This is a genomic window from Microcoleus sp. B9-D4, assembly GCF_036705105.1.
GTDB lineage: Bacteria > Cyanobacteriota > Cyanobacteriia > Cyanobacteriales > Microcoleaceae > Microcoleus.
In genome coordinates, this window is the sequence record NZ_JAUBTS010000060.1 from 1 (window position 1) to 48,603 (window position 48,603).

At 45.2% G+C, this 48,603-nt stretch carries 44 protein-coding genes and 1 pseudogene; 23 read left to right on the forward strand and 22 right to left on the reverse strand.

The window, feature by feature from the left end:
- Window positions 1-415: 415 nt before the first annotated feature.
- Both QUB24_RS26395 and QUB24_RS26400 read right to left on the reverse strand, forming a co-directional pair.
- Window positions 416-679 (reverse strand): hypothetical protein, encoded by a 264-nt coding sequence (locus QUB24_RS26395; RefSeq protein WP_333156578.1) that lies wholly within the window; start codon window positions 677-679, stop codon window positions 416-418.
- A gap of 90 nt (window positions 680-769) precedes the next feature.
- On the reverse strand, window positions 770-1,057 hold the full coding sequence (locus QUB24_RS26400) for a mechanosensitive ion channel domain-containing protein (protein WP_333156579.1): 288 nt from the start codon (window positions 1,055-1,057) through the stop codon (window positions 770-772).
- A gap of 364 nt (window positions 1,058-1,421) precedes the next feature.
- On the opposite strand from QUB24_RS26400, the gene ahcY reads away from it, so the two are divergent.
- The 3 genes from ahcY (at window position 1,422) to QUB24_RS26415 (ending at window position 5,355) form a co-directional block, all read left to right on the forward strand.
- Window positions 1,422-2,699 carry an adenosylhomocysteinase gene (gene ahcY / locus QUB24_RS26405; RefSeq protein ID WP_333047387.1) on the forward strand — a complete coding sequence of 426 codons (1,278 nt, stop codon included), beginning with the start codon at window positions 1,422-1,424 and terminating at the stop codon, window positions 2,697-2,699.
- A 168-nt stretch (window positions 2,700-2,867) separates the two neighbouring features.
- Window positions 2,868-3,485: a DedA family protein gene (locus QUB24_RS26410; RefSeq protein ID WP_333156580.1), complete on the forward strand. Its 618-nt coding sequence runs from the start codon at window positions 2,868-2,870 to the stop codon at window positions 3,483-3,485.
- 445 nt (window positions 3,486-3,930) lie between these two features.
- The gene (locus QUB24_RS26415) at window positions 3,931-5,355 is read left to right on the forward strand and encodes an NADP-dependent isocitrate dehydrogenase (RefSeq protein WP_333156581.1); all 1,425 of its coding nucleotides are present in this window, start codon (window positions 3,931-3,933) and stop codon (window positions 5,353-5,355) included.
- A gap of 187 nt (window positions 5,356-5,542) precedes the next feature.
- Here QUB24_RS26415 and QUB24_RS26420 read toward each other — a convergent pair whose 3' ends face one another.
- Window positions 5,543-6,151, reverse strand: coding sequence for a glutathione S-transferase N-terminal domain-containing protein (locus QUB24_RS26420; RefSeq protein WP_333156582.1), 609 nt, complete (start codon window positions 6,149-6,151; stop codon window positions 5,543-5,545).
- Between the two features lie 137 nt (window positions 6,152-6,288).
- On the opposite strand from QUB24_RS26420, the gene QUB24_RS26425 reads away from it, so the two are divergent.
- Window positions 6,289-6,681, forward strand: a complete 393-nt coding sequence (locus QUB24_RS26425; protein WP_333156583.1) for a DUF2358 domain-containing protein — start codon at window positions 6,289-6,291, stop codon at window positions 6,679-6,681.
- Window positions 6,682-6,771: 90 nt separating this feature from the next.
- Here the strand turns inward: QUB24_RS26425 and QUB24_RS26430 are convergent, their stop codons facing one another.
- The 3 genes from QUB24_RS26430 to QUB24_RS26440 form a co-directional block, all read right to left on the reverse strand.
- Complete coding sequence (locus QUB24_RS26430; RefSeq protein ID WP_333156584.1) at window positions 6,772-7,005, reverse strand: hypothetical protein; 234 nt, start codon at window positions 7,003-7,005, stop codon at window positions 6,772-6,774.
- A 75-nt stretch (window positions 7,006-7,080) separates the two neighbouring features.
- A complete protein-coding gene (locus tag QUB24_RS26435; protein WP_333156585.1) occupies window positions 7,081-7,314 on the reverse strand; it encodes a hypothetical protein in 234 nt (77 codons plus the stop codon).
- Between the two features lie 100 nt (window positions 7,315-7,414).
- Window positions 7,415-7,576: a hypothetical protein gene (locus QUB24_RS26440; protein WP_333156586.1), complete on the reverse strand. Its 162-nt coding sequence runs from the start codon at window positions 7,574-7,576 to the stop codon at window positions 7,415-7,417.
- A 170-nt stretch (window positions 7,577-7,746) separates the two neighbouring features.
- On the opposite strand from QUB24_RS26440, the gene QUB24_RS26445 reads away from it, so the two are divergent.
- The 5 genes from QUB24_RS26445 (at window position 7,747) to QUB24_RS26465 (ending at window position 14,004) form a co-directional block, all read left to right on the forward strand.
- Window positions 7,747-8,775 carry a DUF1822 family protein gene (locus tag QUB24_RS26445; RefSeq protein ID WP_333156587.1) on the forward strand — a complete coding sequence of 343 codons (1,029 nt, stop codon included), beginning with the start codon at window positions 7,747-7,749 and terminating at the stop codon, window positions 8,773-8,775.
- A gap of 66 nt (window positions 8,776-8,841) precedes the next feature.
- Window positions 8,842-12,117, forward strand: coding sequence for an nSTAND1 domain-containing NTPase (locus QUB24_RS26450; protein ID WP_333156588.1), 3,276 nt, complete (start codon window positions 8,842-8,844; stop codon window positions 12,115-12,117).
- A 16-nt stretch (window positions 12,118-12,133) separates the two neighbouring features.
- Complete coding sequence (locus QUB24_RS26455; RefSeq protein WP_333156589.1) at window positions 12,134-13,378, forward strand: hypothetical protein; 1,245 nt, start codon at window positions 12,134-12,136, stop codon at window positions 13,376-13,378.
- Window positions 13,379-13,552: 174 nt separating this feature from the next.
- The gene (locus tag QUB24_RS26460) at window positions 13,553-13,768 is read left to right on the forward strand and encodes a hypothetical protein (protein WP_333156590.1); all 216 of its coding nucleotides are present in this window, start codon (window positions 13,553-13,555) and stop codon (window positions 13,766-13,768) included.
- Window positions 13,765-14,004 (forward strand): type II toxin-antitoxin system PemK/MazF family toxin, encoded by a 240-nt coding sequence (locus tag QUB24_RS26465; protein WP_333156591.1) that lies wholly within the window; start codon window positions 13,765-13,767, stop codon window positions 14,002-14,004. The genes QUB24_RS26460 and QUB24_RS26465 overlap by 4 nt, the downstream gene beginning before the upstream one ends.
- Before the next feature lie 207 nt (window positions 14,005-14,211).
- Here the strand turns inward: QUB24_RS26465 and QUB24_RS26470 are convergent, their stop codons facing one another.
- Complete coding sequence (locus tag QUB24_RS26470; protein ID WP_333156592.1) at window positions 14,212-14,541, reverse strand: DUF433 domain-containing protein; 330 nt, start codon at window positions 14,539-14,541, stop codon at window positions 14,212-14,214.
- A 298-nt stretch (window positions 14,542-14,839) separates the two neighbouring features.
- Between QUB24_RS26470 and QUB24_RS26475 the strand changes: the two genes are divergently transcribed.
- Complete coding sequence (locus tag QUB24_RS26475) at window positions 14,840-16,012, forward strand: TRC40/GET3/ArsA family transport-energizing ATPase (RefSeq protein WP_172188640.1); 1,173 nt, start codon at window positions 14,840-14,842, stop codon at window positions 16,010-16,012.
- 211 nt (window positions 16,013-16,223) lie between these two features.
- Here QUB24_RS26475 and QUB24_RS26480 read toward each other — a convergent pair whose 3' ends face one another.
- The 9 genes from QUB24_RS26480 to QUB24_RS26520 all read right to left on the reverse strand — a co-directional run bounded on the left by QUB24_RS26480 (window position 16,224) and on the right by QUB24_RS26520 (window position 25,503).
- Window positions 16,224-17,057 (reverse strand): hypothetical protein, encoded by an 834-nt coding sequence (locus tag QUB24_RS26480; protein WP_333156593.1) that lies wholly within the window; start codon window positions 17,055-17,057, stop codon window positions 16,224-16,226.
- 253 nt (window positions 17,058-17,310) lie between these two features.
- The gene (locus QUB24_RS26485) at window positions 17,311-17,604 is read right to left on the reverse strand and encodes a hypothetical protein (protein WP_333156594.1); all 294 of its coding nucleotides are present in this window, start codon (window positions 17,602-17,604) and stop codon (window positions 17,311-17,313) included.
- On the reverse strand, window positions 17,594-17,719 hold the full coding sequence (locus QUB24_RS26490; RefSeq protein ID WP_333156595.1) for a BrnT family toxin: 126 nt from the start codon (window positions 17,717-17,719) through the stop codon (window positions 17,594-17,596). The genes QUB24_RS26485 and QUB24_RS26490 overlap by 11 nt, the downstream gene beginning before the upstream one ends.
- Complete coding sequence (locus tag QUB24_RS26495) at window positions 17,716-18,072, reverse strand: DUF5615 family PIN-like protein (protein WP_333156596.1); 357 nt, start codon at window positions 18,070-18,072, stop codon at window positions 17,716-17,718. The genes QUB24_RS26490 and QUB24_RS26495 overlap by 4 nt, the downstream gene beginning before the upstream one ends.
- A complete protein-coding gene (locus QUB24_RS26500) occupies window positions 18,056-18,421 on the reverse strand; it encodes a DUF433 domain-containing protein (RefSeq protein WP_333156597.1) in 366 nt (121 codons plus the stop codon). The genes QUB24_RS26495 and QUB24_RS26500 overlap by 17 nt, the downstream gene beginning before the upstream one ends.
- Window positions 18,422-18,615: 194 nt before the next feature.
- Window positions 18,616-18,888 (reverse strand): hypothetical protein, encoded by a 273-nt coding sequence (locus QUB24_RS26505; RefSeq protein ID WP_333156598.1) that lies wholly within the window; start codon window positions 18,886-18,888, stop codon window positions 18,616-18,618.
- A gap of 99 nt (window positions 18,889-18,987) precedes the next feature.
- A complete protein-coding gene (locus QUB24_RS26510) occupies window positions 18,988-21,321 on the reverse strand; it encodes a DNA phosphorothioation-associated putative methyltransferase (protein WP_333156599.1) in 2,334 nt (777 codons plus the stop codon).
- Between the two features lie 212 nt (window positions 21,322-21,533).
- The gene (locus QUB24_RS26515; protein ID WP_333156600.1) at window positions 21,534-24,947 is read right to left on the reverse strand and encodes a response regulator; all 3,414 of its coding nucleotides are present in this window, start codon (window positions 24,945-24,947) and stop codon (window positions 21,534-21,536) included.
- Between the two features lie 124 nt (window positions 24,948-25,071).
- Window positions 25,072-25,503 carry a response regulator gene (locus QUB24_RS26520; protein ID WP_333156601.1) on the reverse strand — a complete coding sequence of 144 codons (432 nt, stop codon included), beginning with the start codon at window positions 25,501-25,503 and terminating at the stop codon, window positions 25,072-25,074.
- Between the two features lie 397 nt (window positions 25,504-25,900).
- Between QUB24_RS26520 and purC the strand changes: the two genes are divergently transcribed.
- The 10 genes from purC to QUB24_RS26570 all read left to right on the forward strand — a co-directional run bounded on the left by purC (window position 25,901) and on the right by QUB24_RS26570 (window position 36,634).
- Window positions 25,901-26,629, forward strand: a complete 729-nt coding sequence (purC, locus tag QUB24_RS26525) for a phosphoribosylaminoimidazolesuccinocarboxamide synthase (RefSeq protein ID WP_333156602.1) — start codon at window positions 25,901-25,903, stop codon at window positions 26,627-26,629.
- 185 nt (window positions 26,630-26,814) lie between these two features.
- Complete coding sequence (locus QUB24_RS26530) at window positions 26,815-29,214, forward strand: BamA/TamA family outer membrane protein (protein ID WP_333156603.1); 2,400 nt, start codon at window positions 26,815-26,817, stop codon at window positions 29,212-29,214.
- Between the two features lie 280 nt (window positions 29,215-29,494).
- Window positions 29,495-30,349 carry a UDP-3-O-acyl-N-acetylglucosamine deacetylase gene (gene lpxC / locus QUB24_RS26535; protein ID WP_333156604.1) on the forward strand — a complete coding sequence of 285 codons (855 nt, stop codon included), beginning with the start codon at window positions 29,495-29,497 and terminating at the stop codon, window positions 30,347-30,349.
- A gap of 85 nt (window positions 30,350-30,434) precedes the next feature.
- A complete protein-coding gene (gene fabZ, locus QUB24_RS26540; RefSeq protein ID WP_333156605.1) occupies window positions 30,435-30,956 on the forward strand; it encodes a 3-hydroxyacyl-ACP dehydratase FabZ in 522 nt (173 codons plus the stop codon).
- A gap of 153 nt (window positions 30,957-31,109) precedes the next feature.
- A complete protein-coding gene (gene lpxA / locus QUB24_RS26545) occupies window positions 31,110-31,904 on the forward strand; it encodes an acyl-ACP--UDP-N-acetylglucosamine O-acyltransferase (protein ID WP_333156606.1) in 795 nt (264 codons plus the stop codon).
- Between the two features lie 41 nt (window positions 31,905-31,945).
- A complete protein-coding gene (locus QUB24_RS26550; protein WP_333156607.1) occupies window positions 31,946-32,548 on the forward strand; it encodes a Uma2 family endonuclease in 603 nt (200 codons plus the stop codon).
- 9 nt (window positions 32,549-32,557) lie between these two features.
- Entirely contained in the window at window positions 32,558-33,730 is a 1,173-nt protein-coding gene (gene lpxB / locus QUB24_RS26555) for a lipid-A-disaccharide synthase (protein ID WP_333156608.1), read from the forward strand.
- Between the two features lie 136 nt (window positions 33,731-33,866).
- On the forward strand, window positions 33,867-35,147 hold the full coding sequence (locus tag QUB24_RS26560) for a DNA cytosine methyltransferase (RefSeq protein ID WP_333156609.1): 1,281 nt from the start codon (window positions 33,867-33,869) through the stop codon (window positions 35,145-35,147).
- 534 nt (window positions 35,148-35,681) lie between these two features.
- The gene (locus QUB24_RS26565) at window positions 35,682-36,026 is read left to right on the forward strand and encodes a BON domain-containing protein (protein WP_333156610.1); all 345 of its coding nucleotides are present in this window, start codon (window positions 35,682-35,684) and stop codon (window positions 36,024-36,026) included.
- 242 nt (window positions 36,027-36,268) lie between these two features.
- On the forward strand, window positions 36,269-36,634 hold the full coding sequence (locus QUB24_RS26570) for a DUF4278 domain-containing protein (protein ID WP_333156611.1): 366 nt from the start codon (window positions 36,269-36,271) through the stop codon (window positions 36,632-36,634).
- Between the two features lie 121 nt (window positions 36,635-36,755).
- On the opposite strand, the gene QUB24_RS26575 is transcribed toward QUB24_RS26570, so the two are convergent.
- The gene (locus QUB24_RS26575; protein WP_333156612.1) at window positions 36,756-37,937 is read right to left on the reverse strand and encodes an RtcB family protein; all 1,182 of its coding nucleotides are present in this window, start codon (window positions 37,935-37,937) and stop codon (window positions 36,756-36,758) included.
- 410 nt (window positions 37,938-38,347) lie between these two features.
- On the opposite strand from QUB24_RS26575, the pseudogene QUB24_RS26580 reads away from it, so the two are divergent.
- Window positions 38,348-39,494 (forward strand): annotated as a pseudogene (locus tag QUB24_RS26580) (IS4 family transposase).
- Window positions 39,495-39,991: 497 nt separating this feature from the next.
- Here QUB24_RS26580 and QUB24_RS26585 read toward each other — a convergent pair.
- From QUB24_RS26585 to QUB24_RS26595, 3 genes are all read right to left on the reverse strand, one after another.
- A complete protein-coding gene (locus QUB24_RS26585; protein WP_333156613.1) occupies window positions 39,992-41,119 on the reverse strand; it encodes a hypothetical protein in 1,128 nt (375 codons plus the stop codon).
- A gap of 462 nt (window positions 41,120-41,581) precedes the next feature.
- Complete coding sequence (locus QUB24_RS26590; RefSeq protein WP_333156614.1) at window positions 41,582-44,806, reverse strand: efflux RND transporter permease subunit; 3,225 nt, start codon at window positions 44,804-44,806, stop codon at window positions 41,582-41,584.
- A 458-nt stretch (window positions 44,807-45,264) separates the two neighbouring features.
- Window positions 45,265-45,867, reverse strand: coding sequence for a thioredoxin family protein (locus QUB24_RS26595; protein ID WP_333156615.1), 603 nt, complete (start codon window positions 45,865-45,867; stop codon window positions 45,265-45,267).
- Window positions 45,868-46,045: 178 nt separating this feature from the next.
- On the opposite strand from QUB24_RS26595, the gene QUB24_RS26600 reads away from it, so the two are divergent.
- Together QUB24_RS26600 and QUB24_RS26605 are read left to right on the forward strand one after the other, a co-directional pair.
- Entirely contained in the window at window positions 46,046-46,450 is a 405-nt protein-coding gene (locus QUB24_RS26600) for an NIL domain-containing protein (RefSeq protein ID WP_190741019.1), read from the forward strand.
- Between the two features lie 65 nt (window positions 46,451-46,515).
- On the forward strand, window positions 46,516-46,959 hold the full coding sequence (locus QUB24_RS26605) for a hypothetical protein (RefSeq protein WP_333156616.1): 444 nt from the start codon (window positions 46,516-46,518) through the stop codon (window positions 46,957-46,959).
- A 100-nt stretch (window positions 46,960-47,059) separates the two neighbouring features.
- Here QUB24_RS26605 and QUB24_RS26610 read toward each other — a convergent pair whose 3' ends face one another.
- Both QUB24_RS26610 and QUB24_RS26615 read right to left on the reverse strand, forming a co-directional pair.
- Window positions 47,060-47,191, reverse strand: coding sequence for a hypothetical protein (locus tag QUB24_RS26610; protein WP_333156617.1), 132 nt, complete (start codon window positions 47,189-47,191; stop codon window positions 47,060-47,062).
- 718 nt (window positions 47,192-47,909) lie between these two features.
- Window positions 47,910-48,461 (reverse strand): shikimate kinase, encoded by a 552-nt coding sequence (locus tag QUB24_RS26615; protein ID WP_333156618.1) that lies wholly within the window; start codon window positions 48,459-48,461, stop codon window positions 47,910-47,912.
- Between the last annotated feature and the right edge of the window lie 142 nt (window positions 48,462-48,603).

A 48,603-nucleotide genomic window follows, 5' to 3' on the forward strand; every position in this document is an offset into this window, starting at 1 on the left:
GGATTTTCCTTAAAGCTTTGTGGGATACCACCATGCTCTGGGACCTGTCTGATGAGTGTGCTATATTCGGATTCTCTCAGGTTGTCGGAGATTGTCTGGATTAAAAGTATCAGAAGTCATATCAATTCTGGTTGCACTCCTCCGGAATTGTTGACTGTTGACTGTTGACTGTTGACTGTAGAAGGAGGGGTCGCCAAACTGAATGATGGTTGAGTGTTGGATGTTGACTCGATTTTACGCCCGACTTTCGAAGCGCGGATTTGAGATCAGAGGAAAGTTCGGCCCCGCCCAGTGTACGGGATTTAACGGAGTTAACGGATGGGTGTTGAGGGAAGAAGTCAAGCGTGAAGCAAGAGGATTTTTCCAACTCTCCCACTCTCCCACTCTCTCCCTCTCTCCACTCAAAATTCAAAACTCACTCACGGTAAATTGTTCGATCGTACAAAGTCACCAGTACCGGTTGAGGAATTTTAATGTCCGCCCGGATGCACGCTACTTTAATCGCCACCACAGCCCTGGTGTTTGTCCGTCGCACCTGTGCTTGTTCGCGCAGCGTCCAATAGCGGACAATAAGATGCAAAGAACCATCGTTTAAGCCTGAAGTATCAACATCATAGGCTAAATTTAAAGGCAAGTTAGTTCGCCTGCGGGGCAGGCCTATTAGTAAGCTGTTGTGCATTTAAATTGTATATTGAGGGCGTGATCTCCTGCCCAACCCCTACTCCCCACACCAGTAAAGATTTATTTGACTATGCAATTTAAATGCGGATTAGCTTACCCGCACTGAATTGGTAAATACGATCGCCTTCGGCATGATAACTCGCTCTCCCCGATCGCTAATAACTTGAGTTGAACGCCGCAAAATCTTTTCAACAGTACCTTCAAAGCCTTCTACAATTATTATCCGATCGCCCAATTGAAAAGGTTCGTGCAACAGCAAAAATATTTCCGCTAAAAAGTATTTGAAGATGTCTTGGAACGGGAAACTAATCCCTACTGAACCCAGTCCTAACCAATAGATGATATCTGCAGGGTGCCAAGCTGGGAACGCAATCACGCAGGCGCTCAAACTGCCAGCAGCCCAAGTGAGAGTGTCAATCGATTTTAGATTTTAGATTTTAGATTTTCGATTGAAGCCTTGACCCCACGGATAAATTCGCGGGCTTGTATCCTCGATGCTTTCGGTCAAATAATTAAAAAATGCCACGCTAACACAAAAGATTGAGATCCATCGGCCGACAGGAATGTTTGACTCTCACTGTGCGGGTGACTCCATCGACTCGCTCGCTAATCATTAAAACACAATCAAAATTTAAGATTAGCAGCGCCAACCCCGATCGAGTAAAATCACAGCACTTGCCCCCCGATGACTTAATCTGCTAAAACTAACAAAGTTTGATGATTTCTGAGAAATAACATACATGGTTGCTACATCCGTCAAGATTAAACACGAAGTCAAAGACTTGTCCCTCGCCCCCTTGGGAAAGCAACGCATCGAGTGGGCCGGCCGGGAAATGCCCGTTTTGCGGCAAATTCAAGAACGCTTCGCTAAAGAAAAGCCTTTTGCTGGCATTCGCTTGGCTGCTTGCTGCCACGTAACCACAGAAACCGCTCATTTGGCAATCGCCATCAAACTCGGCGGTGGCGACGCCGTACTGATCGCCAGCAACCCCTTGAGCACTCAAGATGACGTAGCGGCTTGCTTAGTTGAAGACTACGGCATTTCCGTCTTCGCCCTCAAAGGAGAAGACGCGGCTACCTACGAACGTCACGTCTACACAGCCCTAGACCACCGCCCCAATATTATCATCGACGACGGCAGCGACGTGGTAGCCGCCCTGATCCAGCACCGCCCGAACCAAATTTCCGACTTAATCGGAACTACCGAAGAAACTACCACAGGCATCGTGCGCCTGCGGGCCATGTTGAAAGACGGCGTGCTGACTTTCCCCGCAATGAACGTCAACGACGCCGACACCAAGCACTTCTTTGACAACCGCTACGGCACCGGTCAATCTACCTTAGACGGCATTATCCGCGCTACCAATATTTTGTTAGCCGGTAAAAATATTGTGGTTGCAGGTTACGGTTGGTGCGGCAAAGGCACGGCACTGCGCGCCCGTGGTATGGGTGCTAACGTAATTGTCACCGAAATCGATCCGATTCGGGCGATCGAAGCAGTGATGGACGGTTTCCGCGTCATGCCGATGGACGAAGCAGCAACAGTCGGAGATATATTCATTACCGTTACCGGCAACAAACACGTCATTCGTGCCGAACATTTCGAGACAATGAAAGACGGCGCAATTGTTTGCAATTCCGGTCACTTCGACATTGAAATTGACCTCAAATCCCTCGGCGCAAAAAGCACCGACGTGAAAACAGTCCGGTCTTTCACTCAAGAATATCATCTCAATAATGGCAAGTCGATTATTGTGTTGGGCGAAGGTCGTTTGATCAACTTGGCAGCAGCCGAAGGACACCCCAGCGCCGTGATGGATATGAGCTTTGCTAACCAAGCTTTAGCCTGCGAATATCTAGTTACGAACAAAGGCAAACTAGAGCCTGGTATTCACTCAATCCCCGTAGAAGTTGACAAAGAAATTGCCCGTCTCAAATTGGAAGCAATGGGTATTCACATTGATACCTTGACTGCCGAACAAATTGAGTACACAAACTCTTGGACTTCGGGCACTTAATCATCGTTTATCGTTCCCAGGCTCTGCCTGGGAATGAATACAAGGAGGCTCTGCCTCCCTCATGGGGAGTTGAGGCAGAGCCTCGCTTATATGCGTCCCCAGGCTGTGCCTGGGAACGAGCAAAAACGAGCAAAATACAAAGTACCTATTACCAATTATTAAATCAAAATGGTTGAATGGATAACTAACACAATGCAGTCGATGGGCTATCTCGGAATAGGACTGTTGATGTTTTTAGAAAATCTTTTCCCCCCCATACCCTCAGAATTGATTATGCCACTGGCAGGATTCACGGCATCCAAGGGTGATGATATGCAGTTAGCGCCGGCGATCGCAGCAGGAGTAATCGGTACAATTCTGGGGGCGTTTCCCTGGTACTATGCGGGTAAATTATTGAGCGAAGAACGCTTGAGGAATTTAGCCGACAAATACGGCAAGTGGATCACAGTATCGGGCGCCGATATTGACAAAGCAAATAGATGGTTTAACAGACACGGCAACAAAGCCGTGTTTTTGTGTCGCCTCGTACCGGGAGTTCGCACCCTAATTTCCCTGCCCGCTGGCATCAATAATATGCCTTTAATTCCTTTTTTACTATACTCAACAGGTGGCACTCTTTTATGGGTAAGTTTCCTGACTTTTGCCGGATATAAACTAGGGGAAAATTATACACTTGTAGAGGAATATCTTGGCCCGGTTTCCAAAATAGTTGTGGTGATTATAGTCATCTGGTGTATTTTGTGGGTTGTCAAAAAGAATATGCAGAAGGAAAAATATCGCAAATAAATGCAAATTTTGTGAAAATAATCGGCGTTTATTTGCGTTCATCGGCGGCTACAATCACCATTTTGACCCCACCCAAAAACGCATACAACTTTCCGACAAAAGTCGCGAGGCGTTCAAAATTTTAGACTAAGGTTCAACCTCCCAGATTCATCTGGGGAGTAAATCTAAAAATCAAAAATCAAAAATCAAAAATCCACTGACTTGTTTCCAGCATCTTCTCAACCTTAGCGCTGAAAGATAGAGAGGGAGATTTGAGAGAAACTTCTGCTATCTTTGCTACTTTTTTAAATTTACGTTTAAATTGGCGATAGCCCAAAAGTCACAGTGACGGGCAGCCTATCGCCCAAACATTAAACTTAAATTTATACAAATATTTAGGATTGGTGGAGGTTTAGGCAGACAATCGTGGCAAAATAGGGAACATTCCTATCCGCCCTGTTAAGATATGTACGAAAAGATTGTAGCCCCGACAACTGGTTCTAAAATTACTTTCAAAGACGGTTTGCCGATCGTCCCCAATGACCCGATTATTCCCTTCATTCGCGGCGACGGTACGGGCGTTGACTTGTGGCCTGCATCCCAGAAAGTCATGGATGCTGCGGTAGAAAAGGCTTACGGTGGCGATCGAAAAATCAACTGGTTTAAAATCTATGTAGGCGACGAAGCCTGCGATGTCTACGGTACTTACCAATATCTGCCCCAGGATTCCTTAGACGCCATCAAAGAATACGGAGTCGCCATCAAAGGGCCGCTGACAACCCCAATCGGGGGCGGCATTCGATCGCTAAACGTAGCTTTGCGGCAAATCTTTGACCTTTACGCCTGCGTGCGGCCCTGCAAATATTATGCTGGAACACCATCGCTACACAAAACCCCTGAACTCCTAGATGTAATTATTTACCGGGAAAATACAGAAGATATTTACCTCGGAATTGAATGGGCAAAAGGCAGCGAAATCGGCAAAAAATTGATTGAATTCCTCAATAATGAGTTAATTCCAGCAACACCCGAACATGGCAAAAAACAAATTCGCCTCGATTCTGGAATCGGAATAAAACCCATTAGCAAAACAGGTTCTCAGCGTTTAGTACGGCGCGCCATTACCCACGCTTTACGGTTGCCGAAAGATAAGCAGCAAGTGACTTTGGTGCACAAAGGCAACATCATGAAATATACCGAAGGAGCTTTCCGAGATTGGGGTTATGAATTAGCAACCACCGAATTTCGCGAACAGTGCGTAACGGAAAGAGAGTCTTGGATTCTGGGAAACAAAGAAAAAAAATCCGACATTAGCTTAGAAGATAATGCTCGCCAAATAGACCCAGGATACGATGCTTTGACCCCAGAAAAACAAGCCAAAATTCGTCAAGAAGTAGCCGACGTTCTGTTTGCAATTTGGGACAGTCACGGCAGCGGCAAGTGGAAAGAAAAAATCATGGTCAACGACCGAATTGCTGACAGTATTTTCCAACAAATTCAAACCCGACCGGCAGAGTATTCGATTTTGGCGACAATGAATCTGAACGGGGATTATTTGTCCGATGCGGCCGCCGCCATTGTCGGTGGATTGGGCATGGGCCCCGGTGCGAATATTGGTGATGAATGTGCAGTTTTTGAGGCGACTCACGGCACTGCACCTAAACACGCTGGTTTGGATAAAGTCAATCCCGGTTCCCTGATTTTGTCCGGGGTGATGATGTTAGAATACATGGGATGGCAGGAAGCAGCAGACTTGATTAAGAAGGGTTTGGGAGCGGCAATTTCTAACGGTGAAGTTACTTATGATTTGGCGAGGTTGATGGAGCCGCCGGTGCCTGAGTTGAAGTGTTCGGAGTTTGCTGAGGCGATTATTAAGCATTTCGCCGATTGAGTTTGAGGGCTTTTTTTGAACGGGCTAGAAGCCCGTTCCACAAAAGTCAATTTGCTTGTGGGGAGTAGGGGTTGGGCTTCTAGCCCGCCCGCTGTTTATTAAGAACGGGCTAGAAGCCCGTTCCACAACCAGTCAACTTGCTTGTGGGGTGTCCCGCCCTCCCGACAATACAATTTAGATGGGGGGTTTATAATGATGGAACCGCCATTCCGCGCTCAACGGCGGGACGCTTCTGCAAGGTTTCTACCCAACGTTTGAGGTGGGGGTGGTTGTCGAGGGTTAATCCTTGAAATTCGTAAATAGCAACCCAGGGATAGGTAGCAATGTCGGCGATGGAATAGTCGCCGCAGATGTATTCGTATTTTGCTAGTTGAGTGTCTAATACTCCGTAGAGCCGCAAGGTTTCTTTTTCGTAACGCCCAATCGCATAGGGAATTTGTTCGGGTGCAAAGCGTTTGAAGTGGTTTAGCTGACCAAACATCGGGCCGACGCTGGCCATTTGAAACATCAGCCATTCCATAACTTGAAAGTATTTTTGTTTGTCGGTTGGCAGAAATCTGCCGCTTTTTTCGGCAAGATAGATCAGAATAGCGCCGGACTCGAAGACGGTGATGCCGTTATCTCGATCGACTATCGCCGGAATTTTGCTGTTGGGGTTGATAGCGATGAATTCTGGGCTAAATTGGTCGTTTTTTGTGATGTTGATGACGTGCACGTTGTAGGGTAAACCTATTTCTTCGAGCATGATCGAAACTTTGCGACCGTTGGGGGTGGTAAAAGTGTAGAGGTCAATCATAGTTGTGATGTTAAGTTGAAAGTTGGCAAGGCAGGAAATAACCTGATATACTATCACAATTTGGACTAAAATTGCGGATTTTAAATCTATCGTGTTAAAATTATATTCTAATAATACAAGAATAACGATCGCTCGAAATGGATATTCTGGAAATTCTCAAAGACGATTATCAAAGATTTCCCGATAATCAGACTTACAGCATCTATGCAAAAGATGTTTATTTTGAAGATCCGGTGAATCGATTTACAGGAGTCGATCGCTACCGCAAAATGATCGGGTTTATGGGGACTTTTTTTCAGGATGTAAATCTCGATTTGCACGGGATTTCGCAGTCGGGAGATACTATAGACACTCGCTGGACTCTGAGCTGGATCGCACCGCTACCTTGGAAACCGAAAATGGCGATCGCCGGTAGAAGCGAACTCAAAATCAACAGCGACAGTTTAATCGTTTCTCACATCGATTATTGGGACTGTTCGCGGTTGGATGTTCTCAAACAGCTTGTATTTCCAGTCAAGACTAATGTATAAAAATGATGCTTGTCAAGAAACCGAGTTTCTACCCCGATATTGATAGAAACCCGGTTGCTCAGACCTGAGCAAAAATCAAAGAAATCAGCATTAATCGCGGGCTAACCACCAAATCAATGCTCCAACAGCGATTACTGGCGCTGCAATTGCAACGGCGGGTGCGATCGCGACTGACATTGCGGTTCCTGTTGCTGTAGCCACAGTAGTGATACCAACACCACCCGTAGTAGTAGCAATTCCAGTAGCAGTTACACCAGTAGCGGTGGCTAATTTTGCGGCAATTAAGGCACCGCCGGCAGTAGTGGCTAAACCATTATTGTTCATAAAGGAATCCTTTGAAGTTGAAGGTAATAAGGCGATCGAAAAGGAAAATTATCCCTTGATAATTCTGCCTTTCTGCTAATTGACTTTACTAACTTTTGCGATATCAGACTTTTTCCCATTTCTCGGATTATCTATTGTGCGCCAGGAATCGTCATTGAAATCGATTAGGACTTCTTGACCTACATCTACCCCAAGACTGTCGGGATACCAGACAATATAGCGATCGCCACTCTTGGCTTGAGCAAGTATTTTATAATTGGGATACTCAAGTCCGAAAGACTGTACAACGCGAAAAGATTCGGTTCTCATTCTATTCTCCTGTTGTCAGATTGATATTGTTGAGTATTTTTGAGATATTTCAGGGTTGATAAGGGCTATCAACAGGTATTGATAGCCATTCAACTACTGGCTAAGAGAACAAGTTAAAAACGAAAATTGCTCCTTCAATCAGCCAGTCGCTCAAAAAGTTATTTTCGTCCCCGTCCCCGATCGTAAAATCTGCGTGATGGATCTGATGCGCGTGAGGCTCGTGAAAATGGAAATTGTGTTCGCGATCGAATTGTTCGTGCATTTATTTGCCTCCATTTAGGCTGCTTGATTTGTTGCTTTAGCGAAGTTTTCCTCGACTGATTTGATTAGACCATGAAGCAATTAATATGGGCGTTAGTAATTTTCCATAATCCCCGTTAATGATAGGTATGTTATGATTGACTACAATGTCAAGTAAAAAGACGATTAACTATGTCTCAAATTTTGCCTAGCTGTTGTAACAAAGCTGCCAAAACCTGGGAGATTCAAAAATTGTTTAATGACTTAGACCAGAAATATAAGGTCTTGTTGGGTGAAAGTAAAGACCTGGGGAGTTTTGAAAAAACATATTTATGTTTATTGCTTTCTGGAGTTGAACCCAATCAAATGTGCGACAAACTAGATAAAATTTATGTTCCTGTTGAGACAATAAGAGTTAAGCTTTCTACACGAAATGGTTTATATGATTGCATCCGAAGATTAACCGGAGGTCAAATAAACAATTGGAGAGATCCAATCATTCTTTTTCTCAATAAAGGCTATCGCAAAAGCGAAGATGTAAAAGAGAAAGAAGAAACTCTTCTAGTGATGACTTGTGATGTCGAGGTTTCAGAAGAAATCTTAAGAACCTTGGAAGAAACCATGAAGCAAATCTTAGGAGCTAATCAGATGAAAATACAAAAAATAGAGAGAGGGAGTCTAATTATATATTGGCAAGGTTCTCGGTCATCCTACGAACAAATTGAAGTTTTGTTTAGAGAAGGGGTACTTTCTGATAGATTGGGAGTACCTGTTTTGGAAGTACAGGTTGTTCCAAACGAAGAACAGGTGAACTTAAGTCAGTGGTTTGAGAATATTTTTACAGCAGGTTGGCAGAGTGTAGAAGAGTTGCTGACACCGCAACAATTAAGTCCGACTGTGTGGAGCGATCGCGTCAAACAAGGTAAACTATTTAACCTAAGAGCAGACTTAATTAGTCATGCTGTCAACCTAGTCATTAACCTGACAAGAGCAAGCGAAGATAAAGTATCTGTTTGGCTGCAAGTCTATCCAAGTGGAGAAAATTATTTACCACTCAATCTCAAATTACTGGTGTTAGCCGAGGGCGAAGTTTTCAAGGAAGTGACTGCCCGAAGTGCCGATGTTTTGATTCAATGTCAGTTTGATGCCGATCCGGGCGACGAATTTAGTGTCAAACTAGCCTTGGGAGAAGTGAGCGTCACGGAAAAATTTGTGCTTTAATCTAATTAATGTGTTTTCGGGTAGGTGTCTCGCCTGCCTCGCACTATCAATTAACTGAGGGGAAACATGGGTAAGTTAATCCGCTTAGACATCCAAGGTGACTTCGATTCAGCTTTTTCTGTCACCGCACAGATTCTCAAAGACTCCGCACCCTTTCCCCTCATCGCCGGAGAGGCGGGGAAATTACCTAGAAATCCAAATATTAAAGAAGCGTATCGTAATTGGCAGGCACACTACAGAAGCATAGTAGCACCTATTCCTAAATTTCCCTTGACTGACCGTCCTAGTTTTGAAAATGTTTCTGGCAATATTCAAGAAAATGATTTTGAGCCTTTCCGAAGAGAGACTCAAGATTTGATAGCGAACTTCAATAATTGGTTAAAACATCAAGATTTTCAATCAGTTGAGTCGCTGTTACGGACTCACTTAGAACCGGGAGAGGAAAATCGCATACTGCTGCTAACCAATAACCCTTGGTTGCGAAAACTGCCTTGGCATGAATGGGATTTACTCAGGGATTTTTCTCAAACAGAAGTGGGATTTAGTTCGCCAAATTTTCAGCAGTTAAAACAACTTTTAGCCTCTCAAGACAAAGTAAAAATTCTAGCTATTTTGGGTTATCAAGCAGATATAGTATCTCAAGGACAGCCCATTCAAAATTTAGGGAATCATGTAGAAGTTACTTGGCTCAAACAACCCAAACGAGAAGAGTTAGATGAACCGCTGTGGAAACAACAATGGGATATACTTTTTTTTGTTGGACATGGGGAAAGTCAAGATGACTGGAAAACAGGAACTATCTGGATTAATAAAAATGATAAGATAACCATAGGCGAATTAAGGAATCACTTTAAAAAAGCGATTGATAATGGATTGAAGCTTGCCATTTTAAACTGCTGCGATGGACTCGGTTTAGCGCACTCCTTAGCCGAAGGGGAAGATTTATATTTGCCGCAAATAATTGCGATGCGGGAAGAGTTGCCTGTTGCAGTTGCACCTCGGTTTCTACAATATTTTATGGAGGAATTTACTCAAGGAAATTCCTTGTATGCTTCGGTGAGGAAAGCGCGACGGCGGCTACAAATTTTAGAAAAAGAGTTTCCCTGTGTAAGTAATTTACCTGTAATTTGTCAAAATCCCGCCGTTAAACCTTTGCGTTGGAACGATTTAGTAATTCCCCCCAATCCTTATCAGGGTTTATCGGCTTTTCAGGAGAAAGATGCAGCCTTATTTTTTGGCCGAGAAACTTTTACCAATCAGCTTGTCAAAGTTGTAGAAACTAAAAAACTGGTAGCTGTAATTGGTGCTTCAGGAAGTGGGAAATCTTCAGTAGTATTGGCAGGTTTAATTCCTAGTTTGCGTCAGCAAGAAAACTGGTTAATTGCTAACTTGCGCCCGGAATCTACTCCTTTTGAGAATTTTGCGAAAGCGCTACTGTTACCTGTGGCGCAATTAGAAACGGGTGAAAATGAGGGAGTTACTGAGGTTAATGCCGAGGAAATTAACCAACTAGCTATAGATTTGCAAGAGGGGAATCGCACTTTATCTGATGTGGTAAAAAGCGTCGGTAGCAGTCGGCGTTTTCTGTTAGTAATTGACCAGTTTGAGGAAATTTATACTTACCCAAATCAGAAAAATCGGCAATTTTTAGATTGTTTATTGGATGCGGTACAAAATTTTTCAGCCTTCAGATTGGTGATTACTCTGCGGGCTGATTTTTTGGGGCAGGCAATAAAATATGATCCTTTTCGGGAACAGTTAGACAGATGGAAACCGGAATTTATCGGTGGGATGGTGAGAACCGAATTGCAAGCGGCAATTGAGGAACCTGCTAAGAAACGAAATGTCTATCTGGAAGCGGGATTGACAGAACATATTCTCAATGATGTGGGTGATGAACAGGGTAATTTGCCATTGTTGGAATTTGCGCTTACGGAACTTTGGAAACAGCAGGAAAATGGTTTGCTGACTCGTCTGAAATATGATGAAATTGGTGGAGTAGAAAAGGCTCTTTGCCGACACGCCGAAGGGGTATATGATGCGCTGAAAGAGGGGGATAAGGAACGGATAAAGCAGATTTTTATGAAGTTGGTGTCGCCGGGAGAAGGCACGGAATACACGCGCCAACTGGCGACTCGCGCTGAGGTAGGGGAAGAAAATTGGGATTTGGTAACGCATTTGGCGACGGCACGTTTGGTGGTGAGTAATCGCAATGAAACGACTCAGATAGAAACGGTGGAAATTGTGCATGAGGCTTTGATTAAAGCATGGCCGGATTTGAGGAAATGGATTGAGGACAATGATACTTTTTTGAGATGGAAAAAGCGGTTAAAGGTGGCGTTTATGGAATGGGAAAGGAATGAGAATAAGGAGGGTTATTTGTTGCAAAGCGCACCCTTGGGAGAGGCGGAGGGGTATTTGTTGCAACGGTTGGAGGAGATAAGTAAGGCGGAACGGGTGTTTATTAATCTGAGTTTAGAACAGGAGCAAGCACGCCAAGAGCGGGAGTTGCAGCAGGAGAGGCAAGCGAGAATTGCTGCTCAGAAGATGACTGGGGCGGCGATCGCTTCTTTGCTAGTAATTATCGTTTCTGGGGGTTTTGCTTGGTGGCAAAGACAACAATCTCTCCGTATTATTCAAGATGTTTCTGCGGGGATTGATGTGGGTACGCCGCAACTTCTTTCTATTTTGCCGGATTTCTTAAAAATTGCTGACGGGCATAGGAATGCGGGAGATATCGATCGGGCGCTTTCCTATTATCGTAAAATTTTAACTGAGGCTGATAAATTGCTTAAGTCTTCACCAAATGATCAGGAAAATTTGCAGTCGCAGGATCGACAAAAGTTGCAAAATATTTTCTTGAAAGCTGAAAATTCGCTGGTGGAAACGATTCAAAAATATCGGTTGCCACAGTTGGAGGAACAGCTAAAGAATGGGCAAATTGGAAAATTGCTGGATAACACTTCTTTACTAAGTTATGAAAAGCAATATACAGAAGGGGCGCTTCGCACTACTTATGCAATTATGATGCGAGAATTGGGAGCGAAAGCAGATTTGAATGACGATGGGGAATTGAAAACACATGAAGAGGCGGAGCATCTACCCTGCGAAACTTTAAAGGCGATCGATGTCTTGTGGCGGAAGTACACCCAGAACTACTGTGGCTGGTATGATAAAAAATCTGCTTATCAAGCTCCTCAGTGTAAAAAGCTAGATGGGCTAACTCTCACCAGTAAAATATTAATTATCCCACCTTATGATGTCGCAATTAATCGTCTTAATACCTGTAAAGTTGTTAATGCGCCCGCTAATCCCAACTCTTCAAATAGTCTAATCACCTAACTTAAGGAATACTATTATGAACAGATGGAAATTTCGCCGAAATACTAGTCGCTTGATTTTATTTTTAGCCAGCTTACTCACATTAATTGTGATTTTGATAACAGGAATGAGCAGTTATGCAATTACACCGGATGGCGCTTACCTTGGCAAAATTGAAGGAACAGGATTAGCGATCGGTGCGAGCAACAGTCGCGATCGCAAACCCGCGACTCTACAACAGAAATTGCGACAGAATACAATTTTATATGTTCCAGGTGGAAATAAACCTTGGGCTCACCTCGGTTTCTTCCAGGATGCACCTTTAGATAGTTCAGGATTATTAGTAAAAGCAGGGCCTTCTCAAATTATTTCTGAGTGGAGTTTTCCTTGTAGCGCCAGAGGTCGATTTACAATTGCTTGGAAAAAGGGGAGTGACAGGGGATGTGAAGCGGGAGTTAAATTACAAAGTAGTAGTAAGAAAAGTGGCTTGCCAAATAATAACCTTCAAGCTTCTCGGAGACTGTTAGCTCAAGCTGAAGATGAGGTGACGGTTGTACCAACTCCGGGACAAAGTACCATTCAAACTGCTGATAATGCTACTGGTATCAGTATTGATGTGTTAGTAGGAGATGTGCGGGTTAAATCAGCGAAAAATCCCGGCGGTAGATTGGTTAAAGCTGGAGAAAGATATAATTATCCTCAAGATACAATTACACAGATAGATACAAATCCAATTCTGAATTCTCCTGAGATGCAGGAATTTTTGAATCCTAATAATTGGTCGTCGCCAGAGATTCCTCAAAGAGTTGCTGATGGAATTGCTGGACAATTAGGAGAAATGCGAACAGCTTTAGGGCAGGGTTCGCCACCAGTAGCATCAAACTCAGGAAATAATAATAATTCAGGTCAGTCATCTTTGAATCAGTCGCCACAACGAACAGCACCTCAATCTACACAACCTCAACCGCAAGCACAAAATTCTAGTTATACTGAAGGATTTTGCTTTATTCACAATAGAGGATGGTGGCAGTTAAGTACACCTAGTGAGCCTGATGAGTGTAGAGACTCGTGTGCCGGAAAAACAGATTGCCAAACGAGTGGAGGTAGATATTTACCTGATGACCAGAATCAAGTATTGGTTAGTTGTGAGGGATATAGCCAAACTTTTGTAGGGATTGGAAGGGAACCCTTAAGTAAAGCCCTCGAGGCAGTCTCTTATCCTGATAATTATAAACCTTCTTGTACATTCAGAGTAATAGGATCGTCTCCTGAGCCACCATAACCCATTACTCCCTAAACTATAAGAGAACAATTCTCAATAACTTGTAATTTGTCAAGTTATGTAACAAGCATCATGCCTGTTTTACAGATGGGGTGCGATATGTTATGGATGATGAGGTATAATAGGAGGAGAAGTCAGCCCGAAAATCAACTTTAACAAAAATAATAACTCAAAATGGTAAGTACCTATCGTTTAAAAGCTAGTGAACTCGATCAGAGCTTTTTAGAAAGATTAAAAGCCACTTATGGAGATCAAGAAATAGAAATCAGTGTTTCTAACTTAACAACACAACTAGAAGCGATGGCAAACGATCCATCTATTCAAGCTGAGATTCAGCAAATAGAACAGGAATTTAAAATAACTGAAATGGATGGTTTAACTGATTTATGACCATTCAAAGAGGCGAGATTTATTTTGTTAATCTTAATCCTGTTCAGGGAAGAGAACAAGCAGGACAAAGACCTGTGTTAATTTTATCCATTGATTCCCTTAATAAGTTACCCTTAGTTGTGACTGTAATTGTAGGAACAAAGGGTGAAAATATTACCCGTGATTTTCCCACCAATGTTCGTGTTTATTCTTCAGAAAGTGGACTGTCAATGGAGACTGTTTTTTTATGTTTTTAAATCCGTTCTTTGGATAAGAATCGTTTTTTTGATTCTCCAGCGGGACGAATTTCTGAAACTAAAATGGCAGAAATTGAGGCATCAATTCGTTATTGTTTAGGGTTATAGAATATTCTCAATGAGAATATTATTTGTAGTTCATTGTTGTAGAGAAGAAGATTCGATGTAGATCGGATATTCTTCTCTAGAACAAATATTTTAAAGGCATTATGCTTTCTTAACAACCTCTCTTTCTGCTCTTAGTTTTCTCAGGCGGATAGCAGAGGGAGACGGGTTAAGTTCTTGTGCTTTAAGTTGCTGATGACTCCACTCCAACCAATCAGCAATGTAGTTACTAACAGCCTCCTTATTATGCAGATAATAAAGGATAGTAGCATAAACTTGTTCCAAGTTAAGAGATGGATAAGTTTGAGCAATTTGTTCGGGAGTGCGAGCGCGATGAATGAAATTATAGAGGATGGTTTCAATGCCGATTCGCGTTCCTTTGACCCGAATATCATCGGGCCGCTGAAAGTCAAAATAGTCTTCGAGTTGCATGGGCGAATACTTTTATTTTAAAGTTGGTGGAAATTGAGTTGCTAATTGATATTATATCATGTCGCTTTTTATTGAATAAGTATTAAGTACGATCGCCATTTTTGAACACCTAAAAATTAAGTGCGATCGCCCTCTCAACTCAACCATCTATTGACATTGTACAAATTTAGTGCATCACAGGAAATGCACTGTGTCAAGTGCGGCGCGATCGCCCAAATTAATTTCCCCACAAAATTAATTTTCTTTACATAACGTTACAATATAGGAGTAAACTACTTTCAGGCGAGCTAAACAATCAATGCGCTTAATATTAATGACTGGAAAAGGTGGCGTCGGCAAAACCTCCGTAGCCGCTGCGACTGGGCTGCGGTGTGCCGAATTGGGATACAAAACCCTAGTGCTGAGCACAGATCCCGCCCACTCCTTAGCCGACAGCTTCGACATGGAACTCGGGCACGATTCGCGGCTGGTGAAACCGAATTTGTGGGGAGCAGAATTAGACGCTCTCAGGGAATTAGAAGGCAATTGGGGAGCAGTTAAGCGCTACATTACTCAAGTCTTGCGTGCCCAGGGACTCGAAGGGGTGCAAGCTGAAGAATTAGCCATCTTGCCAGGAATGGATGAAATCTTCGGTTTAGTCCGAATGAAGCGGCATTACGACGAAGGCGAATTTGATGTTTTAATTATCGATTCTGCTCCGACGGGGACAGCATTGAGACTGCTAAGTTTGCCGGAAGTTGGCGGCTGGTACATGAGAAAATTTTACAAGCCGCTGCAAGGCATATCAGCCGCCCTTAGACCTTTAGTTGAACCAATTTTTAGACCAATTGCGGGTTTTTCTTTACCAGACAAAGAGGTGATGGATGCACCTTACGAATTTTACGAACAAATCGAAGCTTTGGAAAAGGTTTTAACTGACAATACTGTCACTTCGGTAAGGTTAGTTACCAATCCCGAAAAAATGGTAATTAAAGAGTCTCTGCGCGCTCATGCCTATTTGAGTTTGTACAATGTAGCCACAGATTTAGTAGTAGCTAACCGGATTATTCCCGCAGAAGTAACCGACCCATTTTTCAAACGGTGGAAAGAAAGCCAGGAACAGTACCGTCAGGAAATTCACTCAGATTTCATGCCGCTGCCAGTTAAGGAAGTGCCACTTTATTCCGAAGAAATGTGCGGTTTGGCAGCTTTGGAACGGTTGAAAGAAACGCTTTACAAAGACGAAGACCCCAGTCAAGTTTATTACAAAGAAAATACGATTAAGATCGTGCAGGAAAACAATCAATATAGTCTTGAACTGTATTTGCCCGGAATTGCTAAGGATCAGATCCAGTTGAGCAAAACGGGAGATGAGTTGAATGTTCGGATTGGGAATCACCGCCGTAATTTGGTGTTGCCGCAAGCTTTAGCGGCGCTGCAACCTTCAGGGGCGAAGATGGAGGATGATTATTTGAAGATTAAGTTTGCTTAATTAGGGCTAAAGTCCTCACTACGAACCTTGTTGGATTTTGTAGTGAGGACTTCAGTTCTTTATTTTGTTTTTAGTAGTTGTCGTTTTATGACAGCAAGAGATATCAATTTTAACTCCGAAAGAATCGGAGATACCAAACTAGAGGTTACGGATATAGACATATAGCGGTTTAAGTTCGGTTATCGGTATCCAGTTAAAAATGGATGATGATTCAGTATGGCGCAGCGATCGGCTGAAATTGCATATCATTAAAATCAAATAATAGGACAACGTTGGTTAATCCTTCCGCTGTTATCTCTGCCGCATAGAGGTTGCCTTCAGCCGCCCAGACTAGCCGTTTGCCATCCAGGTCTGCCCACTCCCATTGGGGATAACTAATCGTGGCATTAGTAGCCCGATTAATTAGTGAATGTTCATCCCAATAACAGCCTTTCCCCTCTGGGTGATCGATCTCGGCATGGGCGATTTTGCGGAGTATCCAGCCGTTGCCGATCGATTTTTCAAAGATATGTTGGGCTTTCCTTTTGCCGAACTGTACGTGATCGACCAGTTGCCAACCATCGCGTAAAAGTCGAGGGTAATAGACGCCGAGACACTCGTTGTTGCCATAATTGCAGGTTGGGGCGTAGGTGGTGTCGCGACGGACTGTCGAAGTATCCCGCAATATCTGGTGGCCGTAGTAGCCGTCGTTGAGCCAGTAGGTGGCTCGGCTCGTCCACAGACCACCCCCATTCCAACAATCCCCCTTGGGGAAGATGGCGATCGCTTTGAGGTATGGTGCTTGTGAAATCGCAGTCCAGGCACCACAGGCCTCCGATTGCCAGCGACCATTCATCGCGAAGTAAATCAGATATTTGCCGTCGGGTGAGAGGTCACTCCGGCGTTCGTAGATGCGTCCCTTTAACCATTGTCCCAGTTGGAATCGATCGCATTGTCGATCCCATAGCATTGTTGCAACCTGCTTCGACGGGCCGCGTCGAATGATTAGTCCGACGGGAGCTTGACTGGCAAGCAGAATATGAATGCGAGCAGGGAATATTTTCATTAATGGTCGATCGTCCGAATGCGGATTTGTACAGTTTTAATCGGCGATGAAAGAACTCCTCCGACAGCGGTGGAATATCGGAGGTATCGATATCTTTATCGCTCATTTCGTCGATTCTAGCCCAGTCTGTTTTTGAGGTATTGTTCATAGCGTCTGCGTTCATGAGGCAGTGACTTGCGTAATGAGATACCGTGTCGTGTTAGCTATCTGAATGTTTGATCGATCGCCTTTTTGTACTGCTGGCTCGACACACTTAACATGATTTAGCATGAATGACTTCCTTTAATGCCTCATCAATCACTGCATCGCTGACACCTCGACGCTTCAAACTTGCTACTAAGGCTGTCACTGTATCGCTCTCAAATAGTTCTAAATCAACGCGCAAACCTTGACCGATATAAGCACGAATTAATGGCTGATAACCCAAAAAACCCAACAATGGTGCAACTTTCTTTAGATCTTCCACCACATCTTCGGGCATACGGATCGTCACGCTAGTCATTGGACGGTTGCGGTTTAATCGCTGCTTTAATGCTTCAACCTTCATACTCTGCCCTCTCCTGACGAGTTGCTTTACGTGCTGAAATAATCCGAATGACATTTTCTTCACGCTCAATGTGAACCACATACAGTAGATTCCACCGACTATCTAGCCCAATCACAGTATAGGGAAAGGGATGAAAAGAATTCGACCTTCATATTCATCAGGCTGACTGCAAAAAATAAATAGTTCTAAATCATCAATGATCTTACCAATGGGTGCTGTTGCAATAACCTCAATAACTCCAAGCATAGGTAGTCCTTGATTGACTCGCTCGTAGGCATACATCGTAATAGTGGCCACATCATGGGTAAGTAAGATGCGTCCTTCATTAGCCGCCCATTCTAAAATATCTGGATCGTCAGTGTGAATCAGCCCTACATCTTGGACACGAACAATATCTAATTCAGGCAAACGTCTCACCAGCCCACGCAATATGCCTCCATTAAAATTTTCATCAGTTAGAAGGCGCACTTGGTATCGACTCCCCTTTTGACTGATAACGAGTAAGCAAACGTTGTCTCAGATCAACTAAGTTGTGTTGTCGAGAAAGTTCTTGTCTCAGTTGCTGAGATTGTTGGCTGCGCTGTTCCAAATAACTGTCAATTTCCAGACGATGGTTTAGATAGTAAGCAATGGTACTGTATATGTCTTCTAAGCGAACAACTGAATACTGAATAGCGATTTCTTCGGGAGTGGAGCCATTGTGGTATGAAGCAAGTATGCTATCTAGGGTGACTCGACTCGAACCTATACGGATACCTCCCGCTTCATCCCAACGGAAAGGAGGAGAGGTTGCTTGGAATTTTGCTGGGGCGCTCATTAGGGACATATTCTACCTGACTGGAACTGTATCAAAACATTGTAGCAAGAAGCCTAATGCTTTGTCGGAAGGTAATGAAAGCCAACCATTAAAGCCCGTGTCTACGATCGCCTCATGCGTGTGAATTTTTCCATCAGAGTCACATATTGAAAGCGAGATAATCGCTTCAAAATCAGCATTAACGATTCCTGAGATCATACAGATCTCTTGGTTCGTCCACCGAATCGGCGAACGTGACGATACCCAACCCGAACAATCCAGATTTGAGGATTTGGGTGACGAGATTCAAGGCGATCGCAAGCAGCTATTTCACTCGCATCAACTTCAAAGTCTCCAGTTTCAAGGTCGAGCGCTACAATTTTACCTTGATTCTCAGATTCGATTTGTGAGCGTATTTGAGTTTGGTAAATGCGATCGCCACGTTGAGCAAATTCTTCTTTGCTATAGAGGGGTTGACGGACTACCATGATTGCGACTTTTCCTCAATCGTTGCCTTAACTATAATTATATTGGTTTGGGCTGAAAAATTGTTTAAGTCCCCCTAAAATCATACTCTGCTTCCATAACTATTCCTCTCCCTCTTCTTTTCCATCCTCAGCGCCCTCTGCGCTCTCTGCGGTTCGTTCAATCTTTCCTGGATTCAACTCAATCTTTTTCTGCTGGCGTTCCAACGCAGCTTTTTGCAGCATTTTCAATTTTTCTGGGTCAGCATTCGCTCGCCAAAACAACTTATGATCCTTAATTTTAACGCAATTTTCCTCCAAACACTTCACCAATTCTCGATGTTTCTTAACTGCGCCACGATCTAGAATCCCTAACTTTTCTTCTTGGCGGGTGAGTTTCGCAAACTTTTCGTAATGGGGATAACTAGCAGTAACAAAAGCTTCTTTTCTAACTAAAATTGGCGGATTATACACATCAGAATAGTCTTTATAGCTCACAGAAAGGTCGCGCAAATGTATGTGCATAGCCGTGTGGAGGGCTGGATGCGGGTTACTGTCAAAATCGGGATAAAATAAATAGGAAATTTGAGGTTTGCGAGCGTAAAATTTGATGATTGTCGCGCCGTCAAGTCTGCCAATTGTGCGGTTGGCGCAGCCTTCGTAGAGCCTGAGCAAAGGGTCTAGTTCTTCTAATGCAGAGACGTGAACTGAAAGAGTACCGGGCTGTTTGTAGCCGATCGCACTATCTTCGCAGCAGTCCGCAACAATATCAGGTTTGCCCAAACTATATAGCATTAAATCTGCCAAAGTGCAAGCTTTTTGATAATTATCAAACAAACCTTTGATGTCGTTGCGGATTTGAGCCGGGAGTCGGCGCATCGAAGGCCGTGAAGCGTAGCTATCCCGTAGGGAATCGCCCAAACCGTTGAGAGCCAGATATACTAACAAATCCTGGCGGCGCTTGTCGGCGATTGTCTCCCAATCATCCGCATCCGTTGCTTGCAAAATCACCCTCCAAGCGCGATTAAAACTGTGAAATTCCCCCTTAATCGCCGATTCTTCCGCTAGTTCGCCTTTAACCGGAAGGCGGCCCCGATCGCTCACAAAAGCCATCAAAGGAGCCAACATTTCCGCATAATCCTCAAACCGCTTAACTTGCGATCGCACCCTGGGAGTCGATAAGTGCGATCGAAACCGAGAAGCACGAAAACCTTCACCCTCCGCCGCATCCCGAAATACAAAATAAATCCCCAAAGCCGCAGGAATTGCATCAACATTCAAAACTTGGTCAATATAAACCTTTAACTCTTCTTGTTCGTAATACTTCTGAAAGGTATTCCGAGAAGTAATCACCCCATCCCCGTAAGCAATTTGACCTCGATCGCTATCATCAATCAAAACCTGAGCCGCTACAACTAATAAACTCTTAGTTAATTCCCAAGCATTCAGCAACGCTTCTCGTCGTTCCGCCAAAGATTCGATTACATTAATCACATAACCAATATTCACAATATCAGCACAAATTCGCGGAGTATCCGGCTGATAGTAGGGGTCCCAACCCGAAATAGCATAACCCTCTTGTGCAATATATTTAACATCCCCGCCGTAACCGCAACCGTAATCAAAAAAAGTCGCCCCGTCCCTCACTAAATCAGCTTCTAAAACCAGACGCAGAGGTTTAGAAAGCGAATTGCGTACCATTGCAGCTTTGTGTCGCTCGATCTTAGGAATTGATAGCTCACTATTCTCCTGTTTCAAACGCTCGACAACAGTATGATCTTGGATTTCTACACCGCAATATCCCAAATATTTGAGCCAACCCTCGCGAGTGCCGATAACGCTAGTATTGTCAAGCAGTCCCCACTTTTCCTCGCAGCGAGTGAGTCGAGCAAACTTTTCGTAATTGGGATAATCCGCAGCTACAAAAGTTTCTTTCCGGTGCAAAACCGGGGGATTTTCGCTGTTGCTGTAATCGAAATATTTAACTTCCCCTGTTGCTAGATTAATTTGGATGCTGGTTTGCAAAGCAGGATGAGCATCTGTATCGAAATCAGGGTAAAAAAGATAAGATATTTTAGGTTGATGGAGTGAAACTTTAACTAAAGTTGCTTCATCAATATTTTCGAGAGTGCGTCTGGCACAATTTTCGTAGATTCCGATGACTGGGTTGAGTGCTTGCAAAGCCGAAACGTGAACGTAAAAAGCCGTTGGTAATTTTTTCCCCACCTTGCTTTCCCGACAGCAGCGAGCCACTTTTGCCACCAGGTTGTCAACACATAAATTATTGATTTCATCGGGCGGCCCCGGCACAGCATTTACAGAATCTTGCTCAGAGATCGCCTCGTTTTCATACAATAAAACTTCTTGAGCAAAAACCATCAAAGGCGTTAGCAGTTTTTCATCATTTTCTAATGAATCGCTATCTAAAATAGTGTTTGTACTGGTATCGTAATTCATAGCTAAATTAATTATTTTTTAAATTAACCGCAGAGAACGCAGAGGAAACGGAGTGAAGAAAGAAACAAACAAATTTTCCCTATTATAATTTTTATATTTAGGATGCGCCCTCCGTACCGTACCGCTTTATTTATTAGTTTTTTAGAGAAAAATTATTTTTTGTACGGGCGATTTTAATCGCCGACTAATATCGACTCCGAGCGAGTAAGATATTAACCCAACATTCGAGTTTCCACAAATTTTTGAACCTGGGCTAAATGACTGGACAAACTCACTAATATGTTCTCAATCCTCTCAATATTTAACAATTCCACCTCTGGTGGTTCAGATTGAAAGCCTCGCGCTTGATGCTCCAATTGTGCGGCCAAATCCGACATTAGAGCAACTCCCACATTAGCAGAAGTTCCTTTGAGACGGTGGGCTTGATATTCCACAGCTTGCCAATCTTTAGCTTCTAGAGCGAGTTTGGCAGCAGCCATATCAGCTTGGGCGTCTGCCACAAAAGCTTGCAAAAGTCGCTCTGGCAATTTAATATTAACTCGCCCGAGTTGCTCCAATCTGCTCTTGTCGAACAGTCCGTCGTAGTCTCTATGTTCCCAAGTTTGAAGTGCGATCGCCCTTGGTGTCGGCAGAGCCACAACTTGCGCTTTTTCCACAACTTCTGTATAATTTGTTGCTAATTGAGATTTATTTTCCGAATTAATACTTTTTACTCCATACTTATTTTCACCCTGAACATTTAGGGCTTCATACTTTTTCAGGGCCGCCGCCAAAGCATCTAAATCTACAGGTTTGCTGAGATAATCGTCCATCCCCGCCGCCAGACACTTTTCTCGTTCCCCCGGCATAGCATGAGCAGTTAAAGCCATCACAAAAGTATGCCGCTCGCTTCCTTCGATTTCCCTCAGCTTTTGCGCCGTTTTGTAACCGTCAAGTACCGGCATTTGACAGTCCATCAGCACTAAATCATAGCTTTTTTTTGCCAGCAAATCCAGCGCTTCTTGACCGTTCACCACGCAGTCAGCCTGATAGCCTAAAACTGCCAACTGTTCGACAATAACTTGTTGATTAATCGGGTGGTCTTCCGCCAGCAAAATTCTCAGCGATGATGGCGAATTGGGAGTAACATATTGAGAATTAACTGCTGGCAACTTGCAAGTATTAGCAGCCTCCAATCTCCCAAAATCTCCTGTTCCCTTCACCGGCGCCATTGCCTCAAGCAGGCGACTTGGCCGCACCGGCTCGATCAAATATCCGTTAAAACCATGACTGCAAAGCGATTCAGCCTTCGGCTGTTCCCGCAAAGCAGTCATGGCGATTAACGAGCCAACTGTCGAGGTCGATCGCACTTTCCTAGCAAATTCTTCCGCATCCAACTCCGGCATTTGCAAGTCCACAAGCACCACATCCCAGCTTTTTCCCCCCTCCCCCGAATTCTGAGAAATCCCGCGCTGGGCATTTTTCACCCAACTCAAAGCCTCAGCAACAGTTTCTGCCTCATCGCAGCGGGCCCCCCAACTTTGAGCGAGCGATCGCACCGCTGCCCTCCTCAAAGCGCTTCCAGAGACTACTAACAGCTTCTTGCCCACAAGTTCGGGATCGTGAGGCTCAACTTGCAACTGTTTTTCCAAAGGTACAGTAAACCAAAAAGTAGCACCGCTGCCTAGCAAACTGCGAACTCCAATGTCCCCTCCCATCATCTCCACTAACTGCTTACAAATAGCCAAACCCAAACCCGTCCCGCCGTAAGGCCTAGTAGGAGAATCGTCTACCTGAGAAAAAGATTGGAACAGCTTTGTTTGCCCTTGGGCCGAAATTCCAATGCCAGTATCCCGCACGGAAAACAGCAATCTTGCTTGTTGTCTACCGTCTGCGAGTCGGTTGCCCTGTTTGACAGTTACGTGAACTAGAACTTGACCGCGATCGGTAAATTTTATGGCATTCCCCGTCAAATTCAGCAAAACTTGCTTCAATCTGCCCGAGTCGCCCACCAACTTTCTCGGCACTGAGCTGTCAACTAAAATATTCAATTCAATACCTTTCTCTTCTGCCAAATGCGCTATAATTTCTATCACAGACTCAACGCAAGTATCCAAATCAAAATTAGACTTTTCCAGTCGCATTTCTCCCGCTTCAATCTTAGAGAAATCGAGGATATCATTAATAACATTTAGCAAATGTTCAGCACTGCGGTAAATCGTCTGAGCACAGTCCCGCTGTTTCTGTTCCAGAGGAGCGCGCAGCAGCAATTGAGCCATTGCCAAAACCCCATTCATCGGAGTGCGAATTTCGTGACTCATGTTCGCCAAGAATTGCGATTTCACCCGGCTAGCTTCTAAGGCAGTTTCCCGCGCTTCCACCAACTCATTAATCTTGTCGGCAACCATCACAATTCCCCCAACTTTCTCGTCTGGATCGTACCAAGGGTGAGCAGCCCACCGCAGGTACAGAACAGATCCGTCGGCTCGTTCCCAGGCATCTTCGCTCACAGAAACTACCTGACCTGTGAGCGCTTGTTGGTACATTACTTTCCAGCGATTCGGTGTATCTGGAAACAATTCGTAATGGCTAAAATTATTCAGAGATGGCAACTTTAAATTAAATTGACTAACCCATTTTTTAGAGTTAGCCATATAGCGCATTTGTGTATCGAACATCGCCATTGCTACAGGCACGCAAGTAATAATTTGTCTCAGTTGCTGTCGTTCCCTTTCCAGAGCATATTCCGCCTGTTTCCGCTCAGTAATGTCGCTAATCATGCCGGCCATTCGCAGCGGTTTTCCTTGGGAATTCCGCTGAGCTTTTCCCTGAGAAGTGCAGTAGCGGTAAACACCGTTCGAGTGTAGCAGCCGGAATTCTACATTATAGTCTATTTCTTGTTCCAAGTGAGCGGCGATCGCCGCGACGATTCCCTCCTTGTCATCGGGGTGCAGGCGGTTGTATAGAGCTTCCATAGTCCTGCCAAATTGCTTTCGCGACAAACCGATAATTTCCAAAAGGCGATCGTTCCAATAAACCTCATTTTTACTTAAATCCCAATCCCAAATTCCGTCGTTCACTCCCTCTAAAACTAACCTGTACCGTTCCTCACTTTCCTTGAGTTTTTGACTGGTATGAAACGCCTGAGATTCGGCGCGATAAACGCGCATTGCATTGTACAAACTGCGAGATAAACTATCGGAAGAAAGCTTATTTTTAGCGATATAATCCGAAGCTCCTGCCTTCATCAATTCCACAGCAATTTGTTCGTCGCCTTGACCTGTGAGCACAATTAAGGGAACTTTTAGCCCAGCTTCTCGTAGATTTTTTACCAAACTCAGCCCGTCTCCGTCCGGCAATCCGTAGTCGAGCAATACGCAGTCAAATTTGCACTCAAATATTTGATTTAATACCAGCCCCTTTTCTTTATGATCAACCTCGCTTAAAGGTTGAGATTTATTGTGTTTGGAGAGTTTTGCGGTAGCCTGAGTATAATTTTTGCTGACCGAGAGTTTCGCCAGGGCATCCGCGCAGTCTTCTGCTTCAGTAACTTCTGCCGAAACACCAGCGGACTTGAGCAAGCGTTTGATCGCCATGCGATCGACTGCATCGTCATCAACTATCAGAATTGTGAGAATTTTGTCCATAAGAACCGAATTGTGGATTACTCCGAAAAAGCTGAGGCCTACAACAAAAAGTAATTAAAATAAATGCACCACTGAAAAATCACCAAAGCCACCTTGAAACTTTTCCTGTTAAATTTTCTCTTATTTAGGGAATTTCGCTCAGCATCCAGTATCTGTTTAGGGTAGCCATCACTTCCACAAAGTTAGAAAAAGTCACAGGTTTAAGAATATAGCCCGCTACATTCAAATTATAAGCTTTTACTTTATCTCTATCTTCATTAGAAGTTGTGAGGACGATTACCGGAATCGACCTCAAACATTCATCCAGTCGCAATTCTTGCAAAAACTCGATCCCGCTCATTCTCGGCATATTCAAGTCCAGCAAAATCAATCGGCGCGCTTGAGGCATGGGAGGATCTATTTTTCCTTGTCCACGCAATATAGCTAGAGCTTCTAATCCATTGGCAGCAATGTAGAGGGGGTTGACGATGTTATTTTTTTTGAAAGCTCGCCGGACGTTCATCACATCAACCTCATCATCTTCTACCAAGAGAATATGAATTTTTTTGTCTTGCATAAATCAGCCATTTTCTAGATGTTTTTTAAGCGCCCGTCTCGTTGGCGAGGTTGAGTCAGCACGGATCGCGAACCCAGCAGGTTTAATATCTATTGTCCTTTGTCAAGAATCATTTATGCCGGGGCCGATGACGGTATCTACCTAGAGGTGTACTCGCCCCTCATTCGATTTTAGATTTTAGATTTTAGATTTTGGAGGCGACCCCACGGATAAATGCGGGGGCTTGAGGATTTTAGATTTTAGATTTTGGATTGATTCCACGGATAAATCTGGGGGCTTGTACCCTCAAGAAATTCTTGGTCAGAGAATGAGGGGCGCAGCCGAGATCCAAAAACTCGCCAATAACACCCGATCGAGCTACGGTAAAATCTAAAACTCATCTACATTATTAATCGCCATGTCAGCCGATCGCAAACTCTACGAAGGCAAAGCCAAAATCCTCTACTCCACCGAAGACAGCGAAATTTTGCTGACCCACTTCAAAGACGACGCCACAGCCTTTAACGCCCAGAAACGCGGCAGCATCGTCGGCAAAGGCGAAATCAACTGCGCCGTATCCGCCCACCTGTTTCGGATGCTACAAGCCAAAGGCATTCCCACCCACTTCATCGACACGCCGGCCCCCAACCAAATGCGAGTCTGTCGCGTCCAAATCTTGCCCTTGGAAGTCGTAGTCAGAAACATTGCCGCCGGCAGTCTTTGCAAGCAAACCGGACTCGCCCTCGGCACAATAGTCAATCCGCCGCTGGTGGAGTTTTATTACAAAAACGACGATTTGGGAGACCCGCTGCTGACCCGCGACAGGCTGCTGCTAATGCAGCTAGCCACCCCCGAACAAGTAGACCAACTAGAAATCGCCGCCCGCGAAATTAACGAAATACTCAAAGAATTCTTCACCGAGTGCGGCATCACCCTGGTAGACTTCAAACTAGAATTCGGTATCGACCAACATCAAAATCTGATCCTCGCCGACGAAATCAGTCCTGACACCTGCCGCCTCTGGGACAACGCAGAAGCAGACCCCGACGCCCGTGTTATGGACAAAGACCGATTCCGCCGCGACTTAGGATCGGTAGAAACCGCTTACCAGCAAGTTCTCCAACGGGTTCTCGCTCAGAAAGTCTAGAGGCCTTGGTAATGCGCTAGAATTGCACAGTTTGTCACCCTTCTGTTTTCGATGTCAGCAATCAGCGGTCAACAGTCATCAATTAGCGGTCAGCGCGAAATTCCACCGACTTATATAACTAATGACTAATGACTAATGAATAATGACTAATGTGGTGTGTGGATTGCCCAAAAAAGTGAACAAAAATGCGTTTATCTGCTGTATTGGTGGCAGTTTTTACTGCCTCAGCAACATTCGGGTTATCAAATTCTGCTTCCGGCCAAACATCCTACTCTGAATCAGCAGAGGAAGCTTTGGCTGCCGCCCGGCCCGCCCCGTCGATCGAATTACCCGATCGCCCCATTCCAGAATTAACCCAAAACCCTCCTCAAAACCGCAAAGCCGCTAAAACCAGCAAAGGGGAAGCCCTAACAATAGCGGAAGCCCCGGCCAGAGGAGCACCTGACAGCGAACCCCCAAGGCTAGTGACAGAGCCGCCCTCCGCGGTTTCACCTCCGAGCCTTGAACTCAAACCGCAGCTAGCATCCAACCCCTCCCCCGCCTCTAGCAGCCAAAACGCCCTGCACGGGCGATCGCAACAGGACAGCTCGCTCCCCCCATCGGAAGCGCCTGTAACGCCCGCCTGGATCGCAGCAGAGCTAGGGAAACCAGAGGAATCAGGGGCGATCGCTCAAAACGCCCAAGTTACCCCCAGACAGGCCCCGACCAGACCGGCCCCGACCAGACCGCCCACCGACACCGTTCCCCCATTGCCCCCTGGCCGGGCACCGCAGCCCAGACAAACCCCTGCACCCGCAGGGGCGGCAGAACCGCAAGTGCTAGTTGCAGAAGTTACAGTCACCGGGGCAACGGAAGACTTGGAAAGCGAAATTTACCGAGTCATCAGTACCCAACCGGGACGCACGACCAACCGCAGCCAACTGCAACAAGACATCAACGCCATTTTTGCCACGGGCTTTTTTAGAAACGTGCGGGCAGTACCGGAAGACACCCCGTTGGGCGTCCGGGTGACTTTTATTGTGCAGCCAAATCCGGTATTGCGGGGAGTGACAATCACCGGCCAGCAAGTCCTGCCCCAAAGCGTAATTGACGAAAGCTTCCGCGATCAATACGGCAAAATTCTCAACCTCCGCCGCTTTGAAGAGGGAGTGAAAAAAATTAATGCGTGGTATCAAGAGAACGGCTATGTTTTGGGCCAAATCACTGATGCCCCGCAAGTAGCAGACGACGGCACTGTCACGCTGGTAGTGGCAGAAGGCCAGATCGAATCCGTTGATGTCCGCTTCCTGAACAAGGAGGGAGAGGCAACAGATGCCACCGGTCAGCCGATCGGAGGCAACACCCGTCAGTTTGTCATCACCCGCGAAGTAGAACTCAAGCCCGGAGACATCTTTAACCGCACCAAGGCGGAAAGAGATTTGAGACGGGTGTTTGGTTTGGGAATTTTTGAAGACGTGCGACTTGCCTTGGAACCGGGAACGACTGACCCCCGCAAAGCAAGGGTAATTGTCAACGTCATTGAGAAAAATACTGGTTCTCTGGCGGCTGGTGCGGGTTTGAGTTCCGCGACGGGTTTGTTCGGTACGCTGAGTTACCAGCAGCAAAACTTGAGAGGTAGGAACCAGAAATTGGGGGCTGAAGTACAAATCGGGGAACGCCAAAATCTGTTTGACTTGAGTTTTACAGATCCCTGGATTGCGGGCGATCCTTACCGGACTTCTTATACGATTAATGCGTTTAGAAGACGATCAATCAGCGTGATTTTTGACGGCGGCGAACGGGAAGTCAGATTACCCAACGAGGATCGACCCCGCATCAATCGCACCGGGGCCGGCATCAATTTCACCCGTCCTCTGTCGCGCAATCCTTTTGCCGATCCTGAGTGGACTGCTTCAGTCGGTTTGCAGTACCAGCGAGTCTCAATTACCGATCGCAAAGGCCGTCGCGAGTCCGAGGACGAACTCGGCAACCAGTTGAGTTTTAGCGATTCGGGTTCGGATGACTTGACAACTTTGCAAGCAGGTGTTGTGCGCGATCGACGCAACGACCCCCTCCGCCCCACTAGCGGTTCCCTGCTCAGGTTTGGGATGGAACAATCGATTCCTGTAGGTTCCGGCAGCATCCTCTTAAACCGCCTGCGGGCAAGCTACAGCTTGTACCTACCAGTCAAGTACACTAACTTTACCGCCGGCCCTCAAACCCTGGCATTCAGTTTTAGGGGCGGCACCGTATTCGGAGATTTGCCTCCATACGAAGCCTTTGCCTTGGGCGGCGCCAACTCGGTGCGCGGATACGACGAAGGCGACCTCGGAGCCGGTCGCAGCTTCCTAGAAGCCAGCGTGGAGTACCGTTTCCCGATTATTTCGTTTATCGGCGGAGCACTATTCTTGGATGCTGGCACTGACTTGGGCACAGGCAAAGATGTCCCAGGCGACCCTGCCGGTATCCGCAAAAAGCCCGGTAGCGGTTACGGTTACGGCCTCGGCGTGCGGGTTCAATCTCCTTTAGGGCCGATCCGGATCGATTACGGTATCAACGACACTGGGGACAATCAAATTCACTTTGGAATTGGTGAGCGATTCTAAGTTGGCAGTTGGCAGTTGGCAGTTGGCAGTTGGCAGTTGGCAGTTGACAGTTGGCTTGACAATTGACAGTTGGCAGTTGGCAGTTGACAGTTGGCTTGACAATTGACAGTTGACAGTTGGCTTGACAATTGACAGTTGGCAGTTGGCAGTTGGCAGTTGGCAGTTGACAGTTGGCAGTTGGCAGTTGACAGTTGGCTTGACAGTTGACTACTAACTACTGACTACTAACTAATGACTAATGACTAATGACTAATGACTACTAACTAATGACTAATGACTAATGACTATTCACACCCTAAAAGCTGAATTTGAACTGTCGGGAATCGGTTTGCACAGCGGCGAACCAACCAGCGTCCGAGTCTTGCCGGCGGAGGTTGGGGAAGGCCGCTATTTTGTCAGAGTTGACTTGCCTGGTGCTCCGATAATTCCTGCAAAAATTGAGGCAGTTTGTCAGACTGCACTTTCAACGGAACTGGCAGGTATTGATGCTCAAATTCGCACTGTAGAGCATCTATTAGCCGCTTTGGCGGGGATGGGAGCGGATAATGCTCGAATTGAGGTTGATGGGCCGGAAGTGCCTCTGCTGGACGGTTCGGCTCTGGTTTGGGTAGAGGCGATCGCCCATACCGGCTTAGTTCCTCAAGAATCGAAGCAAGACTCCACTTCCTCCTTCGTCCTAGAACAGCCAGTTTGGGTGCGCCACGGGGATGCTTTTGCAGCGGCTTTACCGTCAGCCGAAACTCGATTTAGTTACGGAATTGATTTTGAGGAACAGGCGATCGGCAATCAATGGTACAGTTGGTCGCCAGAGGCAGAAAGTTTTGCGACGGCGATCGCCCCAGCCCGCACTTTTGGACTTGCTCGCCAAGTTGACCAATTGCGACAAGCAGGTTTGATCAAAGGTGGTACCCTAGAGAACGCCCTAGTTTGCGATCGATCCGGCTGGCTTAACCCGCCTTTGAGATTTGCGAACGAACCAGTGCGCCATAAAATCTTAGACTTAGTAGGCGACCTCAGTCTGCTCGGAACTTGGCCAAAAGCTCACTACTTGGCTTACAAAGCCAGTCACAACCTGCACGTTCAACTCGCCCAAGCCCTGAAATGGGAAGCTCTAGCTACCCTAGATAAAAGTTAGGAAAAAACAGGTGCTCTTCTGTTAAGATTGCATCTGCCTTCTGCCTTCTGCCTTCTGCAATACCACACTCAAAAGTCTTCAAGCAATGTCTACGCTGACTGAAGTTAACACCCTCAATACTGCTAATTCTGAATCCGTCCCCACCCAAAACGGTGAAGATTCTCCAGTGGTTAAATCTACTTTTACTCTCGAAGAAATTCAGAAATTATTGCCTCATCGCTATCCTTTTGCACTGGTTGACAAGATTGTTGATTACGTGCCGTCCGAGAAGGCTGTAGGAATTAAAAATGTGACTTTTAACGAACCGCATTTTCAAGGGCATTTCCCCGGACGGCCGATTATGCCTGGAGTATTAATTGTCGAAGCGATGGCTCAAGTTGGCGGTATTGTTCTGGCTCAGTTGCCAGAGATCAAGCAAGGATTGTGGATGTTTACCGGCATTGATCAAGTCAAGTTCCGTCGTCAGGTTGTACCGGGCGATCAGTTGCTGATGACTGTAGAATTGCTGTGGGTAAAACGCCGCCGCTTCGCAAAAATGCAGGCTGTGGCTGAAGTAGACGGACAAAAAGTTTGTGAAGGAGAATTGACGTTTTCGATGGTAGATTAAGTTGGTGATTGGCCAAACAGGGCATTGGCCAAACAGGGCATTGGCCAAACAGGGCATTGCAACAGCCAACAGCCAACAGTTAACAGACAACAGACAACAGCCAACAGACAACAGACAACAGACAACTGACAACAGCCAACTGACAACTGAAAAATGCTTACTTTGATTCACCCAACTGCTGTGATTCATCCCGGTGCTGAACTTCACCCGACTGTAGAAGTGGGAGCTTATGCTGTAATTGGGGAAAGAGTGAAAATCGGGCCGGAGACTAAGATTGGCGCTCATGCAATTATCGACGGGCTAACAGAAATAGGGGCTCGCAATCAAATTTTCCCCGGTGCGGCGATTGGTTTGGAACCTCAAGATTTGAAATACGAGGGTTCTCCGACTAGGGTGAAAATTGGCGACAACAATCTCATTCGGGAATACGTGACAATTAACCGCGCTACTGGAGCCGGGGAAAGCACGACTATTGGCAATCATAATCTATTGATGGCTTATGTTCATGTGGGACACAATTGCGCGATCGCCGATCGAGTAATTATCGCGAATGCTGTAGCCTTAGCCGGACACGTTAAAATCGAGTCTCAAGCCCGATTGAGCGGTGTTTTGGGCGTTCACCAGTTTGTCCAAATCGGCCGCTTGTCTATGGTGGGCGGTTTGAGCAGGATCGATCGAGACGTACCTCCTTATATGCTAGTCGAGGGGAATCCTTCGAGAGTGCGAGCTATCAACAAAATAGGCCTCGAACGCGCCGGTTTTACAGCAGAAGATTTGCTAGTTTTGAAGAAAACTTTTCGTATTCTATACCATTCTGGCTACACTCTCAATCAAGCTTTGGAACAGTTGGATTTGTTGCCAGAAAACCCCCACTTGCAGCACCTGCAGAGATTTGTGCAGCAGTCTATAACCAAAGGGCGGCGCGGTTTGATTCCTGGCAAAAAGTAAATGAGGTAGAATAAACCTAGGAACTAAGCGACTGTTGCCCTATGAATGTATACACTTCAGTCAAATCTACATCCCGTGAAACAGAACAAGATGGCTGCATCAGGTTCTCAGATGTTAGTTGGGAGCAATTTGAAGCGATAGAAGCAGCTTTTAAAGATGTCAGAGGTGTGAAATTTTTCTATCTCGATAAAATACTGCAAATTATGACTGTCTCGCCCGAACACGAAATAATCAAGAAAACTCTCTGTATGCTGCTAGAGGCATATATGAGAGCAAATGGGATTAGATTTTACGGCAAGGGCAGCCCGACTCTAGGTAACAGAGAATTAGGCGGTAGAAAAGAGCCGGATGATTCCTATGATATAGGAACCCAAAAAATAGTCCCAGATATTGCTATTGAAGTGGTAATTACCAGTGGCGGGATAAATACTCTAGAGTTCTACAAAAGATTGGGAGTTCGGGAAGTCTGGTTTTGGCAAAATAGTCAGTTATCTCTCTATTACTTAACAGGTGAAAATTATGAGCAGATTTCCCGGAGTACATTCCTTCCCGCTCTGGACTTAGAATTACTGCTACGCTGTGCTAATATGCCCGATCAATATGATGCTGTTACCGAGTTATTAGCAAACATCTCACCTGTATAAATTCACAATATGAAAATTTTTATCAGCACTGGTGAGGTTTCGGGCGATTTGCAAGGAGCTTTGTTAGTTGCAGCCTTAAAACGTTACGCTGTCGCCGCTGGTTTGGAGTTAGAAATAACCGGATTGGGCGGCCCTCGTATGGCAGAAGCTGGGGCTACTATTTTAGGCGATACTGTGGGCATTGGTTCTATGGGTTTGATAGAATCAGTGCCGTATATTTGGCCAACGATCAAAGTTCAACAAAAAGCTAAACAATATCTCAAAAACTTTCGCCCCGATGCTGTTGTATTGATTGATTATTTGACTCCAAATCTCGGTATTGGCAGCTATATCCGCCGCTGTTTGCCTGATTTGCCGGTGGTTTGGTACATCGCACCTCAAGAATGGGTTTGGTCGATTTCTCCTCGCAATACTGATCTGATTGTCAATATTTGCGACCAACTTTTGGCAATTTTCCCAGAGGAAGCTTGTTATTATCGAGAAAAAGGAGCCGAAGTGAGTTGGGTTGGTCATCCTTTGGTGGATAGAATGCAATCTGCGCCCAGCCGGGAAGTTGCCCGCAAAACTTTGGGAATTGGGCCGGAACAGGTGTCGATCGCCCTAATTCCCGCTTCCAGACACCAAGAACTCAAGTACCTGATGCCGGTTATATTTGAGGCAGCTCAAATTATTCAAGCTAAATTGCCGGAAGTTCATTTTTGGATTCCGCTTGCTAACAACGCTTTTCGCAGCAAAATCGAACAGGCGATCGAGAATTACGGTTTGCGGGCTACTTTGTTAGAAAATCAAACTCTGGAAATCTTGGCTGCTGCCGATCTGGCGATCGCTAAATCTGGTACTGTTAATCTGGAGCTAGCTTTGCTCGACGTTCCGCAAGTTGTCGCCTACCGCGTCAGTCCGATTACGGCGGTTATTGCTCGCCACGTGCTGAAATTTTCGATTCCTTTTATGTCTCCGCCCAATTTGGTGCAAATGAAGCCGATCGTCCCGGAGTTGCTGCAAGACGAGGCGACTGCGGAAAATATAGTGCATCACGCATTGGAATTGCTGCAAAATGCCGATCGACGCCAGCAAACTTTGGCAGGTTATCGGGAAATGCGGGAAAGTCTCGGAGATGTGGGTGTGTGCGATCGGGCTGCTGCAGAAATAATGAAAAATGTCAAATTAAATACAGCTTATTAAAGCATTTTTTGTATTTAAAAGTTATGTATAAACCCGGTTCCTTTGTGGCTGGCTCGTGGACAAACCCACGATTTATTACCAGAAAAGCGGTTGATTTCCTTAATTTCTATTAAAGCAACTTTGTTATTGAAATGTTATGCCAAGCAATCGGAAAAAGCGACCGATCGCTGTTGATTTATTTGCAGGCGCGGGCGGCATGACCCTGGGCTTTGAACAAGCAGGTTTTGATGTACTTGCCTCAGTCGAAATTGACCCTATTCACTGCGCCACACACGAGTTTAATTTCCCGCTGTGTTCTATTCTGTGCAAAGATGTCACACAGCTTACGGGCTCAGAAATTAGGAAAAAATCGGCGATCGGGCGGCGCGAGATAGACGTAGTAATCAGCGGTTCGCCCTGTCAAGGATTCTCCATGATGGGCAAGCGCGATGTGGACGACCCACGAAATTCTCTAATTTTTCACTTTCAGCGCTTAGTTTTGGAGCTAAAACCCAAGTTTTTTGTAATGGAAAATGTGCCGGGGATTGCATCAGGAGAACACAAAGAACTCCTGAATGTTTTAATTAGCTCTTTTCTGAAACGTGGCTATAAAGTACAAGAAAATTATCAAGTTCTCAACGCTGTTAACTATGGAGTGCCGCAAGCTCGCAAACGATTATTTTTGATTGGGTGCAAAGAAGGTTATGAGCTACCAAAATACCCTCAGCAAACTACTATACTGCCGAAAATTAAAATTCCTAAACGCTATAAAAAAATTAATTTACCTGCTGTCCCGACAGTTTGGGATGCGATTGGAGATTTGCCGGATGTGGAAAAGTACAGCGAGTTGCTGCACAGAGATTGGGTAATAGCGGAGTACGGAAAGTGCAGCAGTTATGCGAGTATAATGCGCGGAATTGATAGTTTGGATGATGATTATTCCTACGATCGCGAGTACGATCGACAAATCCTCTCTTGTAGTTTGCGAACTAAACATTCTCAGGAATGTATGGAAAGGTTTCAGGCGGCCAAACACGGCGAAAAAGAGCCGATCAGCCGTTTTTACAAGCTTCACCCTGACGGAGTTTGCAACACTCTCAGGGCGGGAACCGACAGGGCGAGGGGGGCTTATACTTCGCCGAGGCCGATTCACCCGATCGCCCCTCGGTGCATTACAGTCAGAGAAGCTGCGCGACTGCATTCCTATCCTGACTGGTTTAGATTTCACGTCACAAAATGGCACGGTTTTCGCCAAGTCGGAAATTCTGTACCACCGCTATTGGCGAAAGCTGTAGCAGCGCAAATTATTAACGCTTTAGGGGTGACAGCCTTTAAGCCGAGTCTCAAACTGACATGGGGAGATGATTCGTTGCTGAAACTGAATTGGTCAGAAGCAGAACAATATTATCTAATATCAAATCCGTTGGCATCGGAATAGTAAATTCGAGTTCACTGTTCACTGTTGACTGTTGACTGTTGACTGTTGACTGTTCACTGTTGACTGTTCACTGTTGACTGTTCACTGTTGACTGTTCACTGTCAACCGTCAACATCATGTATGAGTGTAACTGGAAATGATATAAAAAGTTAAGAATTAGATTTACAGCGTATATGCAGGACTACCCTCAATTAAGCGCAGGGCAAAGTGCCTGTATCAGCGATCACACTTCGATGACCAGCACAAGATGTCCTGGGTAGTTAAACAAACCGGGAATGTATTCCGGCGCGCTGTGCAGTTTTTTCAAGGTAAAAGTGGGAACTATTTCGACTACTGGCCTGCAATCCAAGGCGTAGCGATCGTCCTATACATAAAATAGCAAAATCAACATCTGGATATCAGAGGAGATTTGAGATTGTGAAAGTCTGCCGGAAAACATTTTGATAAATTTCGCTGAGTTTTGCAACAATTACGAGTCTTTTGGAATTCTAGAGCTATCGTGTAAAAAGTGTATTTTCAGGAGACTCAAATACTATGGGTTGGTTTAAAAGACTGTTCGGACTCGAAAAGCCTGAAGCCCCGGCTGAACCGATGGCACAAGTAGTACAGCAAGCAGCACAAGCGCAATCCATCGCTCCTGCTAAAGTCGGCCCAGACGGAAATTTTGACGAAAGCGGCCTGGCGAAGCGGGTGGCTTTAGCTTTTGACGGCGATCCAGAAGTTGCTGATATCGAGACTGTTTATGTGGCTCAGCTCAGCAGCACGGTTGTTCTCAAAGGTCAAGTTCCCAGTCAGGAAATTCTCGACAAGTTGGTGGCGATCGCCTCGGCTGAAGAAGGTGCCACAAACGTGCAAACCGATCAGGTGACAGTTGGCTAGTTATTCGGAACCGAAGCAGTTTCGCTCCGGGTGCTGCTCGAATTAGTCAAAAACTCGATTAAACCCGCTCCGGCGGGTTTTTTCTTGCCGTCTCCCCCTCAAAATATTAATTTTTGTAAACAAAACGGATTCATCTCAAAAAACAGTATAATTGAATACAGAAACTAAAAAAGTTTTAGCCCATAAAACCAACCGTGACCTGACTGCCCTTTTTATCTCCATAAATATAAGGATCAAAAAATATGAAACTCACTTATCGCGGCGCAAACTACGAGTACGACATTCCGACAGTTGATATGGTCGAAGGCGAAGTCGCGGGCAAATACCGGGGCCAAAACTGGAACTATCGGTATCCGAGACACATTCCCAACCCTAAAAAATACGGCGGCACAAACCATACCAAAAAGCGAGATGCTCACGCTGGCGATGTCGCAGCAGCTCGTGCCTCAGCGGCGGTGGAATATTACCCAACAGTTGTGGAAGTGGCGCAAGTCCACCAGGCGAATATTTGCAATATTCTCGATCGTAGAAAGCAAGCAGCCCAAGCCAAGGGCGACGAAACACTGCTGCGCTTGCTAGAAATTGAGTCGAGACAGATGGTGTGTTAGGGAAAAGCTTCAGAAAACAAAGCGTTTGTCAAGAGGGGGGGAAATCGAGTTAAGCTCAATTTCCCCCCTCTTCCTATACAGCAATTTTTAGCTAAGTGAAGTACAAATAAACCAGTTTCTGTCAACCCTTGACACAAACCACCTGCTTCAGAGTCGCCACAACTTCCACCAAATCCGACTGCTGACTCATCACCTCATCAATCGGCTTATAAGCCCCCGGAATTTCATCTAAAAATTGCTCATCTTTCCGGCACTCAACCCCCTCAGTCTGCCGCACCAAATCATCGAGAGTGAATACATTCTTCGCTTGAGATCGAGACATCAATCGCCCCGCACCGTGACTGCAACTACAGTAACTTTCAGCATTTCCCTTCCCTTTAACAATAAAAGATTTCGCCCCCATCGAACCCGGAATAATCCCGTAATCCTGTACATCCGCGCGTACAGCACCCTTGCGAGTAACATACACATCTTCGCCAAAATGCACCTCTTTTTCCGCGTAATTGTGGTGGCAATTCACCTCTAATAATGGCTTAACAGATTTGCCACCCGCGACGTGCTTTTCCACAATTCGCTTAAACCGATTCATCATTACATCGCGATTAAAACGAGCATAATCTTGCGCCCACTGCAAATCGTGCCAGTAAGCGGCAAACTCCCGCGTACCCGCTACAAAATAAGCCAAATCTTTGTCAGCCAGATTAATTTCTGCCAGTTTAGCTAAATCTTTAGCAGTCTCGATATGCTGCTGTGCGAGCAAATTTCCAATGCCGCGAGAACCGGAATGCAGCATCAGCCAAACAAAGTTTTCAGTATCAACGCAAACCTCAATAAAATGATTGCCGCCGCCGAGGGAACCCATTTGTTTTAAGGCTTTATTGTTTTGATGCTGCACACCTTGATGAAGTTCCTTAAACTCACCCCATTTTTGCCAGTTAGTGACAGTTTTTTCTACTTCTTTATTTTCCGCGAATCCCACGGGAATTGCGGCTTCGATATCGAGGCGGATTTGTTTGAGTTTCCCTTCTAATTTGTGAGCATTGAATGGCATTTTAATGGCAGCCATCCCGCAACCAATATCAACTCCGACAGCAGCCGGAATAATCGCTTCTTTTGTGGCAATTACTGAACCGACTAAAGCACCTTTTCCTAAATGTACGTCGGGCATTAGTGCGACGTGTTTGAATACAAAGGGCAAAGATGCTACGTTTGCGGTCATCTTGGTTTCTTTTTCGCCTAGGGCGTGATTTGCCCAAGATAATACTGGTTTTGGGGCTGATATGTCTAATTTTTCGTAGGGCATTTTTATTGAGATTTATTTTGCTTATTCCTGTGTAGTATGTATTGTAGCATAAATGATATATGATGTCAAATTCACCTTACTGGCTGATTTTATTACGGTGCGTCAGCTTAACATCAAATGCAGCACCGATATTGTTTGTGAGTCCGACAGTCCGACAGGGAATGAATTCCCTGTCTCATAGCTAAAGTCCTCTGAAAGAGGACTAAAATTGATCGCACTTCCCGTCAAAATCTACAGTCGGTTTTAACCCAATACGGTTCAGTTAAGGCTCAAACCGTGGTAAATTAGGTATGGTGTCCACAAAAGGAGAGCAAGTTAGCGTGCATCTCAAAGAATTCTCATTAGTATCTCCCAAAATCCCAAGTAAGGAGATATTCAAGGCCATAGAGATAGCAATTCCAGCCAGTGCAATTGAACAAGCTATTGCGAAAACAAATGTTGAAGAAAAACGTCAGCGCGCCCTACCAGCACAACTGGTAGTGTGCCTGGTAATCGCCATGAGTCTGTGGTCTAAAGATTCAATGCGGGATGTCTTAAAAAATTTAATTGATGGTCTTAATGAAGCATGGGTGAAAATTGGTAAATATTGGCGGTTTCCCTGTAAATCGGCAATTACTCAAGCCAGACAAAGATTAGGAGCAGGCGTGATGAGACAGTTGTTTCATTCATTAGTGCGACCAATGGCTACAGTTGAAACAGTAGGAGCTTTTATCAACGAACTCAGGGTCGTAGTGATAGATGGAACCTGCTTAGATATTCCCTCTGGGTGATGAAAATGCCAGGGTTTTTGGTCGTCCGGGTAGCCGTCCGGGTACGAGAGCAGCGTTCCCCAAAGCTAGATTAGTAATTTTAGTAGAGGCAGGAACACATTTAATCTTTGATGCCTTAATGTGTCCATATAAAATGGGAGAAAGAGTAAGAGCGTTAAAATTGTTACGCTCAGTGGCAGAGGGAATGTTATTGATGTGGGATAGAGGTTTACATTCTTACGCGATGGTAGAAGCCACAGTCAGTAAAGGTTGTGAGTATGTAGGGCGAATTCCATCCAACGTTAAATTCTTAAACGAAACACAATTAGATGATGGTTCATATTTGAGTTGGATTTATCCATCAGGCAAATTAAGAAAAAAAGGATTTCAGCCAATACAAGTAAGAGTAATTGAGTACACAATTGAGCATCCCGAACGCCCAGAAGCACAAATTAGATATCGTTTAATTACGAGCTTATTGGAAGCAGAAAAATTTCCTGCCCAGTTCCTTGCCTGTGAATATCATCAACGTTGGGAAGTTGAGAATACGATTGATGAACTGAAAGTACATTTATTAGGACGAAAAACTCATATTCGTTCTCAAAGACCCAAAGAGGTGGTACAAGAAATTTATGGTTTACTACTAGGACATTGGGCTGTACGGTCATTAATTTTTCAAGCAGCAAGCAGCGCAGGCGTTTCACCCTTGCGTCTTTCTTTTACTGGAACACTACGAGTTATTCGTCGCGCTCTGCCCAAATTTCAGCGGTTACAACCACAGGAACTTCCCTTTTTTTCAATTGGTTAACTTTGGAGATTCTCGATCAAGTTCTACCTGAAAGGGTGAGCGAGAAACAACCCCAGAGTCGTGAAAAAACCTGTCTCAAAATTTCGGTCTAAACAAGTTAAACACAGAGGTACTGGAATCATAAGGAATCCTCCTGTATTTATTGTTTTAAGCACTGCATAGCCTTAACTGAACCGTATTGGGTTTTAACCGACACTCCGACAGGGAATGAATTCCCTGTCTCATAGCGAAAGTCCTCTGAAAGAGGACTAAAATCCCTCGCACTTCCCGTCAAAATCTACAGTTGGTTTTAACTGACCGTCCGACAGGGAATGAATTCCCTGTCTCATAGCAAAAGTCCTCTAAAAGAGGACTAAAATCGATCGCACTTCCCGTCAAAATCTACAGTCGGTTTTAACCGACTTTCGCTATGAGGCAGGGGTTTCAACCCCTGTCGGATTGTGGGAAAGCGAGTGAAAAGCTAACACGGCACAAGAAGCGTTTTGTATTAAAAATCCTTAAGAAATGCCTAAAGATTGAATGAATAATTTACTGTACGGTGCGGATTCTTGTACCTTCGCCAGCGAACCAAACAACTCTTTTCCCCCGAAGATAACTAATGTCTTCTGTTGAGAGTCAGGTTTTTGAGTCAGCACTTGTGAATGAACGGACAGAATGCTATCAGAATCAAAACGATAGAAACAGTGCAAGTCGCTACAAAGCTCTTCTTTAACATCCTTGAGAGTGGGGTAAAGTTCTTTACACGGACGCGGTTCGTGACCGATTAAAATCAGTTCATCCGATATCTCCATATTGTGGAGATTGATGATGTACATTCTCCCATTACCTGTGTTAATTAAAACGCGATCGTCCGATAAGTAGCACATAGAGTAATCAAAACCATCATCCGAATCAGGCCAAGGCCATTGGCATTGACCGAGGAGATTGCAGTCAGGAAAACTCAACCGACTGAGTTCTCTATTAGAATCATCGAGTACCAAAAATTCGCTACCTGCGGGGTGAAATACTGGAGGAGTTGTGTCCGCCAAACACGCAACCTCTACAGCATGAATCTTGATACCATCATCATAAAGCCAATAGACTTGCTGTCCGTCCTGACCGGCAGCAGCCCAAATAGCTAAAATTTGATTTTCCGGGTGCGGGTGAAACGAGAAGGAACTCCATCCAAAAGGGTCTTTGAGCAGAAGTTTTCGCTGGATTTGCCATGAATTGGTATCGCGAATTTGAATCTCGACTTCTTGAGCTTCAATTACTTTCATGCACCAAAAACGCACGCCGTCTGCATCAAACCAGCAGTCCAGAAATTTATTCTCGTTATCCAAATAATGCTTAACAGGAGGGTTAGGTAGTTGTTCTTCAAAAACTAGCTGGTTGTCTGCTGTTACAATTGCTAAGTGATTGCCATTTGCCATAATTGCTGCCAGCAAATCGCCTTTGGGACTGATGGCTAAACAGCTAATTTCGTCGGGAAGCTGGTATTCGTATTTTGGCGACAAGTTGCGATCGACTAAAGTGACTTTTTTGCGATCGCCACTGACAATCGTCGCCCACTCGGAATTAATGGGTTGATTTATATATGAGAACGACCAGTCAATTTGTATTTCATGTTTTGGTAAAATCAGCATAAAGATATTTCAGCATAAATAAGCTCTATTTTAACTGAAATCTTGCAGCATTTATCGTAGGCTGCGTCAGTCTGGAATTTCTTTGGGGAGTCAGAGACTGTTTACTGACGCACCTTACCGACTAATTATCGGCGCGTCAACTTAACATCAAATGCAGTACCAGTATTGTTGGTAAATCCGACAGTCCGACAGGGAATGAATTCCCTGTCTCATAGCGAAAGTCCTCTGAAAGAGGACTGAAATAGATCGTATTTTTCCTCAAAATCTACAGTCGGTTTTAACCGACAGTCCGACAGGGAATGAATTCCCAGTCTCATAGCAAAAGTCCTCTCAAAGAGGACTAAAATCCCTCGCACTTCCCGTCAAAATCTACAGTCGGTTTTAACCGACTTTCGCTATGAGGCAGGGAATTCATTCCCTGTCGGATTGTGGGAAAAGCGCGTATTTGCTGGCACTAAATTATTACAAATTCGGAGTCTTTCTCGCCGTTTTCTGCACGGGAATAGCCACCGCCTGCGGCTTCTTCTTCGCTGCAAACATCCCAAAGAAGTCGTGTAGCAAAATATAGAAACACGGAATAATAAACAGCGTCAGCAAAGTTGCCAGCGACAAACCGGAAAACACCACCACACCCAAAGGTTGCAGAAACTCCGAACCCTCTCCAATTCCCAAAGCTAGGGGAAACAAACCCAAAACTGTAGTAATAGTTGTCATCAAAATCGGTCGCAAGCGCTGAGGTGCCGCCCTGAGAATTGCTGTTGTGCGATCGACTCCTTCCTCTTCCCGAATTTGGTTCGCCAACTCCACCATAATAATACCGTTATTCACGATAATTCCCACGAGCAAAATTGCACCGATCATCACCGTCGCCCCGATCGCAGTTTTGGTCACATAAAGCCCGAATACTCCCGCCGCCAACGCCAGTGGCACTGTCAGCAAAATCACCAGCGGGTCAACCAAAGAATTGTACTGCACCGCCATCGCTACAAACACTAAAAAAGTCGCCAACCCTCCCAAAAGCTTGAGAGAAGTTTGCAATTGCTGATTAGTTTCAGCAGCGGAACTCGGCACAATTCTTACTCCTCGCGGCAACTTCAGTTCTGATAAAACTGCATCGACTTGCTGGACAGCATCGCCGAGACTTGCACCCTTATTCAAGTTTCCGACAACTAAGAAAACTTGGCGCTGATTGAGACGCTGAATTTCTGCGGGCGCTTTGCCGATCGTAATATTTGCCACATCGCTTAAACGGATGATACTGTTATTGCCAGATAACGGAATTTGTCCGAGTTGAGCAATAGATTTTACAGAAGTGCGATCGAACTGCACCCGCACATCTATTAATCGGTTTCCCCGCTGCAACTGAGTAGGAACAGCACCTTCAATTGCTGTTTGAATTGTCTCCCCAATATCTTGGGCTGTCAGCCCGTACACAGCGGCCCTTTCCCAGTCTGGACGAATTTGTACCTCTGACTGCGGCGGGTCCGCCTCCGGCCGAAACCGGGCTAATTTTACCTTCTCATCTAATGCTTTTAATATCTGACGGCCTGCTTCCTGCAATGATTCTTCAGTGTCCCCCTGAACCACGACATCAATTTCGCCACCCCGCACGGGAGAATTAGTTAAAACTAAACCCCTAATCGATTCTGGAACTAGCCGCAGACGAGTTCCTTTAGGAAGGTCAATTTTTTTCAATTCCTCAGTCATTCTTTCTGTAAAATCGGTGGTATTGGTACCTGATTTGAGCGTAATTGTGCTGCTTCCCCGGAGCAAATTTTCAACCGTATTGTTGCCGAACAGCAGCCCTCCCGCTGTCGTTAAAGTGTAGTCTGTTTCTGGCTGTTCAAGCAGAATCTTATCGACAGCAGCAATAACTTTTTGATTGGTTTCTAAGTTAGTACCCGGAGGAAATGAAGCAAATAATCTGGCTTGACTTGTATTAACTCTCGGCAAAATTTCTTGGGGAATTTGTCCTAGCATCACCCATGTGCCGCCGCCTAAAATGACAAAAGCCACGACAATTATAATTAACCGCAAACCCAGGACTTTTGACAGCATTGAACCGTAAGCCCGCGTACCGTTTTCAAAGCCGCGGTTGAAATGTTTTATCGGCCCGAACTTACTAATACCGCTGGAATAAGACATTCCCATCAAGCGAGAAGTCAGCATCGGCACTACCGTTAAAGCTACTAGCAGAGACGCTGCTACTGCAAAGCTAATTGTCAAAATTAATTCGTTAAATAGCAGCGAAAAGAAGCCACCGATCAGCAAAAATGGCAGCACTGATACTAAGTTAGCCGCTGTGGAGGCAACCATTGCTGATTCTACTTCTTCACTCCGCAACACTGACTCTTCTATCGTGCGTTCTTTTCGATCTTTGATTCTGCCTTTTTTCAGATGAGGGTTGCTGTCTAGACCGACTACAATATTTTCTAAAATAACTACGCTGGTGTCGATCGCCTGACCGATTCCTAACGCTAAACCGCCTAAACTAAATAAATTCAGCGACATACCGAACAGCCGCATTAAAATAATGGCTGCTAGAGTACACAGGGGAATAGTCAGAGAAATAATCAGGGTTTGTCTGAGGGAACCTAAAAAGAACAAAACTGCGATCGCAGCCAACACTGCCCCTGAAACCCCCGCATTCGCCACATCGGCTAAGGAATTGCGGATAAATCTGGATTCGTCTAAGGTAGTAACTACAGTCATGTCCGCCGAAATTAAGCCGGACTCCTGCATTTCTTTGATGCGATTTTTCACTCCGTCTACAACAGTAATGGTGTTGGCGTCCGGCTGTTTCAAAATGCTAATTTTAACGGCAGGTTTTTGATTGAGAAAAACTTTTACTCGCTGTTCTTCCGTGCCGTCATTGACTTGGGCAAAATCGCGCAGGTAAACTCGTTTTGGCGGGTTGGAACCGGATACTTGAAAGGAAAGATTGGCGATTTCAGAAGCTGTTTTAAAGCGACCGATTGTGCGCGTCAGCGGTTCGTTAGATTCTTGCCGCAGCCGGCCGCCGGAAGTGTCTAAATTGCGATCGCGCAAAGCATTAAAAACGTCGTTAAGATTAACTCCTAAACTTTGCAGCCGATTCAGGTCAATATTAACTTGAATTTCTTCTTGAACGCCGCCGGAAACGTCAACGGAAGCTACTCCGGGAATAACGTTAATTTCCCTGGCTAATTCTTCATCGGCAAATACCCGCAAATCTACCCCTTGGCGTGAGTCTGAAGTCAGGGCAAATTCGTAAACCGGCTGTTGAGAAGGGTCAAATTTAAACAGATTTGGCGATTCAACTGTATCGGGAAGTCGGTTGCGAATGCGGTTGACGGAGGCTGTCGCGTCGTTGAGGGCTTGGTCGATATTGCCGCCCGGTCTGAAGAATAAATCGACGCTGACTTGTCCTTCCCGCGTGCGGGAGAAAACTTGCGTGACTCCTTCTGTTGCTGAAAGTCCTTGTTCGAGGGGGCGGGTAATTTCGTCAACTGCGACTTCTGGGGAGACTCCGGGGGCGTCTAAGCGCACGCTGATGCGGGGATAGGTGATGGAGGGCAGCAAGTCAACGGGCAGTTGGGTTATGTAGAAAATGCCCACGACTATAATGGCTAGTGTCAGCATGAGGGTGCCGATGTGGCGGCGAATCGCGGTCGCACTAATACTGAATCCGGTTTTGTCGGGAGTCATTCGATTTTAGATTAAAGATTAAAGATTAAAGAATTGAAAAGTTTACCCCGTCAGTCAGCCTGCAAAGGAATGAATCGCGGGGCTGGCGACTAAATTGTTTTCGGTCAGGCTTTATTGTGTATCGGGAGTGAGAGAATATTTACGCTCCGCACCTGACAAGTAGTATAATAAATTTTAATAAATTGTGAAAAATGTTTTTTTGAATATTCCTTTAGAGGTAGTCGATCGCCCAAAACGCAGATTGCCAGAAATTCCGAAGGGCTTTTGAATCTCTCTAAGTTATCGCAATCAGGAACAGGCAAGATGCCTGTTCCACAACAAATAAACTTTCTTGTGGAACAGGCATCTTGCCTGTTCCTAAAGTCTTCTTCCCTTTTCCCTCTTCCTTCTTCCTTCTTCCTGACATCCGTTACATCCGTTACATCCGTCGAGCGAATCCGTTGCCGAACTTCCTGCTTTTACTGTACTTGAGAGCCGTGGGCGCGGGGGTCGGAGCTACTTGTTTTCACAGGCCCTGTGGGGGGAGTAAAATTAGAAACTTGACCGCCAGCTTGGGCGTGTGGCAGAGGTTTTCCTGCAATTAAAGCTTCTAAGTTAGCTTCCATAATACTGCGCGGCATTTCGCCCATCGTTTCCGCAACGGCGCTGCCTTTATCGTTCAAATAGACAAAATGCGGGATGCCATCTACTCGATATTTTGTGATTTCTGGCAGCCATTTGTCATTGTCTACATTCAGCATCACAAAATTCATCGGTTCGGCGTATTTCTGTTTGATTTCGCTCAGATCTTTAGCCATTGCCTGACAGCTACCGCACCAATTAGCATAAAATTCCATGAGTGTCGGTTTGCCATTTACTAAAGCTGTTTCTAATGGCGTTGAAGCTTTTGCCATGTCGGTGAGACTGCTTGACGGCGTTTGGGTTTGCAGCCCAAAGAAGATGGATATTGAAAGGACGATCGCTGCTAACACGATCAATAAGTTTCTGAGGCGGGTGGCGACTTTTGTTTCGGGATTTTTGGCGACGGGGGCGACAGTTGACTTGGGGGAATTCTGGGTCATAAAATAAATTGCGCTTTGATTTCTATGTTTTTATTTTAAATAATAGATTCAGATTATAGCACATTTTGAGATAATCAGATCCATCTCATAAAAATTTGTGCTAAAGGCAGTAATTAGACCAAGTGCGCTAAAACATAAGATAACAAAGATTGTTTGTAAATTACCGAGGACTTGCAGGGTGAAAAAACGGGTAACACTAACGTTTCCCCAACGATCGATCCAAATGCCTGTCACCTATCGACTGGCAAAGGATTTTAATGTTGCAGCCAACATTATCCGCGCTCAGGTGGCTCCGAACCAAGTGGGCAAACTGGTGCTAGAGTTATCAGGGGACATCGACCAACTAGAAGCGGCGATCGACTGGATGCGATCGCAAAATATCGGCGTTTCCCTAGCCAGTCGGGAAATACTCATAGACGAAGATATCTGCGTTGACTGCGGTTTGTGTACGGGAGTTTGCCCGACAGAAGCCTTGACCCTTGACCCAGAAAGCTTTAAACTAAGTTTTGCTCGATCGCGGTGTATCGTTTGCGAGCAGTGCATCCCTACCTGTCCGGTGCAAGCTATTTCTACTAACCTCTAGCCCCTGTACAAACTCATCGGGTTCATCATCTTTTTTTTGCCTGGTTCTCCTAATTGTGCCATTGGATGAAAAAAAACTCTTGGGTTTCCCTAACTCTACTTTTTGTTACTTATTTCACTTTTGGCTGGAAATTATCTGAGTTTGATGTTCCCCCGCACCTGACTTGGTTTTTAGCCATAGCTTCAATTTTAGTCTTTGCTGTCGCCTTGTCGTTCCCTCTGAGAGACATAAAAGCCTTAATTTTGCGGTGGTTTTCGAGTGATATCGGTGCTTTTCTTTCTATTATTGTAGGAGCTTTTGTGGCAGTGGTAGTTTTTGCTTGGCTGCACCTTTTTGCTACTTGTTTACTCTTGATTTCAGCCGGAGCTTTGGCAAGACTCGATATTCAAATGTCTGGTTGGAAAAATTGGCGGGCTTTTGCGGTATTAGCTACCATTTCTTTAACAGGTGTGGGGCTGGGTGGAGCGATCGAGTTTTGGTCAAGGACAGGCAGGCTCGTATTCTCTTAATGAGGAACGGGAAATTCATCCAACCAAATTCTATAACTCGCAACGGATATTTAGCCGAAAACTATCAGATCGCCCATCAATAAATACAGCTTATTTTTTTTCAATCCCCCACCCCCGGATTAATTCCCCGTTCCGCGATGTAATCATAGCAGTTTTCCAGCTTGGTGAGGTACAGCATCTCAATTGCCGATTCCCCGTTGCGCGTTACTAATTCCCCATTACTAATTACCAATTACCAATTACCGGGGAACCTGGAGTAGAACTGAAAACCCCTAGGGCAGTATTTAACTGTAGCGACTTTTGCTCAAAATGTTATTGCCAAGATCCCGGAAGTCCCGCAGCCAAAAACTTATCCCAATAAAAAAGCAGCTTTTGGGAGCTGCTAGTCAGAATGCATGAGGTATTGTTTTCAGAATAGGACCGGTTGAATTCGATCGGTGCTGGGTTACATTTTTTGATACGGGAGAGTTGATTAGGGAATGGACGATCGTAAAATCGTCACATAGCAGGGTAGCATTGATGCTAAATTTCCCGACAATCAAGTTAGCGTTTAACTGTCCTTGCGCCCTACAGCCCTTCAGCGGTGGGGCCCTTTTATTTTTAGGGAGAACTCAATAGCAGACTTTAACGAATCAGATGAGTCTGGCATTAGTTCTTGTATAAAATCTCCGCATCACCACATCCTCATACTGATAAAAGTTACGCATCATATCAAGTCAAACCCGGTGGATTGCAAAATATGGGGTGGTTAAACGGACACACTCAGACAAATATCAGTATTTTCACCCAAGTCATACCATTTTAGATTTTAGATTTTAGATTTTAGATTTTGGGAATGAGTGATGAAGCTTGTGGTTTGGAGCTTGCGTATAGTTGCATTATTTTTTTGAACTGGTATCAAAAGTCCTCAGAAACCTGTTATTTTCTTAGAAACTCGGTTTCTGAATGTATCAATTGAGCTCGGGCCCGGTTTCTGGTTTGATAACTTTTTGGATTTCCTCGATCGCCCTAGTTGCCACTGCTTCAGGCCTTTCGCCCACACCAGCATAGACTCGGACATCTGCTTGAGTGTAGAAACGCTCTCGGTCTTTCAAAAGGCTTTGCAGCTTTGATTTGATCTCGCCCTCCTGCAGTAGGGGTCGAGCGGTGTCCGAACGCAGTCGATCGTACAATTGATCTACAGGCACATCCAGCCAAACTACTACACCGTAGTGCAAGTAACCCCAATTCATCGGTCGGGCCACAATGCCGCCGCCCGTAGCCACGACCGAATTTTGATACGCAGACAACTCACCGAGGACTTTAGTTTCTAGTTCCCGAAAAGCCTCTTCCCCTTCTCGATCGAAAATCTCAGCAATTGACTGATTAGCAACTCGAACAATTAGTTCATCAGTATCAAAAAAACGGTATTTTAATTTTCTTGCCAAAATCCGCCCCACCGTTGTTTTTCCCGCACCCATCATCCCGACAAGATAGATATTTACTCCCCTCAACCCATCCACTGCCAAATCCTCCGATATTTTTCTATTTTTTCAGGTTAATTGATCTGCCACTGGGGCCATCATCGGATTGAGTCGAGGGGGGATATTATTCCCCGCCCCTCTCAGTTAGATCTGGGCGTGCGACTTTCATCGCACCCAGCTC

What these genes read in the sequence shown, in the direction of transcription:
- QUB24_RS26505 (WP_333156598.1), bottom strand. Translation starts at nt 18,888, where the DNA reads ATGGTAGTCCGTCAACCCCTCTATAGCAAAGAAGAATTTGCTCAACGT.
- QUB24_RS26435 (WP_333156585.1), bottom strand. Translation starts at nt 7,314, where the DNA reads ATGAGAACCGAATCTTTTCGCGTTGTACAGTCTTTCGGACTTGAGTAT.
- QUB24_RS26560 (WP_333156609.1), top strand. Translation starts at nt 33,867, where the DNA reads ATGCCAAGCAATCGGAAAAAGCGACCGATCGCTGTTGATTTATTTGCA.
- QUB24_RS26590 (WP_333156614.1), bottom strand. Translation starts at nt 44,806, where the DNA reads ATGACTCCCGACAAAACCGGATTCAGTATTAGTGCGACCGCGATTCGC.
- QUB24_RS26520 (WP_333156601.1), bottom strand. Translation starts at nt 25,503, where the DNA reads ATGCAAGACAAAAAAATTCATATTCTCTTGGTAGAAGATGATGAGGTT.
- QUB24_RS26465 (WP_333156591.1), top strand. Translation starts at nt 13,765, where the DNA reads ATGACCATTCAAAGAGGCGAGATTTATTTTGTTAATCTTAATCCTGTT.
- QUB24_RS26515 (WP_333156600.1), bottom strand. Translation starts at nt 24,947, where the DNA reads ATGGACAAAATTCTCACAATTCTGATAGTTGATGACGATGCAGTCGAT.
- QUB24_RS26430 (WP_333156584.1), bottom strand. Translation starts at nt 7,005, where the DNA reads ATGAACAATAATGGTTTAGCCACTACTGCCGGCGGTGCCTTAATTGCC.
- QUB24_RS26455 (WP_333156589.1), top strand. Translation starts at nt 12,134, where the DNA reads ATGAACAGATGGAAATTTCGCCGAAATACTAGTCGCTTGATTTTATTT.
- QUB24_RS26475 (WP_172188640.1), top strand. Translation starts at nt 14,840, where the DNA reads ATGCGCTTAATATTAATGACTGGAAAAGGTGGCGTCGGCAAAACCTCC.
- QUB24_RS26485 (WP_333156594.1), bottom strand. Translation starts at nt 17,604, where the DNA reads ATGAAGGTTGAAGCATTAAAGCAGCGATTAAACCGCAACCGTCCAATG.
- QUB24_RS26575 (WP_333156612.1), bottom strand. Translation starts at nt 37,937, where the DNA reads ATGCCCTACGAAAAATTAGACATATCAGCCCCAAAACCAGTATTATCT.
- fabZ (WP_333156605.1), top strand. Translation starts at nt 30,435, where the DNA reads ATGTCTACGCTGACTGAAGTTAACACCCTCAATACTGCTAATTCTGAA.
- purC (WP_333156602.1), top strand. Translation starts at nt 25,901, where the DNA reads ATGTCAGCCGATCGCAAACTCTACGAAGGCAAAGCCAAAATCCTCTAC.
- lpxA (WP_333156606.1), top strand. Translation starts at nt 31,110, where the DNA reads ATGCTTACTTTGATTCACCCAACTGCTGTGATTCATCCCGGTGCTGAA.
- lpxB (WP_333156608.1), top strand. Translation starts at nt 32,558, where the DNA reads ATGAAAATTTTTATCAGCACTGGTGAGGTTTCGGGCGATTTGCAAGGA.
- ahcY (WP_333047387.1), top strand. Translation starts at nt 1,422, where the DNA reads ATGGTTGCTACATCCGTCAAGATTAAACACGAAGTCAAAGACTTGTCC.
- QUB24_RS26585 (WP_333156613.1), bottom strand. Translation starts at nt 41,119, where the DNA reads ATGCTGATTTTACCAAAACATGAAATACAAATTGACTGGTCGTTCTCA.
- QUB24_RS26460 (WP_333156590.1), top strand. Translation starts at nt 13,553, where the DNA reads ATGGTAAGTACCTATCGTTTAAAAGCTAGTGAACTCGATCAGAGCTTT.
- QUB24_RS26605 (WP_333156616.1), top strand. Translation starts at nt 46,516, where the DNA reads ATGAAAAAAAACTCTTGGGTTTCCCTAACTCTACTTTTTGTTACTTAT.
- QUB24_RS26565 (WP_333156610.1), top strand. Translation starts at nt 35,682, where the DNA reads ATGGGTTGGTTTAAAAGACTGTTCGGACTCGAAAAGCCTGAAGCCCCG.
- QUB24_RS26410 (WP_333156580.1), top strand. Translation starts at nt 2,868, where the DNA reads ATGGTTGAATGGATAACTAACACAATGCAGTCGATGGGCTATCTCGGA.
- QUB24_RS26420 (WP_333156582.1), bottom strand. Translation starts at nt 6,151, where the DNA reads ATGATTGACCTCTACACTTTTACCACCCCCAACGGTCGCAAAGTTTCG.
- QUB24_RS26595 (WP_333156615.1), bottom strand. Translation starts at nt 45,867, where the DNA reads ATGACCCAGAATTCCCCCAAGTCAACTGTCGCCCCCGTCGCCAAAAAT.
- QUB24_RS26550 (WP_333156607.1), top strand. Translation starts at nt 31,946, where the DNA reads ATGAATGTATACACTTCAGTCAAATCTACATCCCGTGAAACAGAACAA.
- QUB24_RS26500 (WP_333156597.1), bottom strand. Translation starts at nt 18,421, where the DNA reads ATGAGCGCCCCAGCAAAATTCCAAGCAACCTCTCCTCCTTTCCGTTGG.
- QUB24_RS26570 (WP_333156611.1), top strand. Translation starts at nt 36,269, where the DNA reads ATGAAACTCACTTATCGCGGCGCAAACTACGAGTACGACATTCCGACA.
- QUB24_RS26415 (WP_333156581.1), top strand. Translation starts at nt 3,931, where the DNA reads ATGTACGAAAAGATTGTAGCCCCGACAACTGGTTCTAAAATTACTTTC.
- QUB24_RS26395 (WP_333156578.1), bottom strand. Translation starts at nt 679, where the DNA reads ATGCACAACAGCTTACTAATAGGCCTGCCCCGCAGGCGAACTAACTTG.
- QUB24_RS26470 (WP_333156592.1), bottom strand. Translation starts at nt 14,541, where the DNA reads ATGCAACTCGAAGACTATTTTGACTTTCAGCGGCCCGATGATATTCGG.
- QUB24_RS26480 (WP_333156593.1), bottom strand. Translation starts at nt 17,057, where the DNA reads ATGAAAATATTCCCTGCTCGCATTCATATTCTGCTTGCCAGTCAAGCT.
- QUB24_RS26510 (WP_333156599.1), bottom strand. Translation starts at nt 21,321, where the DNA reads ATGAATTACGATACCAGTACAAACACTATTTTAGATAGCGATTCATTA.
- QUB24_RS26425 (WP_333156583.1), top strand. Translation starts at nt 6,289, where the DNA reads ATGGATATTCTGGAAATTCTCAAAGACGATTATCAAAGATTTCCCGAT.
- QUB24_RS26445 (WP_333156587.1), top strand. Translation starts at nt 7,747, where the DNA reads ATGTCTCAAATTTTGCCTAGCTGTTGTAACAAAGCTGCCAAAACCTGG.
- QUB24_RS26530 (WP_333156603.1), top strand. Translation starts at nt 26,815, where the DNA reads ATGCGTTTATCTGCTGTATTGGTGGCAGTTTTTACTGCCTCAGCAACA.
- QUB24_RS26450 (WP_333156588.1), top strand. Translation starts at nt 8,842, where the DNA reads ATGGGTAAGTTAATCCGCTTAGACATCCAAGGTGACTTCGATTCAGCT.
- QUB24_RS26440 (WP_333156586.1), bottom strand. Translation starts at nt 7,576, where the DNA reads ATGCACGAACAATTCGATCGCGAACACAATTTCCATTTTCACGAGCCT.
- lpxC (WP_333156604.1), top strand. Translation starts at nt 29,495, where the DNA reads ATGACTATTCACACCCTAAAAGCTGAATTTGAACTGTCGGGAATCGGT.